The sequence below is a fragment of the Dietzia cercidiphylli genome, assembly GCF_039531545.1.
GTDB classification, from domain to species: Bacteria; Actinomycetota; Actinomycetes; order Mycobacteriales; family Mycobacteriaceae; genus Dietzia; species Dietzia natronolimnaea.
Genome location: NZ_BAAAQG010000007.1, coordinates 284372 through 331495, shown reverse-complemented (window position 1 = coordinate 331495; position 47124 = coordinate 284372). Strand labels below are relative to the sequence as shown.

Annotated in this window: 50 protein-coding genes, 3 tRNA genes, 1 pseudogene and 1 riboswitch (1 of these 55 running past the window's edge); of the genes and pseudogenes, 22 read left to right on the top strand and 32 right to left on the bottom strand. The window is 69.1% G+C overall.

Annotated features, from left to right (window positions below; genetic code table 11):
• Positions 1-101: 101 nt before the first annotated feature.
• The 4 genes from ABD250_RS07880 to ABD250_RS07865 are packed head-to-tail and all read right to left on the bottom strand — an operon-like array spanning position 102 to position 3652.
• Positions 102-935 (bottom strand): Fpg/Nei family DNA glycosylase, encoded by an 834-nt coding sequence (locus ABD250_RS07880; RefSeq protein ID WP_182658590.1) that lies wholly within the window; start codon positions 933-935, stop codon positions 102-104.
• A gap of 56 nt (positions 936-991) precedes the next feature.
• Positions 992-1465, bottom strand: a complete 474-nt coding sequence (locus tag ABD250_RS07875) for a ribose-5-phosphate isomerase (protein WP_182640949.1) — start codon at positions 1463-1465, stop codon at positions 992-994.
• Between the two features lie 47 nt (positions 1466-1512).
• Entirely contained in the window at positions 1513-3021 is a 1509-nt protein-coding gene (locus ABD250_RS07870) for a GNAT family N-acetyltransferase (protein WP_241730635.1), read from the bottom strand.
• 4 nt (positions 3022-3025) lie between these two features.
• Positions 3026-3652, bottom strand: a complete 627-nt coding sequence (locus tag ABD250_RS07865) for a mycothiol-dependent nitroreductase Rv2466c family protein (RefSeq protein WP_179524910.1) — start codon at positions 3650-3652, stop codon at positions 3026-3028.
• Between the two features lie 94 nt (positions 3653-3746).
• On the opposite strand from ABD250_RS07865, the gene pepN reads away from it, so the two are divergent.
• A complete protein-coding gene (gene pepN / locus ABD250_RS07860; RefSeq protein WP_344391604.1) occupies positions 3747-6341 on the top strand; it encodes an aminopeptidase N in 2595 nt (864 codons plus the stop codon).
• 146 nt (positions 6342-6487) lie between these two features.
• Positions 6488-6637 (top strand): annotated as a pseudogene (locus ABD250_RS18095) (DUF6653 family protein); the annotation flags it as partial.
• A gap of 366 nt (positions 6638-7003) precedes the next feature.
• On the opposite strand, the gene ABD250_RS07855 reads toward ABD250_RS18095, so the two are convergent.
• Both ABD250_RS07855 and ABD250_RS07850 read right to left on the bottom strand, forming a co-directional pair.
• The gene (locus ABD250_RS07855) at positions 7004-8287 is read right to left on the bottom strand and encodes an MFS transporter (RefSeq protein WP_182659075.1); all 1284 of its coding nucleotides are present in this window, start codon (positions 8285-8287) and stop codon (positions 7004-7006) included.
• Between the two features lie 367 nt (positions 8288-8654).
• On the bottom strand, positions 8655-10049 hold the full coding sequence (locus ABD250_RS07850; protein ID WP_182659076.1) for an MBL fold metallo-hydrolase: 1395 nt from the start codon (positions 10047-10049) through the stop codon (positions 8655-8657).
• Positions 10050-10424: 375 nt separating this feature from the next.
• Between ABD250_RS07850 and ABD250_RS07845 the strand changes: the two genes are divergently transcribed.
• Together ABD250_RS07845 and ABD250_RS07840 are read left to right on the top strand one after the other, a co-directional pair.
• Positions 10425-10682 carry a metal-sensitive transcriptional regulator gene (locus ABD250_RS07845; RefSeq protein ID WP_017835707.1) on the top strand — a complete coding sequence of 86 codons (258 nt, stop codon included), beginning with the start codon at positions 10425-10427 and terminating at the stop codon, positions 10680-10682.
• A 71-nt stretch (positions 10683-10753) separates the two neighbouring features.
• A complete protein-coding gene (locus ABD250_RS07840) occupies positions 10754-11179 on the top strand; it encodes a DUF302 domain-containing protein (protein WP_017835708.1) in 426 nt (141 codons plus the stop codon).
• 188 nt (positions 11180-11367) lie between these two features.
• Here ABD250_RS07840 and ABD250_RS07835 read toward each other — a convergent pair whose 3' ends face one another.
• The gene (locus ABD250_RS07835; protein ID WP_182659077.1) at positions 11368-11979 is read right to left on the bottom strand and encodes an HNH endonuclease; all 612 of its coding nucleotides are present in this window, start codon (positions 11977-11979) and stop codon (positions 11368-11370) included.
• 204 nt (positions 11980-12183) lie between these two features.
• Here ABD250_RS07835 and ABD250_RS07830 point away from each other — a divergent pair, with 204 nt between their 5' ends.
• Genes ABD250_RS07830 through ABD250_RS07820 form a run of 3 tightly spaced genes read left to right on the top strand, consistent with a single transcriptional unit; the run spans position 12184 to position 14954 of the window.
• On the top strand, positions 12184-12579 hold the full coding sequence (locus ABD250_RS07830; RefSeq protein WP_182659078.1) for a globin: 396 nt from the start codon (positions 12184-12186) through the stop codon (positions 12577-12579).
• Positions 12580-12614: 35 nt separating this feature from the next.
• Positions 12615-14195, top strand: coding sequence for a glycoside hydrolase family 13 protein (locus ABD250_RS07825; RefSeq protein WP_182659088.1), 1581 nt, complete (start codon positions 12615-12617; stop codon positions 14193-14195).
• A gap of 15 nt (positions 14196-14210) precedes the next feature.
• A complete protein-coding gene (locus ABD250_RS07820; RefSeq protein WP_182659079.1) occupies positions 14211-14954 on the top strand; it encodes an SDR family NAD(P)-dependent oxidoreductase in 744 nt (247 codons plus the stop codon).
• Here the strand turns inward: ABD250_RS07820 and ABD250_RS07815 are convergent.
• From ABD250_RS07815 to ABD250_RS07780, 8 genes are all read right to left on the bottom strand, one after another.
• Positions 14941-16131, bottom strand: coding sequence for a site-specific DNA-methyltransferase (locus tag ABD250_RS07815; RefSeq protein WP_182659080.1), 1191 nt, complete (start codon positions 16129-16131; stop codon positions 14941-14943). The two genes, ABD250_RS07820 and ABD250_RS07815, sit on opposite strands and share 14 nt — an antisense overlap.
• The gene (locus ABD250_RS07810) at positions 16128-16835 is read right to left on the bottom strand and encodes a DUF8185 domain-containing protein (RefSeq protein ID WP_259846860.1); all 708 of its coding nucleotides are present in this window, start codon (positions 16833-16835) and stop codon (positions 16128-16130) included. The genes ABD250_RS07815 and ABD250_RS07810 overlap by 4 nt, the downstream gene beginning before the upstream one ends.
• On the bottom strand, positions 16832-17317 hold the full coding sequence (locus ABD250_RS07805) for an acyl-CoA thioesterase (RefSeq protein ID WP_179524889.1): 486 nt from the start codon (positions 17315-17317) through the stop codon (positions 16832-16834). Before ABD250_RS07805 ends, ABD250_RS07810 begins: the two co-directional genes overlap by 4 nt.
• On the bottom strand, positions 17314-17775 hold the full coding sequence (locus tag ABD250_RS07800) for an acyl-CoA thioesterase (protein ID WP_179524888.1): 462 nt from the start codon (positions 17773-17775) through the stop codon (positions 17314-17316). Before ABD250_RS07800 ends, ABD250_RS07805 begins: the two co-directional genes overlap by 4 nt.
• Entirely contained in the window at positions 17772-18221 is a 450-nt protein-coding gene (locus ABD250_RS07795) for an acyl-CoA thioesterase (protein ID WP_179524887.1), read from the bottom strand. The genes ABD250_RS07800 and ABD250_RS07795 overlap by 4 nt, the downstream gene beginning before the upstream one ends.
• Positions 18222-18226: 5 nt before the next feature.
• Positions 18227-19900: an energy-dependent translational throttle protein EttA gene (gene ettA / locus ABD250_RS07790; protein WP_179524886.1), complete on the bottom strand. Its 1674-nt coding sequence runs from the start codon at positions 19898-19900 to the stop codon at positions 18227-18229.
• A gap of 126 nt (positions 19901-20026) precedes the next feature.
• Entirely contained in the window at positions 20027-20539 is a 513-nt protein-coding gene (locus ABD250_RS07785) for a single-stranded DNA-binding protein (protein WP_182618278.1), read from the bottom strand.
• Between the two features lie 168 nt (positions 20540-20707).
• Entirely contained in the window at positions 20708-22738 is a 2031-nt protein-coding gene (locus ABD250_RS07780) for a bifunctional copper resistance protein CopD/cytochrome c oxidase assembly protein (RefSeq protein ID WP_182659081.1), read from the bottom strand.
• A gap of 107 nt (positions 22739-22845) precedes the next feature.
• Between ABD250_RS07780 and ABD250_RS07775 the strand changes: the two genes are divergently transcribed.
• The 3 genes from ABD250_RS07775 (at position 22846) to ABD250_RS07765 (ending at position 23677) form a co-directional block, all read left to right on the top strand.
• A tRNA-Arg gene (locus tag ABD250_RS07775) sits at positions 22846-22918 on the top strand.
• 145 nt (positions 22919-23063) lie between these two features.
• Positions 23064-23342, top strand: coding sequence for a hypothetical protein (locus ABD250_RS07770; protein WP_182659082.1), 279 nt, complete (start codon positions 23064-23066; stop codon positions 23340-23342).
• Positions 23339-23677, top strand: a complete 339-nt coding sequence (locus ABD250_RS07765) for a hypothetical protein (protein WP_182659083.1) — start codon at positions 23339-23341, stop codon at positions 23675-23677. The genes ABD250_RS07770 and ABD250_RS07765 overlap by 4 nt, the downstream gene beginning before the upstream one ends.
• Before the next feature lie 397 nt (positions 23678-24074).
• Here the strand turns inward: ABD250_RS07765 and ABD250_RS07760 are convergent, their stop codons facing one another.
• From ABD250_RS07760 to ABD250_RS18090, 4 genes are all read right to left on the bottom strand, one after another.
• The gene (locus ABD250_RS07760; RefSeq protein ID WP_182659084.1) at positions 24075-24665 is read right to left on the bottom strand and encodes a hypothetical protein; all 591 of its coding nucleotides are present in this window, start codon (positions 24663-24665) and stop codon (positions 24075-24077) included.
• Between the two features lie 319 nt (positions 24666-24984).
• Positions 24985-25908, bottom strand: a complete 924-nt coding sequence (locus ABD250_RS07755) for a hypothetical protein (RefSeq protein WP_182659085.1) — start codon at positions 25906-25908, stop codon at positions 24985-24987.
• A complete protein-coding gene (locus ABD250_RS07750; protein ID WP_182659086.1) occupies positions 25905-26087 on the bottom strand; it encodes a hypothetical protein in 183 nt (60 codons plus the stop codon). Before ABD250_RS07750 ends, ABD250_RS07755 begins: the two co-directional genes overlap by 4 nt.
• Positions 26077-26301, bottom strand: coding sequence for a helix-turn-helix domain-containing protein (locus ABD250_RS18090; RefSeq protein ID WP_422110538.1), 225 nt, complete (start codon positions 26299-26301; stop codon positions 26077-26079). Before ABD250_RS18090 ends, ABD250_RS07750 begins: the two co-directional genes overlap by 11 nt.
• 261 nt (positions 26302-26562) lie before the next feature.
• Between ABD250_RS18090 and ABD250_RS07745 the strand changes: the two genes are divergently transcribed.
• Positions 26563-27963: an IS1380 family transposase gene (locus ABD250_RS07745; RefSeq protein WP_344391591.1), complete on the top strand. Its 1401-nt coding sequence runs from the start codon at positions 26563-26565 to the stop codon at positions 27961-27963.
• A 155-nt stretch (positions 27964-28118) separates the two neighbouring features.
• On the opposite strand, the gene ABD250_RS07740 is transcribed toward ABD250_RS07745, so the two are convergent.
• From ABD250_RS07740 to ABD250_RS07705, 8 genes are all read right to left on the bottom strand, one after another.
• Complete coding sequence (locus ABD250_RS07740) at positions 28119-28295, bottom strand: hypothetical protein (RefSeq protein ID WP_182659090.1); 177 nt, start codon at positions 28293-28295, stop codon at positions 28119-28121.
• Entirely contained in the window at positions 28292-28450 is a 159-nt protein-coding gene (locus tag ABD250_RS07735) for a hypothetical protein (protein ID WP_182659091.1), read from the bottom strand. The genes ABD250_RS07740 and ABD250_RS07735 overlap by 4 nt, the downstream gene beginning before the upstream one ends.
• Positions 28447-28719, bottom strand: a complete 273-nt coding sequence (locus ABD250_RS07730; protein ID WP_182659092.1) for a WhiB family transcriptional regulator — start codon at positions 28717-28719, stop codon at positions 28447-28449. The genes ABD250_RS07735 and ABD250_RS07730 overlap by 4 nt, the downstream gene beginning before the upstream one ends.
• Positions 28720-28733: 14 nt before the next feature.
• Positions 28734-28982: a hypothetical protein gene (locus tag ABD250_RS07725; RefSeq protein ID WP_344391588.1), complete on the bottom strand. Its 249-nt coding sequence runs from the start codon at positions 28980-28982 to the stop codon at positions 28734-28736.
• The gene (locus tag ABD250_RS07720; protein ID WP_344391586.1) at positions 28975-31041 is read right to left on the bottom strand and encodes a bifunctional DNA primase/polymerase; all 2067 of its coding nucleotides are present in this window, start codon (positions 31039-31041) and stop codon (positions 28975-28977) included. The genes ABD250_RS07725 and ABD250_RS07720 overlap by 8 nt, the downstream gene beginning before the upstream one ends.
• 262 nt (positions 31042-31303) lie before the next feature.
• Positions 31304-31765, bottom strand: a complete 462-nt coding sequence (locus ABD250_RS07715) for an HNH endonuclease (protein WP_182659479.1) — start codon at positions 31763-31765, stop codon at positions 31304-31306.
• Entirely contained in the window at positions 31762-31965 is a 204-nt protein-coding gene (locus tag ABD250_RS07710; RefSeq protein ID WP_182659480.1) for a helix-turn-helix domain-containing protein, read from the bottom strand. The genes ABD250_RS07715 and ABD250_RS07710 overlap by 4 nt, the downstream gene beginning before the upstream one ends.
• A gap of 280 nt (positions 31966-32245) precedes the next feature.
• Complete coding sequence (locus ABD250_RS07705; RefSeq protein WP_182659481.1) at positions 32246-33403, bottom strand: tyrosine-type recombinase/integrase; 1158 nt, start codon at positions 33401-33403, stop codon at positions 32246-32248.
• A gap of 390 nt (positions 33404-33793) precedes the next feature.
• Positions 33794-33891: riboswitch (TPP riboswitch) on the top strand.
• Here ABD250_RS07705 and ABD250_RS07700 point away from each other — a divergent pair.
• From ABD250_RS07700 to ABD250_RS07690, 3 genes are all read left to right on the top strand, one after another.
• Positions 33874-34713, top strand: a complete 840-nt coding sequence (locus ABD250_RS07700) for an ATP-binding cassette domain-containing protein (protein ID WP_179524879.1) — start codon at positions 33874-33876, stop codon at positions 34711-34713. It overlaps the preceding riboswitch by 18 nt.
• Positions 34710-35489: an ABC transporter permease gene (locus ABD250_RS07695; RefSeq protein ID WP_179524878.1), complete on the top strand. Its 780-nt coding sequence runs from the start codon at positions 34710-34712 to the stop codon at positions 35487-35489. Before ABD250_RS07700 ends, ABD250_RS07695 begins: the two co-directional genes overlap by 4 nt.
• Positions 35486-36541: an ABC transporter substrate-binding protein gene (locus tag ABD250_RS07690; protein ID WP_182658462.1), complete on the top strand. Its 1056-nt coding sequence runs from the start codon at positions 35486-35488 to the stop codon at positions 36539-36541. Before ABD250_RS07695 ends, ABD250_RS07690 begins: the two co-directional genes overlap by 4 nt.
• 178 nt (positions 36542-36719) lie before the next feature.
• Here the strand turns inward: ABD250_RS07690 and ABD250_RS07685 are convergent, their stop codons facing one another.
• The gene (locus tag ABD250_RS07685; protein WP_182658463.1) at positions 36720-37712 is read right to left on the bottom strand and encodes a TIGR03557 family F420-dependent LLM class oxidoreductase; all 993 of its coding nucleotides are present in this window, start codon (positions 37710-37712) and stop codon (positions 36720-36722) included.
• Between the two features lie 76 nt (positions 37713-37788).
• Between ABD250_RS07685 and ABD250_RS07680 the strand changes: the two genes are divergently transcribed.
• Positions 37789-38469: an HAD family hydrolase gene (locus tag ABD250_RS07680; RefSeq protein ID WP_182658464.1), complete on the top strand. Its 681-nt coding sequence runs from the start codon at positions 37789-37791 to the stop codon at positions 38467-38469.
• A gap of 78 nt (positions 38470-38547) precedes the next feature.
• Here ABD250_RS07680 and ABD250_RS07675 read toward each other — a convergent pair whose 3' ends face one another.
• Positions 38548-39891, bottom strand: coding sequence for an MFS transporter (locus ABD250_RS07675; RefSeq protein ID WP_422110525.1), 1344 nt, complete (start codon positions 39889-39891; stop codon positions 38548-38550).
• Between the two features lie 290 nt (positions 39892-40181).
• Here ABD250_RS07675 and ABD250_RS07670 point away from each other — a divergent pair, with 290 nt between their 5' ends.
• The 4 genes from ABD250_RS07670 to ABD250_RS07655 all read left to right on the top strand — a co-directional run bounded on the left by ABD250_RS07670 (position 40182) and on the right by ABD250_RS07655 (position 42247).
• Positions 40182-40391 carry a hypothetical protein gene (locus ABD250_RS07670; RefSeq protein ID WP_344391580.1) on the top strand — a complete coding sequence of 70 codons (210 nt, stop codon included), beginning with the start codon at positions 40182-40184 and terminating at the stop codon, positions 40389-40391.
• Between the two features lie 142 nt (positions 40392-40533).
• The gene (gene cmrA / locus ABD250_RS07665) at positions 40534-41352 is read left to right on the top strand and encodes a mycolate reductase (RefSeq protein ID WP_182658466.1); all 819 of its coding nucleotides are present in this window, start codon (positions 40534-40536) and stop codon (positions 41350-41352) included.
• A 45-nt stretch (positions 41353-41397) separates the two neighbouring features.
• Positions 41398-42066: an oligoribonuclease gene (orn, locus tag ABD250_RS07660; protein ID WP_182615299.1), complete on the top strand. Its 669-nt coding sequence runs from the start codon at positions 41398-41400 to the stop codon at positions 42064-42066.
• Between the two features lie 108 nt (positions 42067-42174).
• A tRNA-His gene (locus ABD250_RS07655) sits at positions 42175-42247 on the top strand.
• A gap of 74 nt (positions 42248-42321) precedes the next feature.
• Here the strand turns inward: ABD250_RS07655 and ABD250_RS07650 are convergent.
• Positions 42322-43311 carry a DUF2804 domain-containing protein gene (locus ABD250_RS07650; protein WP_182658467.1) on the bottom strand — a complete coding sequence of 330 codons (990 nt, stop codon included), beginning with the start codon at positions 43309-43311 and terminating at the stop codon, positions 42322-42324.
• A gap of 124 nt (positions 43312-43435) precedes the next feature.
• Between ABD250_RS07650 and ABD250_RS07645 the strand changes: the two genes are divergently transcribed.
• Positions 43436-44671 (top strand): cation:proton antiporter domain-containing protein, encoded by a 1236-nt coding sequence (locus ABD250_RS07645; RefSeq protein ID WP_182658468.1) that lies wholly within the window; start codon positions 43436-43438, stop codon positions 44669-44671.
• Between the two features lie 54 nt (positions 44672-44725).
• On the opposite strand, the gene ABD250_RS07640 is transcribed toward ABD250_RS07645, so the two are convergent.
• Entirely contained in the window at positions 44726-45958 is a 1233-nt protein-coding gene (locus ABD250_RS07640) for a L,D-transpeptidase (protein WP_338404168.1), read from the bottom strand.
• 201 nt (positions 45959-46159) lie between these two features.
• Between ABD250_RS07640 and ABD250_RS07635 the strand changes: the two genes are divergently transcribed.
• Positions 46160-46232 (top strand) — tRNA-Lys (locus ABD250_RS07635).
• Positions 46233-46389: 157 nt separating this feature from the next.
• On the opposite strand, the gene ABD250_RS07630 is transcribed toward ABD250_RS07635, so the two are convergent.
• Complete coding sequence (locus tag ABD250_RS07630; RefSeq protein ID WP_182636898.1) at positions 46390-46665, bottom strand: DUF3618 domain-containing protein; 276 nt, start codon at positions 46663-46665, stop codon at positions 46390-46392.
• A 149-nt stretch (positions 46666-46814) separates the two neighbouring features.
• Here ABD250_RS07630 and ABD250_RS07625 point away from each other — a divergent pair, with 149 nt between their 5' ends.
• Positions 46815-47124, top strand: the 5' portion of a protein-coding gene (locus ABD250_RS07625) for a redoxin domain-containing protein (RefSeq protein WP_182658470.1). Its footprint extends 191 nt past the window's final position; the window shows 310 of its 501 coding nt (coding positions 1-310); the start codon lies at positions 46815-46817; the stop codon falls past the right edge of the window.

The window sequence follows — 47124 nt, the reverse complement described above, 5'->3', positions numbered from 1 at the left end:
CACTTCTGTGCCCGCGAGACGCCGTCGCGACGTGCGGCTGCGAGATGCTCGCCCGCTAACCGGCTAACCCGCCCGCCCGCGGCTGCGACCCGGCGACGGGTTCAGCGCGGCCGTTCCGGCTGGCAGGTCGGACACCAGAAGAGGGTCCGCGCCTCCAACGTCTGCAGGACGATCTCGTCGCGGCACACCCGGCACTGCCAGCCGTCCCGTTGGTAGACGTAGTTGCGCGGCCGGTCGGCACCACGTCGGGGCACGTCCCCGTGGTCGTGCTCCGGGCGGATCGTGTGGATGGCGCCGGTCTCCACCCCCACCTCCATCAACTGCACCAGGTCGTCCCAGATCGCGCGGAACTCGCCCTCCGTCACCCGAGAGCCGGCGCGGAACGGGTCGATACCGTGCCGGAACAGCACCTCGGCGCGGTAGACGTTCCCGACTCCGGCCAGGACCTTCTGGTCCATAAGCAGCGCACCTATCGGCCGCGCACTGCGTGTGATCCGCGCCCACGCCCGCCCGGGATCGGCGTCGGGATCCAGGGGATCGGGGCCCAGGCGGTCGCGCACGTCCACGACCTCTGCTTCGGCGATCACCTCGCAGCGGGTGGGGCCGCGCAGATCCACATAGTAGACGGGCCCGTCCCCCGCCGCGGCGCCCACGCGCATCCGCACCTGCCCCACCGGCGCGGGCGGCTCCTCCCCCGGTGGCACGAGGTGTGTGTCGAAGAAGCCGTACAGCCCCAGGTGGACGTGGACGGCGAGGCCGCCCTCGTAGTGGTGGAAGAGGTGCTTGCCGACGGCCGTGGCGTGGTCGAAGTGCCGACCGTCGACGACGACGTGGTCCGCGAACCGCCCCTGTGGGCTGGAGACGCGGACGGGCCCACCTGCGAAGTACTCGGAGTGCAGGCGGGCCAGTCGGTGGAGGGTGTGCCCCTCAGGCACGGTGTCGCTCAGGCACGGTGTCGCTCAGGCACGGTGTCGCTCAGGCACTCGACTGATCAGGCCCCGGGGACCGTCGGCGCCTCGTGGGTGCGCTCGTACTCGGCGAGGATGTCGATGCGGCGCTGGTGGCGCTCGGCCTCCGACCAGCTCTGGTCGAGGAACGCGTCGACGATCGCCAGCGCCTCCTCCTGTGAGTGCATGCGCCCCCCGATGCCGATCAACTGGGCGTTGTTGTGCTCACGCGCGAGGCGGGCGGTCTCGACGCTCCACGCCAGGGCGCAGCGGGCGCCGGGGACCTTGTTGGCCGCGATCTGCTCGCCGTTGCCGGAGCCGCCCAGCACGATCCCGAGGCTGCCCGGGTCCGCGACGACCCTGAGAGCCGCGTCGATACAGAAGGCCGGGTAATCGTCCTCCGCGTCGTAGGTGTGGGCTCCGCAATCGACCACCTCGTGGCCCGTGGCCTTCAGGTGCTCGGCGATGACGTTCTTCGTCTCGAAGCCGGCGTGGTCCGCTCCCAGGTAGATGCGCATGGCGGCGATTCTGCCACGTCGGACCCGGGCCGCTGAAGGCGGTGGAGTCACGTCCGCAGCCGGATCACCATCGTCTCCGACGTCGCACCCTCCTCGTCGACGAAGCCCATGTCGGCGTACAGCCTCCGGGCCGGATTGCCTGCCTCGACGCTGAGGCTGACCCGTTCCAGACCCCGGTCCCCCGCTGCCGCGAGCACCGCTTCGAGCAACAGGGCTCCGAGGCCTCTCCCGCGGTACCCGGGCCACACGCACACGCTGAGCTCGGGGACTCCGTCGGCCACGTACCCGTAACCGGGATCCGCGGCGTCGAGGAACAGCAGCCACACCACACCGACCGGGCGTCCGGACACCTCCGCCACCAGCCCGAAGTCGCCACGGTCGGGTCGGAGTGCCGAATAGTGCGCCAGCGCGGGGTCGGCCGCCACGTCGGCGGCGGTGACCCGCTCCTGCCCCGTCCAGTTGACGTTGAGCACGGTGGCCTCTTCCACCAGTGAGTCGTCATCCGCGGAGAGCGGCCGCACGTGTACCGAGCCATCCGCGCTGTCCGCGGGCACCCTGAGCCACGAGATGTTCTCGGGGATCGCGAACGAGCGGGGGCGATGCCACTGCTCGACGACGCCGGCGTACCGCAGCCGGTCCGGGCGCAGCCAGCAGGTGTGATCGGGCCCCCATCCAGCGAGGACGGACGCCCCCTGCGCGGTGTCGATTGCGCGCCCGGCGGTGGAGAGGTAGCCGGTGACGGTCACGTGGACCGCGTCGTAGTGCTCGGCGACCTCGGCCCAGTCGGGGATCCACCAGCTTCCATCGCGCCCGGTGGTTCGCCACCAGTCGCCCCGCTTCTCCTGGGTCACCTCCAGCGGGAACTCGTTGACAAGACTCGCCCACTCCTGCGGGCTGTCGATCTCCCGGATTCGGGCCGAGGGTTCGACCTCGACCGGGTGGACGCGGGCCCGGCTCCACCCCATGTGATCCTCGGTGGTGTGTGGTGCCAGGGGGCCGACCGTCTCCCGGATTCGGGAGGTCCAGGCGATCCCGGCGAACACCGGCGCGGTCCACCACCGACCGGTGGTGGACCGCCAGTGGGGGTTGTCCGTGCCCGCGGACATCTTCTCCCTGATCTGATCCCGCCATTTCCTGAGCTGCGGGCGGGCGTCCCCGAGCGAGTCCACCGGCATCCAGTTGTCGAACAGGAGCTGGACGATGTTCTGGCCGGTCCTGTCGACGGGGTCGGACCACCAGTTCGTCGCGGGATTCTCCGAGAGGGCTCGGGCGATCGGGCGGAGTGTGGCCACCATGTCGGGGCGCGCGAGGCCCTCTCGGTCGTCGTCCGGTTCCTGCCAGTAGACGGCCTTCCACACGCCGGCGCTGAGTTCACCGAGGATCCTCGGCTCACTTAGTGAACGGACCTGTTCAGCCCGGACCGTGCCGAACTCGTCGATGCGCTGCTGAGCGGTCAGCCGCCACCAGTCGGTGCCGGGAGCGGCCGCCTCGGCCACGGCCGCGCACAACGCGCGGCCGTACGGCCCGTCCAGCAGGGACCCACCCGCGACGCTCATCAGCTCAGTCGAACTGCGGGGCCTCGGTGCGGCTGCGCTTGAGCTCGAAGAAGTAGGGGTACTCCGCGAGCAGGGCGGCGCCGTCGAAGACCTTGCCCGCGTCCTCGCCGCGCGGGATGCGCGTGAGGACGGGACCGAAGAAGGCCACGCCGTCCACGTGCACGACCGGGGTGCCGACCTCGTCGCCCACCGGGTCCATGCCACGGTGGTGCGAGGCGCGCAGCTCGTCGTCGTACTCATCCGACGCCGCCGCGGCGGCGAGACCCGCGTCCAGTCCGGCGGCCTCGAGCGCCTCGGTGATCACCGTGGGGTCCTCGATCCCCCGTCCCTGGTCGTGGATGCGGGTGCCGAGCTCGGTGTACAGCCGGCCCAGGACCTCCTGGCCGTGACGCTGTGCGGCGGCGATCGCGACCCGGACCGGGCCCCAACCGCGTGTCATCAGCGCGAGGTAGTCCTCGGGCAGGTCCCGGCCGTCGTTGAGGACGGACAGGCTCATGACGTTCCAGGTCAGCTCGATGTCCCGGACCTTCTCCACCTCGAGAATCCAGCGGCTGGTGACCCATGCGAAGGGGCACAGGGGGTCGAACCAGAAGTCGACGGAACGGGTGGCGTCGGAACCAGAAGATGTCATGACCCCATCCTCCTCGTCCGGGTCCCCGACTGCCACCCCGCCCCGGGTGGTAGGACTGGGGCCACCACCCCCGCCCAGGAACCGAGGACCTCCGATGCGCTCGCTCAATCTCACCCGTTCCGACGCCGCCGCCAGGGCGGAACTGCTCGACGTGGACACCTACGAGGTGGACCTGGACCTCACCGACGGCTCCGGCGGGCCGGGATCCGGGACGTTCCGGTCCCGCACGGTGGTCCGGTTCGCATGCTCCCGACCCGGGGCGGAGACGTTCATCGATCTGAGGTCGGCGCGGATCCGGTCGGTGACGTTGAACGGACGGGACCTGGAGACCGGGGACTATGACGACGAGGTGGGGCTGACGCTGCCCGACCTGCAGGAGACCAACGAGCTCGTCGTGGACGCCGATCTGGCCTACACCTCCACCGGCGAGGGCCTACACCGCATGGTCGATCCCGTGGACGGGGAGGTCTACTTCTACTCACAGTTCCAGACCGCCGACGCCAAGCGGGTGTTCGCCTGCTTCGACCAGCCCGACCTCAAGGCCCGCTACACGCTGACCGTCACCGCCCCCGCCTCCTGGGTCGTGGTGGCCAACACCCCGGCCGGCGAGTCCCCGGGCGAGTCGGGAGCGGTCGTGCACCGGTTCGAGCAGACGGAGATCCTGTCGACGTACCTCGTGGCCCTGATCGCCGGCCCCTATCACGTGGTCGAGGACTCCTACGTCGACGAGCACGGGACCATTCCACTACGACTGTTGTGTCGTGCGTCGCTCGCCGGGTACCTCGACTCCGATCGGCTGTTCACCGAGACCAAGGAGGGCTTCGGGTTCTATCACCGCGAATTCGGCATGCCGTACGCGTTCGGCAAGTACGACCAGATCTTCGTGCCCGAGTTCAACGCGGGGGCCATGGAGAACGCCGGGGCCGTGACGTTCCTCGAGGACTACGTCTTCCGCTCCCGCGTCACGGCCTACCGCTACGAGCGGCGCAACGAGACGGTGCTGCACGAGATGGCCCACATGTGGTTCGGCGACCTGGTGACCATGCGCTGGTGGGATGACCTGTGGCTCAACGAGTCGTTCGCGACCTTCGCCTCCGTCCTGGCCCAGGTGGACGCCACGCAGTACACCGACGCGTGGACCACGTTCGCCAACGTGGAGAAGGCGTGGGCGTACCGGCAGGACCAGTTGCCCTCCACCCATCCCGTGGCGGCCGACATGACGGACCTGGAGACGGTCGAGGCCAACTTCGACGGGATCACCTACGCCAAGGGCGCGTCCGTGCTCAAGCAACTGGTGGCGTACGTCGGACGCGAGCCGTTCCTGGCCGGCCTGCGCGCCTACTTCGCCGAGCACGCCTTCGGCAACGCCGAGTTCGACGACCTCCTGCGGGCCCTCGAGGCCTCCTCCGGCCGCGACCTGTCCGACTGGGCCGAGCAGTGGCTGCGGACCACAGGCATCAACCCGATCTCGGTGGAGGTGGACACCGCAGACGACGCCCAGGCGACGATCTCCGAACTGACCATCGTGCAGGGACCCGCCGCCCCGGGTGCCGGGGAGCTGCGCACCCACCGTCTGGGGGTCGGCCTCTACAGCCGTAACGACTCGGGCGCGCTGGTGCGCACCGCGTTCGCGGAGCTGGACGTGGACGCCGAGCGCACGACCGTCCCGGACATGTCCGGCCTTCCCGTTCCCGACCTGATCCTGCCCAACGACGCCGACCTGACGTACTGCTCGGTGCGCCTCGACGAGCGCTCCCTGACCACTGTCCTGGGCTCCATCGAGGACGTGACGGACTCGCTCGCCCGGACCCTGTGCTGGTCCGCACTGTGGGAGATGACCCGGGAGGCCCGGCTCCCGGCTCGCCGGTTCGTCGAGGTGGTCACCCGCGCGGCCCCGCGCGAGGCCCACATCGGCGTGGTCCAGCGCGTGCTGGCCCAGGCGCAGTCCGCGCTGTCCAGGTACGCCGACCCGGACTGGGCGGCCGCCACCGGCTGGCCGGAGTTCTCGGACGCGATGCTGGCGGCGGCCCGGGCCTCCGAGGCCGGGTCTGATCACCAGTTGGCGTTCCTCGCCGCCCTGTGCAACTGCCCCGTGGGGGCCGACCAGGCGCATGTTCTGGCATCACTCCTCGACGCCGGCCCGGACGAGGCGGGACTGCCCGGCCTGACCCTCGACACCGACCTGCGGTGGACCGTCCTGACCGCGCTCGTGGCCGCGGGCGCCGAGAACTCCGACCGGATCGATGAGGAACTGGCGGCGGATGACACCGCCGGAGGCGCCCGTCGCGCGGCGACCGCCCGGGCCGCCCGGCCCACCGTCGGCGCGAAAGAGGAGGCCGAGGCGCTGCTCACCGCGACCGGAGACGACGCCCCGAGCAACGCCCTGGTGCGCGCCACCCTGCTGGGCATCGACCTGCCGGGCCAGGAGCACCTGCTCGCCGGCCTGTGCGAGCGGTACCTCGACGACGTGACCGCACTGTGGAAGGCGCGGTCCGGTGACCTCGCCAAGACCGTCGCCGCCGGGTTGTTCCCGGCGTGGTCGGTGGACGCCGACACCGTGGCCCGCTTCGATGCCGTGATCGCGGACACCTCCCGCCCGGCTGCCCTGCGCCGGATCCTCGCCGAGCAGAACGCGGACCTCACCCGCGCTCTCGAGGCCCGCGCCGTGGATGCCGCAGCCGCGGGCTGAGCCCGGGTGCGGCGCTCGTCCGGGGGCCACGTCGAGACGCCTGCCCGGACGGGCGGCAGTGGCGGGATTACACGACACTGTGGCCGTCCCGGTGGCCGAACTGTCAGGCTGGACTCGTGGTGTCCGAGAATGGCTTCTACGCACGCATGTTCCGACGGCACGCTCATCCGGTCAGTGCCTGGTCGCGACTCCTGAGGGCACCGCTGCTACTGGTGCCGTTGTGGACTCGCCGCTGGTGGTTGTACGTGCCCATCGGCGCGTGGTTCGCGGTCAATCCGGTGATGACCCCGCCGGCTCACGACACGTCGTCGTTCGCGACCCGCGCGATCCTGGGCGAGGAGTCCTGGACTCGGGATCCCCGGTCCGAGCCGATGATCCTGGCACTGACGGTCATGGCGAGTACGTCGCTCATGGGCGCAATGGTGGCCGGCTATCGGCACAGGATGACTGGCGCGGTCGCCTGCACCGGGATGTTCGAGGCGGTGACGTTGATGCAGTGGAGGCTGTGGGCGGACCGATTCACGCGCGAGACCAGTCAGACGACCGGACCGCCCCTGTAGCTGCTCGGATACATCTCCTGTCGGTGCCGCTACAGCGGTGCGGGTAGTTCTCCGCCACCACACACGCCGAGTAGTGCGATCTGCGAAGCCACCGAGAGCGGATCAGTCGTCACTCGCGTCTCTGACGACGAGCGGCGTGAGTGTCTCGTACATGCGGATCGCTACGGCCGCCGCCGACGCCGAACTGACGGCGGCGGCGGCCCACACGGCGGCGTGCATACCCATGGCGTCGGCGACGATCCCCCCGAACACCGCGCCGACCGCGTAACCCAGGTCGCGCCACACGCGGTAGACACCGACGGCTCGTCCCCGCCACACGGGGTGGGCAACGTCGCCGATCGCGGCCAACAGCGTCGGATAGACCATCGCGGTCCCGGCTCCCAGGATCATGGTGCCCACCGCCCACATTCCGAATCCGTTGCCGAGCGCGATGACGACCAGGGCGGCCGCCTGGGTGGCCATCCCCACCGAGATCAGGTGCTTGCGACCGACCCGGTCCGAGATTGCGCCGGTGAACAGCTGCCCCACTCCCCAGACGGCCGGGTAGAGCGCGAACAGCAGTCCGATCTGCCCCACGGTCAGACCCGCGGTGGCGAACAACAGGGGGAACAGCCCCCAGGACAGGCCGAAGTTGAGGTTGTTGACGAGCCCCGCCTGGCTCGCCGAGGACAGGGCCGGCTCTCGGAAGCTGGTCTGGATCGCGATCTCCCGGTCTGTCATGTCGGCATGGAGATGGTCGTGCAGTCCGTCCGGGCGGGCGGTGTGCCGCCCCGCGTCCAGGAGTGCGTGGTCGCGCGTCTCGCGGACGAAGATCCCGGACAGCACCAGAGCCAGGGCCGTGTAGGCCACACCGACAAGGAACGGCGCCGGTCGCAGGCCGTACTGCCCCGCGAGGTAGCCGGCGAGCAGTGAGGTCACCGCGACCGCGCCGTAGCCTGCCGCCTCGTTGAGTCCCATCGCCAGACCGCGCTGCCGGGGTCCGACGAGGTCGATCTTCATCACCACGGTGGTGGACCAGGTCAGTCCCTGGTTGATGCCCAGCAGGATGTTGGCGGCCACCACCCAGGTCCAGTCGGGTGCCCAGATGAGCATGAGTGGCACCGGGATGGCGAAGAGCCACCCGACCAGCAGGACGGGTTTGCGGCCGTATCGGTCGGAGAACGTCCCGGCGAAGTAGTTCGCGATCGCCTTGGTGACACCGAAGGCCGCGACGTAGGTGAAGATGAAGGTGTAACCGGTCAGGCCGAAGAGTTCCGTGGCCAGCAGGGGAAGCACGGTCTGCTGCTGACCCACCATGCCGCCGACCAGCGCATTGATGGCGACGAGCAGAGTGAACTGGGCGGCGTTGGCTTTGAGACCGAGCTCGGGGGTTCGTTCGCTGCGCATGCTCTCCTCCTCGCGATCGACCGCGTTCGGGCCGTGTCGCCTCTATCGCGTTCCGCTCCCCTGGTGAGTGAGAACCGACGGCTCGGCTCGACCTCCGTCGACCGCAGCGGGCAGCGGTCGACGGCTACGACGCAGACGGCGGCGACAAACGCCAGCAGAGCGACCGTGCCGAGGATGATCGATGCGGCGGGGAAGGGTAGTTCCTGGGACAGGACGAAGGCGCCCATGAGCAGGACGAAGTAGCCGAAGCCCTTTCTCGGGGCCTTCTCCGGGACGATGCTCGGGGTGTCAGGGGGGCGGGGTGCCCGAGGCCAGGGCGTCGCGCAGGTCGGCCGGCCCCCCGGGGTGCTGAGGTGGGTGCGTCGGGTCAGACGGTCGCGAGGTTGCGCTCGGACCAGGCGGCGTAGCTGCCCTCGAGTTCGACCACGCGGTAGCCGGCGCGGCGCAGGGCGCTGGCCGCCACGGAGTTGCGGACGCCGCTCTGGCAGTAGGTGACGATCGGACCGTCGGTGGGGAGCTGGTCGAGGTTCCACAGGACGCGGCCGCCGCTGAGCTGCTCGGAGCCCGGGATGTGGCCGTCGGAGTGCTCGGTCTTGTTGCGCACGTCCAGGACCATGGCCGAGTCGAACGAGGCGAGCTCGTCCGGCCCGATCATCTCGGGGGTCGTCGTGGGCAGGCCCTCGAAGCTGGTCGTGTATCCGGTGACCGTGTCGATACCGACCCGCATCAGGTGGTCGCGGTACTGGCCGGCGACCTCCTCGTCGGGGGCGAGGACGACCAGGGGGGTGTCCTCCTTCTCGGGGTCGTAGACCCAGGCGCCGAACGAGGCCGCCTTGTCGACGCCGGGGATGTTGAGCGCCCCGGGGACGGTGCCGGCGTGGACCTCGTCCTGGCCACGGGTGTCGACGACGACGACCTCGTTCGCCTCGAGGGCGTCGGCCAGCTCGGTGGAGCCGAACTCGCGCAGCGGGGCCAGCGGCCCGAGCACCGCCGGGCCCTGCTTGTTCTGCCGCTTCATCCGGCCGAAGTAGGCGTGCGCGTCCGGCTGACCGTCGAGCAGCTCATCGACGAAACCCTGCTCGTCGTCACGCTCGACGTACCCCGCCCACCAGGCGTAGCGCCGCTCGTAACCGACGCTGGTCGACGGCAGCGCGCCCAACGCCTTGCCGCAGGCGCTGCCCGAACCATGGCCCGGGAAGACCTGGACATGATCCGGCAGCGTGACGAACGACTCCTTGAGGCTGCGGAAGATCTGCGTGGCGCCGGCGAAACGGGTGTCCACCCCGCCCGCCGCCTCATCCAGCAGATCCGGCCGGCCCAGGTCACCGGAGAACACGAAGTCACCGGTCAACATGTACCCGGGAGCATCGGCGAACGCGCCGTCGGTGATGAGGAACGACAGATGCTCCGGCGTATGACCCGGCGTGTGCACGGCCTCGACCGTGATGTTGCCCAGCGTGAGCTGGTCACCGTGGTGCAGGCGCTCCGCGGCGAAACCGTACTGCCAGTCCTCGCCACCCTCACCGGAGACATAAACGGTCGCCCCGGTGGCCTCCGCCAGCTCACGGGTCCCGGACAGGTAGTCGGCGTGGATGTGGGTCTCGGTCACCGCGGTGATCGTCATCCCGTGCCGCGCGGCCAGATCCAGGTACTCGCGGACATCGCGACGGGCGTCGACCACCATCGCCTCGTTCTTGGCCTGGCAGCCGATGAAGTAACCGGTCTGCGCGAGGTCCTCGTCGTAGATGCGTTCGAGAAGCATCGAGATCTCCTTGTCGATCGGGTTCCCTGCGAGGGGCGTGCCACGACTCTACATACCCCAGGGGGTATAGACAACATGCCCCCAGGGGCATCGTCCAGCGGGCTCGGAGGGGCCCGGGGCACGTGCAGGCAAGGCAGTGTCCGAGCATTCGACCGTCCGGCATCACTCGACCCCGCTGTCGGCGCCGGAGATCAGGCCTGTCCGGACGGTCGACGATCCGCCCGCCCACCCCCCGCCCCTGCCGACGAGGAGATTCGCCACGGCAGCCAACGGGACAGGGCGGGAGAGCCCGCAGCCAGAACACAGGGAAAACTAGTCAAAACACCCCCCGGGGTATATGGTGAGGGAACTTCGCACCTCTGGCAGGAGACCCCCATGCAACTCGACAGCGTCGAACTGACACCCACACTCAACCGGCTCAAGCGCGCTCAAGGGCAGCTGGGAGCCGTGGTACGCATGATCGAGGAGGGCCGCGACTGCACGGACATCGTCACCCAGCTCTCGGCGGTGTCCAAGGCTCTGGACCGGGCCGGTTTCGCGATCATCGCCAGCGGCCTCGAACAATGCCTGACCAACCCCGGGGAGGACCTGGACAGACGGGACCTGGAGAAGCTGTTCCTCTCCCTGGCCTGACCCCCGCCGAACCTGACTCCCTGGAATCCGGAAGTGGCAATACCGTCGACGAACCATCGAAGGGACCATTCATGACCTACACCCGCACCATCACTGTCCCGATGCCCTACGAGCAGGCCCTGGAGCGTACCCGCGCCGCCCTGGCCGACCAGGGTTTCGGCATCCTGACCGAGATCGACGTCAATGCGACCTTCAACACCAAACTGGGCGAAGAGGCAGCCGAGGCCGTGGGCGACTACGTGATCCTGGGAGCCTGCAACCCCGGCCTGGCCAGCAAGGCTCTCGCCGCCGAGCCGCAGCTCGGCGTCCTGCTGCCGTGCAACGTGGTGGTACGCCGCGGCAGAGACGAGGGGCAGACCACTGTGGAGGCCATCGACCCGCAGACCATGGTCCAGCTCAGCGGCAGCCCGCAGGTGCGTGAAGTCGCCGATGACGCCGACGCACGGTTGCGTGCCGCCCTGTCGGCGATCAGCGAAGCCGGCCCCGCACAGAGCTGAGGCCAGCCCCGCCCACCACAACCCCGACATGGACGTCTCATCAATGATGAGGCGTCCATGCCCCGCTCCCGGGGAGCTCGGTAAAGCTGTCCCGATTCACCGCTGCCTGCGCTGCAACAGAGGCGTCACCCGACTGCTCACCGAAGTAGGCGACGTCAGCGAACCGCCAACGCCCACCTCGATCCGGATCAGGCCGCGTCGAGGTACAGGTAGTCCTCCCAGTACGGGCCGATCTCCCTGAGCTGGGAGACGAGCCGCCACGTCCGCCCCCTCGGGGCCACCAACGGCACCCGCAGTTCCCACCCCAGTTCGGACAGGAGCTTGTCGGCCTTCCGGTGATTGCACGGCGCGCAGGAGGCCACACAGTTCTCCCACACGTGTTCGCCCCCGCGGCTGCGCGGGATCACGTGGTCGACGGTGGTCGCGCGGGCGTTGCAGTACCCGCACCGGTGGGAATCACGGTGCATCAGGGCGGCCCGCGTCATGGGCACCTGCGCCCGGTACGGGATCCGCACGTACTCGCGGAGCATGATCACCGAGGGCACGCGAACGGCCGTGTCGACCGACCGGACCAGGATCTCGTCCGGGTGATCGTGGACCACCACCGCTTTCCCCCCGAGCAGCATCACCACGGCGCGGCGGGCGGGGAGGGCGGTGAGGGCCTCGTAGCCGGCGTTGAGCAGGAGAACGCGGGGCGCAGCGGCCAGCGGGACGTGCGGGTCCGGGACAGGCTCAAGCCGAACTGGGGGTCGTGACCCCGGTTGTCGGTACTCCGAATTCTCGCGCACGGCTGTGCCCATGGTCGGTCTCCGCTCGTCTGCTCCGAGCCCAGTGCAGCACTGTCAACCGGGCCCGTAGTGAACCTCGCCTGCAACGATGATGCACCTTCGATGAACACTTCGCGCGCGATCACCGCCTACCGGTTGTCACCGGTGTCCTCCCGCCCGCCACCGACGGGTGGTGGATCGGACCCCCGGGCGGATCCCACGGGCATGATGGGGAGCATGAGCAGCACTACCTTCTATGACGAGATCGGCGGCGCGGAGACGTTCCGGAAGCTGGTCCACGAGTTCTACCTGCGGGTCGACGACGACCCCGTGCTGCGCCCCCTGTACCCGGAGGAGGACCTGGGTCCGGCCGAGGACCGAATGCGGATGTTCCTCGAGCAGTACTGGGGTGGCCCCACCACCTACTCGGAGCAGCGGGGTCACCCCCGGCTGCGGATGCGCCACAACCCCTTCCGCGTGGACCGCGCCGCTCACGACGCCTGGCTCACGCACATGCTCGCCGCCGTGGACACGATCGACCGCGAGACCATGGACGACGAGCACAGGGCGGCGATGGTCGAATACCTCACCCGTGCCGCCGCGATGATGGTCAACACCCCGGAGGACATGTGACCTCCCCGGCCCACGCGACCCGTCCGTGGGAGGACATGGTCCTCTACCAGATCTACCCGCGCTCCTTCGCCGACTCCGACGGCGACGGCACCGGTGATCTGCAGGGCGTGATCGACCGCGTCGGCTACCTGGAACTGCTCGGCGTGGACGGGGTGTGGCTGTCCCCCATCATGCGCTCCCCCGGCGCGGACCACGGCTACGACGTCTCGGATCCCCGCGACGTGGATCCGTTGTTCGGCGACGTCGAGACGCTGCGCCGGCTGGTGGAGGCGCTGCACGCCGCGCGGATGGTCCTGATCATGGACCTGGTGCCCAACCACACGAGCGTCGAGCACCCCTGGTTCGCCGCCGCCGTCGAGGCCGGACCCGGCAGCCCCGAGCGCGAGCGCTACTTCTTCCGCGACGGGCTCGGTGAGGACGGCTCCCGGCCACCCAACAACTGGCCCTCGGTGTTCGGCGGACCGGCCTGGACCCGCGTCACCGAGCCGGACGGGACGCCCGGGCAGTGGTACCTGCACCTCTTCGCCCCGGAGCAGCCGGACCTGGACTGGTCGCACCCCGACGTGGGCGACGACCTGGAGGAGACCCTGCGCTTCTGGCTCGACCTCGGGGTCGACGGGTTCCGGATCGACGTGGCGCACGGTCTGGCCAAGCCGGCCGACCTGGCCGACCTGCCGGACGACGTGGAGATCGCACAACTCGTCGTCGACGAGCGCGACGCCCGGTGGGACCGGCCCGGCGTCCACGACGTCCACCGGCGGATCCGCGCCGTCGTCGACGAGTACGCGGGCGCGGCGACCTTCGGCGAGGTGTGGGTGGGCCCGGCCGACCGGTTCGCCCGATACCTCCGCCCCGACGAGCTGCACTTCGCGTTCCACTTCCCACTGACCGGTGCCCCCTTCGAGGCCGGCGCGGTGCGCGAGGCGATCGACGCCACGTTCGAGGCCTCCCGCATCGCCGACTCGGCCCCCACCTGGGCGTTGTCCAACCACGACGTGGTCAGAGAGGTGACCCGGTACGGAAACGGCGCTCTGGGCACCGCCCGGGCCAGGGCGATGCTGCTGGTGGAGCTTGCCCTGCCCGGGATCACGTTCCTCTACGCGGGGTCCGAGCTGGGTCTGCCGAGCGACTTCTCGATCCCCCACGACCGGCTGACCGACCCCACCTGGGAACGCAGCGGGCACGCCGAGATGGGTCGCGACCACTGCCGCGTCCCCATCCCGTGGGAGGGCTCCACGCCGCCCTACGGCTTCTCGACCACCGATCACACCTGGCTGCCGATGCCGGGCGACTGGGGCCGCCTGACTGTCGAGGCCCAGATCGAGGACCCGGATTCCACGCTGTCGTTGTACCGGGCGGCCATCGAGACCCGGCGGTCGCTTCCGGGCCCGCGATCGGCGTCGGTCGAGTGGTACGGGGCGCCCTCCGGATGCCTGGCGTTCCGCCGCGACGATGGCGTGGTGTGCGCGCTCAACGCCTCCGCCCGATCTGTGCCACTGCCCCTCGGCGAGGTCCTGCTCTCCTCCGGGCCCCTCTCCTCAGGCCTACTCGACTCGGAATCCCCCACCGGCGAGATCCTCCCGCCGGACACCGCAGTATGGTTACGACCACACTAAGAACGGGGATTAACCATGAGGTTGGCGGAGAAGACAGCGGTCGTCACCGGCGGCGCCGGCGGGATCGGCAGGGGCATCGTCCGGGCGTTCGTCAAGGAGGGAGCCCGCGTACTCGTCGTCGACATCAACGACGCGGCCGGCCGCGCCCTGGTCGACGAACTGGGTGAGAGCGTCCGGTACCTGGCGGCGGACATCTCGGTCGAGGACAACGCCCGCATGATCGTCGAGACGGCCGTCGAGCACTTCGGACGGCTCGACATACTGGTCAACAACGCCCACGCGTCACGCCAGGCGCCGCTGGTGGAGACCACCCGGGAGATGCTGGACCTGTCGTTCGACACGGGGTTCTACCCCACCTTCTGGCTGATGAAGGCCGCGCATCCGCACCTGGCCACCGCGGGTGGCTCGGTGATCAACTTCGCCTCCGGCGCCGGCATCGAGGGCAGCCCCACCCAGGCCTCGTACGCGGCGGCCAAGGAGGCCATCCGCGCCGTCTCCCGGGTGGCGGCCAACGAATGGGCCCGGGACGGGATCAACGTCAACGTGATCTCGCCGCTGGCCCTGACCGAGGGGGTCGAGGCGTACATCGAGGCCAACCCCGGTATCGAGAAACACCTGCTGGCCGGGACCCCGATGCGCAGGTTCGGCGACCCCGAGGCGGACATCGGCCGCGTCGCGGTGTTCCTCGCCAGCGAGGACGCCCGCTACGTGACGGGGCAGACGCTCATGGCGGACGGCGGCACCGTCAAGCTCCGCTGACGCGCAACCGCGGCAGGATCACGTCGCGGACCGTCTCCGGGTTGCGTTCCACCACCACCCAGCGGCGGCCCAGGTCGCGGGCCGCCACGGCAGTGGTTCCGGAGCCGGCGAACAGGTCCACCACCAGGTCGTCCGCCTCGGTCGCCAGTTCCACGATCCGCCGCATCAGCGCCTCCGGCTTGGGCGTGCGGAAGCCGTCGACCCCCGCGCTGCGCAGCTCCGCGCGGGCGGTGTCGGTGGACCCGATCTCCTGGGCCAGCCAGATGGACTTGAGCTTCTTGATCCGGCCCACCTCGTGCCGGTCGCGTTGGTAGACGTCGACCCGCGGCCCGGCCCGACCCCGCACCGTCCGACAGACCAGTTCGTCGCTCCGCTCCTGCGCGCGATCGCGCGACCAGCGCCACACTGCCGGACTGAGGTCGCCGAACACCGGGAGGATCTCGGTGAGCCCGGGCGCGGGGTCCACGGAGACCTCACCGGTGTCCGGGTCGCCGTAGAGCGGGTAGGTCATGGTGGGCGTGGTGCGCGGGTTGAACCGCTTGTTGGTGTTGCGCAGCGGCAGCAGACGGTAGTTGACCCCGTCCTCGGCGGTGTGCGGGAAGTCGGAGGGGTCGACGGCGGAGGCGACCCCGCCGGCCAGCCGGACTCGCTCGGGATCCCGCGCGTACACCATCAGTCGGTCGTGGGATCCGGCGAAGAACCGGTCGAGCTGACGCCCCTTGGGGTTGCTCTCCACGGTGAGGTCGGCGATGAAGGCATCCGAGCCGAACACCTCGTCGAGCACGCAGCGGACGCGGTGGGCCTCCGCGTCGTCCAGGTGCACCCAGACGGTGCCGGTCTCGGCGAGGAGCCCGCGCGCCACCACCAGTCGGTGCTCGATGTATCCCAGCCACCGGTGTCGCGGCATGTTGTCGTGGTATCCGTCGAAGCGGCCACCACGGTTGTACGGCGGGTCGAGGTACACCAGCTGGGCCGCGCCCGTGGTCCCGAGGCCGAGCTCGCCCAGAACGTCACCGACCTCGGCGATCCGCGCCCCGTCGCCGCCCAGGACGGCGCCGGTCACCCGCCCGCCGGCATCCCGGACCAGAGTCGCGACCTCCGGTGCCGGCCCGTGCTCTCCCGGGACCTCGGGCTCGCCCCTCCCGGGCCAGGAGACCGAGAATCCCGGTGGCGTCATCGCGGCTCGAGAGTGAGCGAATCGGTCCGGCGGAACGCCGTGCCGTAGCGGGCGTCCACCCGGAGCCACGCCCCGCGCTCACTCACCCGGACCGGTTCACCCTCCGGTGCGCGCCCTGCCCGCTCGGGCACGAACCCACACATCACTATGGAGAACACGGTCCGCATGTCCACTCCCACGGGACTGTCGGTGTCCGCGCGCACGGTGAGCACCTCCTGGTCCAGCAGCGAGGGCGGCAGGCCGGCCGGCCCGGCGTTCTCGCGGGCTGCGCCGCGACCGGACTCGGTCAGATCCAGCAGGACCTGGGCCGGGATCGCCTCGAGCATCTGGAAACCGTCGGTCGGCGGGAGCAACCCCTGCCAGGAGGAGGTGAGGGGCATCCCGGGGTCGACGAGACCGGCGGTGTCGCCGCGTGGCAGCAGGTCGAGTTCGGTGAGCAGGTGGTCGGCTCCGCACACCACGTCGCCACCCGGGCAGTGTCCACCCACTGCGCGGACCACCAGGGCGCCGAAGGGCGTCCGGGACCACACTCGCATCCGTCCGTCGTCACCGCTGGTCAGACGGACCACCGCCGCCTCGTCGAGCCTGAGGAGCCGGCGCAGGAGGGTCCGCAGGTCATCCCGGTCGGCGGGGTCGGGCACGGCGATCATGTCGTCCCCCGTCCCGCCGACTCCCTCCGCCCCGCCGGCGCCCGGCAGGGTCACGCCGGAGCCCCGTGGCGGAACTCCATCAGGTGCTCCCGCTCGGCCGGCGTGAACCGACGCGGCCGCTGGGTGGCGAGGTCGAACGCGGCGATGGTGGCCGTGCAGTCGACCGCCGCGGGCGCCGAGTCTCCGGTGGCGCGCCCACGGACCTCGTGACGGGCCACGAACATGGCGGCGCCGACCTTCTCGCACCACATGCGCACCCGGATCGGGCCGTCGGCGCGCGTGATCTGGCCGCGGTACTTCACGGCGAGCTCGGTCATCACCGCGCCGGCGGTGAGGGTGGCGGTGGGGATGCCCTCCTCGAAGAGCCACGGGATGCGGGCCTCCTCGAGGAGCGTGATCATCCGCGCGTGGTTGACGTGGTGGTAGAGGTCCTGATCCGACCATCGGACGGGCAGCGCCGCGGTGAACACGCGCCGTCCCGGCTCACCGGAGGCACCGAGCGGTCCCCCGGCCTCGTAGACGAGCTGCTCGGTCACTCCGCGGGCCCCTCGTCGGTGATCGCGGCGCGCTGGTGCGCGGCCTCCAGGACATGACGCACCCCGGTGGGGATCTCCACGGCCGTAGAGGTGGAGGCGTCGTAGGCGACCATCACCACGCGCAACGCGCAACAGACCTCGCCCGCGGCGTCGAAGATCGTCTGCCTGATCTGGTACGAGGTGGTCCCGACGTGTTCCACCTCGATCTCCACGTCCACGGACGTCGAGTCCCGCAGCACCGGACGGAGGTGGTCGATCTCGACCCGGCGCACGACCTGCGGCAGGTTGCCGAGCCCGAACGGGCCGAAGCGGCTGCGGACGAACAGGATCCGCGCCTCCTGCGCGTACTCGATGTACTTGACGTTGTTGACGTGCCCGAACTGGTCGAAGTCCGCCCACCGCACCTGCAGGGTGCAGCGGAACGTCCCCCGGTCCGGGGTCTGCTCACCGGGACTCATCTCGCCTCCTCGCGCTCACCGAGCAGCGCCGCGCGCTCCTCGGGACTGATCTCGAGTGTCGTGGTCTCGTCCGGTGCCGTCACCACCAACACGGTGTCGACGACCGCGCACGGTTCCGGGCCCGTGGAATCCGACCCGATCGAGGTCCTCATCGTGAACGAGGTCCGGCCGACCCGGAGGACCTCGACGTCCACCCACACGCTCGTGGCGCCGTACCCGATGACCCGGCGGAAGTCGATCTCCATCCACCGCGCCAGCGAGATCGGCACCCGTGACCCGGGGACGCCGAACTTGTCCCGGAACCACATCAGTCTGGCGTCCTGGGAGAACTCCTGGAACCGCACGTTGTTGACGTGCTTGCCCACGAAGTCCGCGATGCGCAGGGGGATGTGGACCCGGTGGACGGCTCCGGGGGTCTGCGTGTCGGGCGCGGCGTGCGATCCCATGCGCGTCAGTCCCGCGTCAGCTTGCGGTGGGTGACCCGGTGCGGGCGGGCGGCGTCGGGGCCCAGTCGCTCGACCTTGTTCTGCTCGTAGCCCTCGAAGTTGCCCTCGAACCAGTACCACTGCCCCTCGGCGACGTTGCCCTCCCACGCGAGGATGTGGGTACAGGTGCGGTCGAGGAACCACCGGTCGTGCGAGATCACGACGGCGCAGCCCGGGAAGTCCTCGAGGGCGTTCTCGAGGCTGCCGAGGGTCTCGGTGTCCAGGTCGTTCGTCGGCTCGTCCAGCAGGATCAGGTTGCCGCCGACCTTGAGGGTCAGCGCGAGGTTCAGGCGGTTGCGCTCACCGCCGGACAGCACGCCGGCCTTCTTCTGCTGATCCGGGCCCTTGAAGCCGAAGGCGCTCACGTACGCGCGCGACGGCATCTCGTTCTGGCCGACCTCGATGAAGTCGTTGCCCTCGGAGACGACCTCCCACACCGACTTCTCGGGGTCGATGTTCGCGCGGGACTGGTCCACGTAGCTCAGCTTGACCGTGTCGCCGACCCGCACCGAACCCGCGTCCGGCTCCTCGAGCCCGACGATCGTCTTGAACAGGGTGGTCTTACCCACACCGTTGGGACCGATCACGCCGACGATGCCGTTGCGCGGCAGGGTGAACGACAGATCCTTGATCAGGACGCGGTCGTCGAAGCCCTTCTGCAGCTTGTCCGCCTCGACCACCACGTTGCCCAGGCGCGGCGGGGTGGGGATCTGGATCTCCTCGAAGTCCAGCTTGCGGTGCTTCTCGGCCTCCGCCGCCATCTCCTCGTACTTGGCCAGTCGCGCCTTGGACTTGGACTGGCGGGCCTTGGCGCCGGAGCGGACCCACTCGAGCTCGGCCTTGAGGCGCTTCTGCAGCTTCTGGTCCTTCTTGCCCTGGACCTCGAGACGCTCGGCCTTCTTCTCCAGATAGGTGGAGTAGTTGCCCTCGTAGGGGTGCAGCTTGCCGCGGTCGACCTCACAGATCCACTGCGCCACGTGATCGAGGAAGTAACGGTCGTGTGTGACGGCCAGGACGGCGCCCGGGTAGGCGGCCAGGTGCTGCTCCAGCCACAGCACCGACTCGGCGTCGAGGTGGTTGGTGGGCTCGTCGAGCAGGAGCAGGTCGGGCTTGCTCAGCAGCAGCTTGCACAGCGCGACGCGGCGCATCTCGCCACCGGACAGGTGGGTGACGGGCGAGTCGCCCGGCGGGCAACGCAGTGCGTCCATGGCCTGCTCGATCTGGGAGTCCACGTCCCAGGCGTCCACCGCGTCGAGCTGCTCCTGGAGCCGACCCATCTCCTCCATGAGCTCGTCGGTGTAGTCGGTGGCCATCGCCTCGGCCACCGCGTTGTACCGGCGGATCTGCACCATGGTCTCGCCGAGTCCGTCCTCGACGTTCTCCTTGACCGTCTTGGTCTCGTCGAGCACGGGCTCCTGCATGAGGATGCCGACGCTGGCCTCGGGGTCGAGGAACGCCTCGCCGTTCGAGGGCTGATCGAGGCCGGCCATGATCTTGAGGATCGAGGACTTGCCCGCGCCGTTGGGCCCCACGACGCCGATCTTCGCACCGGGATAGAAGGACATCGTCACGTCGTCGAGGATCACCTTGTCCCCGTGCGCCTTGCGAACCTTCTTCATCGTGTAAATAAACTCGGCCACTTCTGCCCTCTCACCTGCGCAAATAGTTCACATCGCCGCGGCTGGACCGCGGGCACGACCCCCATGTTACGTGCCCACCCGCGGCCTCGGTGAGCACGGCGGAGGGCTACCCGCGGCCCTGCCGGTTCAGACCCGGACCGCCTCCGCGAACGCGCTGTCGGTGGCCCGCCCCTCCGGCGCGTCGTCGGCGTCCCGGGAGCCGATCTCCATGACGTCCTCCACGCCGTCCGCGCCCTGCGACTGCCCCGCCCCCTCCCCGTCGGGAGAGATGCCGGGCCCCTCCGGTTGGGCCCTGCGCATGGTCACGTCCATCCGCGACAGGTCCGGGCCCAGGGCGGTCACCCGCATCTCCAGGTCGCGCTGGATCCTGCCGTCCTTCTCGTACTCGTTGGTGAGAAGTCGACCCTGGACGATCACGCCGTCGCCCTTGACCAGTTTCCCCGACGCCCGCTGCGCCAGCCTGCCCCAGCAGTTGGCCGAGAAGTACAGGGTGCCGCCGGTCTTCCACTCCCCGGTGTCGCGGTCCTGGTAGCGGGTGTTGCTGGCCACCCGGAAGGAGAACACCGAGTCCTCTCCGACGCGGCGGGTGGTGGGGTCGGTGATCACGGTTCCGCGGACGGTGGTGTGGGTCTCGTTCATGGTCTCGCTCCTGTCACACTCGGACCGACCGTGCGTCGGCCTCGTGCTCCAGAGCGTGCCCCACCTCGTCGTCGTCGTATCCCGGTCGCACCGCTCGCGGTGCCCGCCCTGTGGAGGGGCGGGAGGGGTGTGGAACGGGGGTCCCGACGACGACGAGGTGGGCGCCTCTCAGGCCCGGCGGTCGGCGCGGGACATCTCACCGAGCATCTCGTTATAGGCCTTGAGCTCGGCGTCGTCGTCACGATCGGCCTGCCGCTCGCCGCGCCGCGCGTCCCGCATGTCGCTCTGGTACCACTGCCAGGCCAGAGCCAACATGACGATGAACAGCGGGATCTCCCCCGCCGCCCACGCGACGCCGCCTCCGACCTGCTGGCTCTGCAGGAGGTCCGGGATCCAGGGGAGCCCGATCCCGCCGTACCAGTTCTCGGCGAGCACGGTCTTGTAGTTCATCAGCATGATGCCGAAGAAGGCGTGGAACGGCAGCGAACTGAGCAGCACCATGAGCTTGTAGAGCGGCGAGAAGTGCCGCGGCGCCGCGTCGACCCCGATGATCACCCAGTAGAACAGGTAACCGCTGATGAGGAAGTGGACGTTCATGAACATGTGGCCCAGGTGCTCGGAGGCCAGAGCCTCGTAGAACCCGCCGAAGTAGATGATGTAGAAACCCGCCACGAATTGCACCGACGCGACGATCGGGTGGGTGAGGAACCGCGAGAGCGGGTTGTTGATGAACTCGACGATCCACTCGCGCGGCCCGGGTGGGTTCCCGCGCCCCGCCGCCGGGAGCGCCCGCAGCGCCAGGGTCAGCGGCCCGCCGAGCGCGAGGAGCACCGGCACGAGCATCGAGATGAGCATGTGCCCCACCATGTGGCTGGCGAAGTCGGCCATCATGTACATCCCCATACCGGAGCTGGTGGTGAGGAACAGCAGGACACAGCCGAGCACCCAGGCCACGGTCCGGCCCACCGGCCAGGAGTCGCCGCGGCGGCGCAGGGTGATCAGGCCCCACACGTAGAGGCTCAGCAGGACGACGGCGGCCAGGCCCAGCACCAGGTCGAAGCGCCACAACCCCAGCACGGTGCCGAAGGAGAACGGGCCGGGGAGCTCGAAACCCAGCAGCGCCTCCTGGCGGGTGGGGACGTAGAGCGGCGCCGGCGGCGGGGTGCGGCCGAGCGAGACCGAGAGCCCCATCGTGCCCGCCATCACCACGGCCTCGACCAGCCCGATCCGCAACAGGGTTCCGCGGTCGACGGGGGCGTTGGCCGATCTGGATTCGATCTTGGCGATGATCCGGCGGCGCATCGCCAGCCCGAACATCGCGAGCAGGACCAGCACCAGCGCCTTGGCCAGCACCAGCAGCCCGTAGGTCGAGGAGAACAGGTCGGCGGGGTGCAGCCGCACGAGCGCGTTGATGATTCCGGAGAACCCGAGCGCGACGATCGCGATGGTGGCCACCACCGAGTAGCGGCGCAGCGCCAGTGCCACGCGGGAGCCGCCCCGCATGGTGTGGGCGAGCACCGCGACCAGCCCACCCACGTAGAACGCCGCGGCGAACAGGTGGATGATCAACGAGTTGGTGGCGATGTCGTGCGCCGTGCTCCCGGAGGCGTGTCCCGTGGCCGCCACCGGCAGCAGCGAGAGCACCGAGACGCCCAGCCAGATCACCGACCAGCGCCAACTCAGGGTGAGCCGTTGACCGATCCCGGCCACCAGTGCGATCACCGCCGCCCACCGCCAGGACGAGGCCACGTCGATCTGGCTGATCGCCACGATCCACTGGTCCGGCGGCAGCGACTCCCAGAGGGTTCGGCCGGAGACGTCCGACAGGGTCAGCGGGATGAGCAGTGCCGCGGCCACCGCCCAGGCGATGTTGGCCCACGAGGAGATCCGCTGCGAGCGGTAGCCGTCCACGTCGAGGGTCTTGTCCTTCTGGGGCGGTGTGAAGAACGCCGCGAACAGGGCCGTCCCCACCGCCACCGCCGCGAGCAACTCGCCCATCGCGCGGACCGCCGGGAGCCCGGCCGTGGTGAGAACGCCCGGGTCCGGGACGCCCACCAGCGCGAGCGCCACCTCGGTGGACATGCCCGAGAGCGGGATCACCACCGCCGCGGCCACCACCGCGAGCAGGATCACCACGGGCACCACGCTGCGGGTCCTGAGCGGTCCGGCGGTGGTGGGTGTCGACTTGGACGACGTCATGGCCACCATCGTATTAACCCGATCGCCCCCGGGCCGATTCGCGGCTGCTGCGCACACCCCCGGATCGGCTACCATTCTTCCGGCGACGCCGGACGCGAGCGTCGCAGGCCTCCGTAGCTCAGTGGATAGAGCATCCGGTTTCTACCCGGCTGGTCAGGGGTTCGAATCCTCTCGGGGGCGCAAGGTTCACGCAGGTCAAGCGGCATTTATGCTGCGCGATTCGCAGGTCGTGCAACTGGCGTACAAGTTGCCTTGTGTTGGTCAATAGAAATGGCCCCGTAGCGCGGGAACGCTCGGGGCCAGCGACCAAGACGAGGTAACCGTCATGGCCAACAGCCAGCATCCCACACCGCCACCGCTCACGGGCGACGACATCACGCATTACCGCCACATCATCGCCGGCGGACCGACCAACACCCGGCAGAAGATCACAGTCGAGGTCGTGTCCCTCGTCGACAACGGCGTGGCAACGCCGCCGATCCTGTCCGTCCTCGGTGAGCTCGACATGAGCCCCGATCAGGCCGTCGAGCTCGCAGACGCGCTCACGAAGGCACGCACAGCCTGGGACACCGCGCACCAGTCGTGGATCGCGGGCCTCCGATGAGCGGCGACCAGTGGTGGACCAACGAGTCCGAGCACACCAACGACCACGGCGAAACCAGCCGGACCAGGTCACGCAGCACCGGCGTCGTCTGGGACGAATACGTCACCCACGACCAGGGCGGCAAGCGCCGCTACCGGGCACAGGTGTGGGTCATGCAGCACGACGACGAGGACGTGCCCACCATCTCCATGTGGACCCACAACGGCACCACGCCGCCGCCGGTCCTGTCCGTCGAGGAGTGCCGAACCCTCGGGTACGCGTTGCTCCAGGCGGCCGAGATGGTCGACCGCGAGCGCGACGCCATGATCCGGCAGATCCTCGACAACACCCCCTGAATCGCTCCCTGAGCCGTTTCCGTCCAACCGTGGCCCTCATTGACCACGGTTGGCGCGGTGATCGCTCAGCGTGCGATCTAGAGGGCGTTTTCAGGACGGTTCCGCCCCAAACCAACCGTCTCCCGTATGCACACCCCAGAACGGGCTGGGGCGCTCCCTGCATGGTCCGGCCGGACGTGCCAGGGGGTCACGACGAAGCTCGCACCTTTCCAGGGCGGGTTACTTGTCGTGCCGTGACGCGATAACGGGAAATGGCTCGTGGGAAATCGTGGGGAGGGGATCAAGACCCCGCCACCCGTAGGGTGTCCATGCCCTAACGGTGACCACCCAGCTCCTGTTACTAACAGCACCTGGACCACGGCGATAAGCACGTCGGTTGCAGCGGTGTCCGCGGACCTCAGGACAGCTCGGAAACTCTGGCCGGAGGACCCTCCCCCGTCCGCACCCAACTGACACCGTCAATCGAGTAGGTCACTGTGACGGGATAGCGCTCACCGAAGTGCCGTACCTCGTCGTCGTCTGCGCACTGATACGGATTCGGCACCCACTTGAGAACCGCAATTCCAGGTACGACCTCCTGGGGCAGTCTGGATGACTTCTGCGTGAGGACCGGGACCTCGACGTCAGTGACCACCACGTTCCCGTTCGTCTCGTTCACACCCGTCACCGCGAAACTCATCGCGTACAGGCCACTACGGCCATGAACGCGCACGTTCACGCTGAAGCGTGACGCCTGATCCTCCTGCGCCCTCAAGCGTCCGGCCCGCTCGAGATCAATTTGTCGGCGCTCATCCCGGAACACGTGCGCGGCCCACAACACCGCCGCAATCGTGCCGATCCCACCAACCCACTGGCCGATCGCACCCACCCAATCGGCAGATGCGCTCCCGGTCACCAGCCAGGAAACAATCCCACCCACGAGGAACCCGCCAACAGCGACAAGACCAAGAATCGCCGCGCCCGGACCCCGCTCACTCGCTCTGCTCATCCGAATAACGTACAACCGCCTCCGAGTCGCGCTAGGAGAAGCCCACGAACCCAACTAAATAAGGAACTCGCTTATAAAGGCGGGTGGGGACAAAGGTCTGCCAACGGCGAGGCCGGGCACCAGAACCGATCCCCAACACTCCGACCAGCACAACACCGAACAACCCTGTGGATATTCGGTGCGGGGAGGGAGGAGCCGTAAGCCGAGGGGTCTGTCCGTGTGCCCTTCGGGGGAGTCACCCCCCAGGGGCCGGTCCGCGTTATGCCACGTCGCGGACCGGCCGGGGTTCCCGCGGTGGCACTTCGCGGGAGTCTGTTGGTTACCGGCTTGGGAACACTGATTGGTAGCCGGCGTTTGCCATGCGGTCGCGCATGCGCATTGATTCCTCGGCTATTTGGTCGAGGTCGTCGGGTAGTTCGCCGGCGTTGCGGTCGAGCTGGCTTGCGGTGGCCAGTGTGAGGCGGTGCTGGTGGCGGTGGGCGCGGTAGAACTCGCGGGTGCGGCCGGGTCGGGTGTCGCCGTTGAAGGCGCCCTGCGGGATGGTTTCCCAGACTTGCGCCCACACCGTTTCGCGGGTGTCGGTGACTGCGGGGCGGATGATCTGGTTGGCTCGCATCTCGTGGACGATTGCGGCGATTGTGTAGACGTCGTCGAGGGCGGTGGCGAGGTCTTCCCATGCTCGGGCGAGTCTGCGGTCTCGCTTGAGCTGGTTGGCTCGTGGTGCCCAGTGGTGGTCCAGTGAGCGGACGCCGGGTGCGTCTCGCCTGGGTTCGGTTCCGAGGATGGAGTCGACTACGTCGGCGTGGGCGGATGCGTTGGCGACGGCCTGCCCGAACGGTGCCGATAGCCATTCGAGGATGGTGGTCTCGTCCTGGTCGCGGACGTGGGGCACGGCGGCGCCGCGGATGTTGATTGCCAGCCGGGAGGCGGGGGTGTGGGCGCCTTCGTTCATCTTGGCCTGGTGTTCGGCCTGGGTGATCTTGGTGACCGCTTCGGTGGGGTCGAGTGCTCCGTCGATGAGGGCGGTGGAGATTGCCTTGTAGGGCTTGTTCTGTTTGGCGTCCCATGCGGCCTTGTCGACTTGGTCGGCGAGGTCGAGGATGCGGCGGGCTTCGGTGAGTCCGTCGCTGGTGAACGGCTCGAGCCCGTAGGTGTCTGCGGCTCGCTCGAACAGGGCGAGCAGGGTCTTGGCGTCGGTGTGGCTCGAGGCGTCCCGGTAGGTGAGGTTCAGGCTGGGGGTCACTTGCCGCCCCCGAACATGCGGCCGCTGATCTTGTCGAGATCGGTCTCGGCGGCGGCGGGGTCGGGCTTGCTCTCTTCGGGGTCCCGGGTCATGGCGACGAATCCCTCGAACTCGGGCTTGCTCATGCTGGCGACGTACTCTTCGACGGCGCGGTGGAGGATTCCGATATCAGCGGACATGTTGTGTCTCCTTGCTGGTGGCGTATTCGTGAACGGTGTCGGGGTCGAACATGAGGGTCTGTCCCACCCGGCGGGCCTCGAGGGTGCCGGCGAGGCGTTGTGCCTGCCTTCTCGAGATTCCCAGCCGGTCGGCTACCTGTCCGGTGGTGAGCCACTGCTCTGAGTGTGGGCGTGGGGCGGGTTCGGGTATGTCCGCTAGGCGTGCGGCGGTCATTGCTTGTGCGGCGGCGTGGTCGAGTGCTGCGAGGACGGGGCCTGGGCGGGTGCCGTTGCGCCGCTTCTCTCGCACGGCTACGGCGACGCACCACCTGAGTGTTGCGAGGCTGTCGCCGTCGACGAGGACCGCGGGGCCTAGCCCCGGTAGTTCACGGGGATCTGAGGATTGCCGGGCGAAAATTGACCGAAGTGCTTCCTGAACAGGGGAAACTGGGACTTGTCGAAGGTTCCATGTCCCCACACAGAAAGCACTCGGTAGGTGAAGCGTACGTCGTGGTCGTCTGGCCTGTCCGTTACTGCTGATGGTGTCGGGGTGATCTCCCACGCCGGAGCCATCGCGCCACGCCTTCTGGCGGATCGAGTGGGGCTGACCGCCGAACTGTCGAAGGCCATGACTCGCAGACGGTTCATCCCGATCCATGACCGTGGCCGGGTGCTGATCGACCTCGCGGTGATGCTCACAGATGGCGGCGAGTCCATCTCCGACATCGGCGTCCTGCGCCACCAATCCGAGGCTCTGGGCCCGGTGGCGTCGGCACCGACGGTGTGGCGCACTCTGGACGAGGTCACCGCCGGCAAGCGCAAGAAGATCCAGGTGGCGCGAGCCCGCACGCGGCGGCATGTGTGGTCCCACCTGCCCGGCGGAGTGCCCGCATCCAAGTGTGCGGGCCGGGACCTGGGAGCCACAATCGTGCTTGATGTGGACGCCACCATCGTGGTCACCCACAGCGAGAAGGAACATGCAGCTCCGACGTACAAGCGCACCTTCGGCTACCACCCGATCGGCGTGTGGTGCGACAACACGACCGAGTTCCTCGCGGCGAGCCTGCGGCCGGGCAACGCCGGGTCGAACACCGCCGCCGACCACATCGACGTCCTGGGCCAGGCGATCGCCCAGGTCCCCGCCAACCATCGACGTGATCTGCTGATCCGCTCCGACGGCGCCGGCGCCTCCCATGACCTGCTGAACTGGGTCACCGAGCAGAACCGCGTCCGTGGTCGACGGGTGGAGTACTCGGTCGGATTCTCCATCACCGCCCCGCTACGCCGGGCCATCGCGACCTGCCCCGAGGAAGCGTGGGGGCCGGCATTGAACCCGTCGGGCGACATCCGCGACGGGGCCGAGGTTGCCGAACTGACCGGATTCCTCGCCCCCGGGCTGCTCGCCAAGTGGCCGGCGGGGATGCGAGTCATCGTCCGCCGCGAACGGCCCCACCCGGGCGCCCAGCTATCGATGTTCGAGGAGATCGACGGGTGGCGCTACCAGGCGTTCGTCACCAACACCGCCACCGGCCAGCTCCAATTCCTCGAGGCCAGGCACCGGGCTCACGCCCGAGTGGAGGACCGGATCCGACACGCCAAAGACACCGGGCTCGGCCGGCTTCCCTCCCGGGAGTTCGCCCTCAACCAGGCGTGGCTGGTGGCGGTGATGCTCGCCGCTGACCTCGTGGCCTGGACTCGGATGCTGGCCTGCACCGGCGACGCCGCAGTCCTGGCCTTGTGCGAGCCCAAGGCGCTGCGCTACCGCTTCCTCCACGCCGCGGCCCGACTGGCCCGCAGCGGCCGACGACGAAAAGTGAAAATCCCCGAAACGTGGCCCTGGGCGATCGCTATCGTCGCCGTGTTCAACACGATCGCCGCGATCCCCAAACCCGCCTGACCTCACCTGCCCGCCCACGACAGCACCACCCGGAGACCCGCCACCGGCAGCGCCAGCCGGCGCTCCCGCACGCCCATAGACGCAATCGCACCCACCGTCACCCGGCAGAAGCCGTCCTCACACTCCATGAATCAGCGGGGCTAGTGGGCGGGCGGTCATGGCGTCACGTCGATTGCGTCGTGGATTGCGTCGGCGAGTTGCCGGGCGATCCGTTCGTTGAGGTACAGGTAGCGGTCTCCGAACTGCAGGCGTACTCCATCGGTGGCGGGTGCGAGTTTCAGTTCGATGGGCTGGTGAGGGACGCGCAGGCGGGCGTAGAAGGTGCCCGTCATGGTGTCTCCTTTACTTCGGCGGCGTCGACCAGGGCGTCTGCGAGCAGTACGGCCTCTCGGTCGGTCATCCGGAATGTCTCGCGGTTCAGCTTCATGACCACTTGGGTGTCGCTGCGGTAGACGTGCGCGGATACGTCGATCTGGGGGCGGATCACTTGGACTCCTTCGAGGGGGTGCGGACTGGTCGGCCGCGGTGGTCGTAGGCGATGCCGGCCCACACGCCGACGCGGTGGTTGGGTCGCATGTTCTGGGCTACGCCGTGGCAGGCGTTGAGAACCGGGCAGGTGCCGCACACCATGCGGGCGAGGTCGACCCGGTCGGCGTAGTCGGGTTGGGTCTCGTCGTCGGCGCGGGGGTCGAACAGGTGGTGCTCTCCGGTGCAGGCGGCGCCCTCGAGGCGGTGGTCGACAATGTCGGCGAGCATATTTGCCAGTGGGTTCACGGCTTGCCCCCGTTCGCGTGGGACTCAACTTCGGCGATGCCGGCGTCGGTGAGCTTGCTGGCGTACACCTTCACCGCGGCCTCGTGGAACAGGTCGAGTGAGTGCTGTGCTTGGGTGAGGTCGTTCATCGTGGCGGAGTGCAGCGACACTCCGGCCCACTCGGTCAGGGTGGCGTCGAGGCGGTCGAGGTCGTCGGAACTCATCTCGTCAGCGACCAGGGGCCACAGTGGTCGGTTGTCACGCATCGGGACAGCCCCCGTCCGGTTCGACCGGTTCGACCGGTTCGTCCGGTTCGCCCAGGGGGGGTAAACCCAAACCGGACGTTGCCGCGTCGAGGGATCGGGCGGTGTATCCGCGGGTGCGGTCGTCGGTCGGCTGGCGCGTGGTGTGCACCTTGTACGCGCTCGAGAGCATCCGCCCCATGCGTTGCACGGTCAGCGCCCGCCCGTATGAGCTTTCAGCGCCCCACACTTCGGGGTGAGCGATGATGAGTCGTCGGACGAGGTCCTCCGATCCCACGAACGATTCCCACGGTTTCCACACCTCGGCGATGTGGTCGATGAGTGCCAGCGCCGGCCGCTTCTGCACGTGACCTTCCTCCCGTTCGGTCTTGAGTTCCTCGGCCTCGGTTGTGGCGAGCTCGTCGACGGTGGCAGGCCAACGGCCCCCGGCGACGGTGGCGATGCGCTTGAGCGGTGACCAGCGTTCGCGGGCGCGGCCCTTGATCCCCTCGGGTAGTGGTGGCCTGTTGACGGCGACCTCGTCGGCGACGACCTCGGCCCACGCTGCGATGCGTGCGGCGAGCTGGTCGGCGTCGTCCTCGATTGCTTCCCAGTCGGATTCCTCGACGGTGTCGTCGTGGTCGCGCATGAGGACCACGCGGATGCACCGGGATCGGGTGTCGTCGGGCAGGTTCGGCGATATGCCGGCCATGAGGACCGGCGAGTATGTCGACATTTCCTGCACTTCCCAGCCGTCCTTGACCGGGACGAGGACCGGGCGGGTTCCGCCCCGCTTGTATCCGGTGTTGATGACGCTGAGTAGGTCACCGACGCCGTCCCGTTTCGGGTCGAGGTTGCGGTCGGCCTCGTCGATCAGCAGGGTGCGGGGTTCGCTGCGGACCATGCGGGCCAGTAGTGCCGCCGACGACAGGGCGGAAGCCTGCGAGGGGGAGAAACACAACCGGGCGAAGTGTTCGACGACGGTGGTCTTGCCGGCCTCGGGCATTGGCGAGTCGAGCAACAGCCGCGGGGTTGTGTAGAGCTGCCCCATGAAGTGCGTGTGCACGGCCCACAAGGCGAGGATGTCGAGGTCACCGGGTGAGGTCGTGCGAACGTATCGGGCGAGCCAGTCGCGGACCTCGTCGAGAATCGGTTCCGTCCGGTCTACAGTGACCCCCTCTATCGAACCGGACGAACCGGTCGAACCGGTCGAACCGGACATATCGGGGGCGGTACCCCTACCGGACGAACCGGACAGACCGGTCGAACCGGACGAACCGGACGTGTCCGGTATGTCGCGGGGCGATTCCATGCCGGCGGTCAGACCGGATCGGATTGTCGCTTGCGCCTCGTGGTCGTCCAGGCCGATTCCCCGCGCCGCGGTGGCGAGCTGATCGGCAACGTCGTTGGGGTCGGCACCGACGGCGACGACGAGGGTTCCCAGGTTGTAGGCGGCCCGGTTGAGTGTGTCGTTGCGGCTGCCTTCTGGGGCGCCCGCTACGGCGTCCAGTTCGGCGGTCAGGGCGGCGGCCCAGTATCGGCCCCCGCGCTCGTCACCGTTGATCCTGGGGGCAACTGCGGGCCTCTCGCGGACCACCGGGCGGCGCACGACGCGGTCGAGTAGGTGGGCAGGTAGGTCTGCCGGTTCAGTGTCGTCCTCGAGGACGTACCGGCCCCCGTCGGGGTGAACACTCGGCGGCATCACCAGGTACCCGCTCGAGGTCTTGACGTCGATCCCCTCGGCCCCGTCCAGCTTGCCGCGTACCCGGTCGGCCAGCCCCTCGGGTAGCCATGCCCAGACGTGCCAGCCGCCCCCGCCGGTCTTGGTCCGGTAGGTGGGCGGGAGGTCTCCCAGCGCGTCGAGGGTGCCACCGTGACGGGGGTCGACGTCGAGGACGACGACACCGGCCGGGGGGCGTGCCGCGATGTTCGCATCCGGTGTTGCGGTCCACCATGCGCGGATCTGGTCGGCGTCGGCGGTTGCGTCATCTTTGCCGTGGGCGGTTGCCGGCCGCTTCGTGCGAGGGACGAGGGGGAACACCTCGAGTCCGTCGGCCGCGTACTTGAGTGCGTGCTCGAGCATGGTCACTGGATCACCGCCGTCGGCGTGAGGGTGACCAGGACTAGGTGCGCATACTTACCCCGGTCGCGGGCACGGTTCACGGCCCGCTCAGCGGATGCCAACGTCAAGAACAACCTTCGCCGGTATCGGCCTTCTCCCGTTTCGACCAGGACGGCGTACCCGGCCGCGGCGGCCAGCGCACTGTCGTGGCGCGGGGTAGAATCGTCAGCAGTCGGATGGTTTGGGGCGCCCTCGTTCACAGCGGGGGCGCTTCTCTTTTCGCTCACTTCGACGCACCCCCGGCAGCGTGAATCATGGCGAGCATGGCGGCATGACGGTCCCGGTCCTCACCGTGGCGGTGTACCTGGTCCACGTAAGACACCAGCGAATCCAGCAACGTTTCGTCACTGACGGCCGCGTGAACGGCGTCGGCGTCGTCGACGAGTCCCGCCGTGAGATCGAGCAGGATTGCCTCGCGTGTCGGTGGCGGCCATGCGGCACCGCGACCAGCTCGAGCAGCGGCCCACTCTTCAGGCGTGAGGTCAGACTTGTCCCGGTTACAGCGGTAGCAGGCGGCGACCAGATTCTCGAGATCGTCGGAACCGCCGCGTGACCACGGGATGACGTGGTCAACCTCGGAGGGGAAAGCGGTTCCGCAGTAGTGGCAGCATCCATCGAGGATGTTGTCACGCTGGGCGGGCGTGAATCCCTCGCGGCGCATGGCGCGTGTTGCGGTGGAGATCATGCGACCTCACCCCGCTTAGCGGCAGCGAGAGGGCGCAGCATGGCGTCGATCTCGTCTAGATCGACACGCAACATGCGGGGGCCGAACCGGTAGCCGGTGATCCGGCCCTCAGAGATCCACCGGCGGATCGTCTGGTGGTGAACGTCGTAGATGGTTGCGGCCTCAGATATGGCCGAATAGCGCTTGTTTGGCGCAGACACAAGAACTCCCGAATGGCTGGGAACACGAGCGATTGCGGGCCACGTCTGTCTGTGGCAGGCAATGCTCGGTGTTCAGCCACCCGGGTGGGCTGGAACGCCGTTCGACCGGCTTACTTACCTCGGGATCCCCTCTCGGGGTGATCCGACTAGTTGGCCTCCAGGGCCACTATTCGAGGTTCCACTTCGCCTTTGGTCTAGCGATCATGTTCGATTGTGGTGCTCACTCATGCGAACACAGTTGTGAGTATGCATGACGATTGGCGCGGAGTCTAGTGGAACGCTATTTTTCTGACATCATCTTCGACATCTTGGCGGCGATCTCGGCATCACGGCCAGCCGCGGCGTGCTGGTAACGCATGGACATGGCCGGCGTGGTGTGGCCCAACCTCGACATGAGTTCCTTGGTTGTGGCACCGGCGCGGGCAGCGAGCACGGCGCCCTGGTGCCGTAGATCGTGGAACCTTAGTCCCGGCCGTTCGATGGACTCGGCAGCGGCCTTGAACGTGCGGCGTAGCGTCCACTCGTCGAGTACCCCTTCGGCCTTGCCAGTGAACAACAGCGAGTCACGGCCCCTGCCGACGTGCCGCTCGAGATGGTCCAGCACGGCGGGCACGATGTGCGGCGGCACCGTCACGTCACGCACCCCGGCGTCGGTCTTCGGGGTCGAGAACACCGGCTTGGACCGTATGAACGTGACACCGCGGCGCACGTAAACCTCGGTGCCGTCCGGTGCCACGTCCCGGCGGCGTAGTGCGAGCACTTCCCCGCGCCGTAGGCCACACCATGCGGCCAGCAGCACCACGAGGCGTATCTCGTCGGGCATGGCGGCGGCGAGGCGTTCCAGGTCGCCGGCCGGTAGCACCTCGATCTCGTGGACACGCTTGGTCTGGGACGCCCCGCGGATGCGGCACGGATTGGCCTCGATGAGCCCATCGTCGACGGCGGTTCCCAGGATGGTCCGCAGTAGCGCGTAACAGTGGGCGTTGCGGGTGGCCCCACTCCGGTCCCGGCCACCGTTCGGCGCGGACGGGGTGGCGACGAGGGCGGCGTGCCACTTGCGGACAACGGCCGGGGTGATCGCGGTCAGGTCGAGGTCTCCCAGTTCGGGAAGGATGCGCGTCTCGAGCTTGGACCGGTACGCGGTCCTGGTGGACGGTTTCAGGTTGCGTTCGTCGAGCCAGGTTCGGGCGTAGTCGGCCAGCAGTACGGCCGGGGCCTCTTCCTGCGCCTTGGCCCGCTCGGCGGGCGGGGTCCATACGTCGAGGTCGACAAGTCGCCGTTCGTGGGCGCACCATGCGGCGGCGTCGTCGTGGGCGTGGAACGTGGCCGGCGCTAAGTGTTTGGCCCCGTCTGGGCCTACGTAGTGGGCCTGGTAGCGGCCCGACGGTAGTTTGCGGATCGCTCCGAACCCTCGTCTGGTGCCTCGCTTGTTGCCCATCGTGGCCCCTCTCGTGCGACTCGCATGCAAGACCTATCCGGTCTCGTGCTAACTCATGCTATCGTATGCGCAAGAGGCGATAACGTCTCTGACCAGCACAATCGACTATCGCAGCAGGTCACGGCAGGTAAACCGGAACGGTTCACGAAGGGTTCGAATCCTCTCGGGGGCGCACAGCCCAAAGCATGTGTCCGGCACGGCGACCGGCTTCCGTCCGGTTCGCCCGCCGCGTGGTCACTCCTGATCACGTTCTCCCAGGTGGGGTGTTCCGAAATCCCTCCGATGTGACCACTCGCTGAGAGGGCACGTCGTTCGCGGCCGCCGACGGGCCTCCCATCACGGAATCGGCCGGTGATACGTTTCATGTTCGGCCCGATTGACGCAATCGGCGCCGATGACACGGGGTGCCCCTACCGAACGGGGCTGAGATCACACCCGCTGAACCTGAACTCGTTCACACGAGCGGAGGGATGTCACATGCACTGGTGCACGCTGTGGTGAGCCGTCCGGGAACCACGGCGGTGTCTCTCGAGGACCTGGGACACACCTATCCGGGCGCGCGCCGCGCGGTGCTCGCGGACCTCACCCTCTCCGTTCCGGTGGGCGAACACATCGCCGTCGTCGGGCGCAGCGGATGTGGCAAGTCGACGCTGCTGTCGCTGATCGCCGGCCTCGCCGAGCCGACGACGGGGTCCGCCCTCGTCCTCGACGAGAGTCAGCCCGAGCGACGGCTCGAGTCCTGCGCGCTGATGCCCCAGGGCGACAGCCTGTTGCCCTGGCTGACCCTGCTCGACAACGTCGCGATCAGTCTCCGTAACCAACGGGTGGGCCGGCGCGCGGCCCGCACCGAGGCCCAGTCCTTGCTGGACCGCCTGGGTCTGGGCGTCTGGTCCGGGGCCCGTCCCGCGGCACTCAGCGCGGGGATGCGCCAGCGCGGCGCACTCGCGCGCGCCCTGCTGGCGCGCAAACCCGTGCTGCTGGCCGACGAGCCGCTCGGCGCGCTCGACGCGATCACCCGCGCCGACGTCCAACAGTGGCTGCGCGAGACCCTCACCGGGACCTCGGCCACGCTCGTCATGGTCACCCACGACGTCGATGAGGCGCTGCTCCTCGCCGAACGTGTGGTCCTGCTGGCACGGTACGAGGCCGACGCCCCGGCGCGTGTGGTCTCCACCTGGCCGGGATGGTTCGGCGACGACCGCCCCCGCGAGGTCCTCCTCGGCGACGAGGCGTTCGCCGCAGCCCGCCGGGAAGTACTCCAGGCACTGGCCCGGGAATCGCATCTGGCCGAAGGCGGAACCGCCCGATGACCGTGCGATTCCTCCGGTCCGCTGCTCCCGCCTGCGTCACGGTCCTGCTGGTGCTCGCCGCCTGGATCACGGTCACCGCGCTCGAGCTGGTGCCGGACTACGTGATCCCCGCGCCCCTCGCCGTGCTCGACTCGCTCGTGAGCACCTGGCCCGACCGGCTCGGTTCCGCCACGCTGCTCACCGCCACCGAGACTCTCATCGGGGTGGTCCTCGGGGTGGTCGTCGCGCTGGTCGTGGTGATCATCAGCGCCTTCGTACCCACCGTCGGGCAGGCCATGACCCCCCTGCTGGTCGCCTCCCAGGCCATCCCGGTCATCGTGATCGGCCCGCTGCTGACGATCTCCCTGGGCTACGGGATGGCACCGAAGGTCATCGTTGTCGCCCTGCTGTGTTTCTTCCCCGTCGCGCTCAACCTTCTCTCCGGTGTCCGCACGGTCGACACCAGGTTGATCGACACGCTGCGGAGCCTGCACGCCACCAGGTGGTCGCTCTTCTGGCGGGTGCGTCTGCCCTACGCCGCCCCACGCGGTTTCGCGGGACTGCGCGTCTCGGTCACCTTCGCCCCGGTCGCCGCGGTCTTCGCCGAGTACACGGGCTCGACCAACGGCCTGGGCTACCTCATGCTCCAGGCCATCCCCCGGCTCCAGACCGATTTCGTCTTTGCCCAGGTGGTCGTGCTGACGATCATGTCCAGCGTCCTGCTGGCCAGCGTGACCATCCTCGAACGCCTCATCTGCCCTTGGAACACTCCCACCGGGGAAAGGAACCCATCATGACTCACCCACGACCCACGAAGACCCCACGCCAGGCCCGCACGAGGCCCGGGGTGCGCATGCTCGCGATCGCGGCCGCTGCCGCGGTGGCTCTGACCGGTTGTCAGGCGGCCCCGGACGACGCCGAGCCGGACGCGACCGCCGCCGCACCGGTCAGCGTCCTGCTCGACTGGAGCCCCAATCCCGACCATGTGGCCCTGTACACCGCGCAGCAGACCGGCGCCTACGACGACGCCGGCGTCGACGTGACGTTCATGACGCCCGCCAACACGGCCGACGCCGCGCGGGAGGTGTCCCTGGGACGTGCGGACCTGGCCATCTCGTATGAGCCCGACACCCTCATCGCCGCGGAGCAGGGCCTCGACGTGGTCTCGGTCGCCGCCCTGATACCCACGTCGCTGACCTCGCTGATCGCCAGGACGGAGTCCGGGATCACCACCGCAGCCGACCTGGAGGGCAAGACCGTGGGGCTGTCGGGTCTGGCCTCCCAGCAGCCGACCCTCGACTTCATCGCCCGGGAGGCAGGGATCGACCCGGGCTCGATTTCCGCCCCCAACGTGCAGCAGAGCCTCAACCAGGCGCTCCTGACCGACCAGGTGGACGCGATCTTCGGGGCCTTCCGCAACATCGAGGGGGTCGAACTCACCGCTCAGGGCGATTTCGTGGTGATGCCGGCCACGGAGCTCGGAGTTCCGGACTACGCGGAGCTGGTGATCATCGCCAACCCGAGCCGCCTCGTCGAGGACGCCGACTACGCCGAGCGCGTGCGGGCCTTCCTCGCCGGCACCGCGGCCGGCCAGGCCACGGCTCTGGACGACCGCCGGGTCGCCATCGACTCCCTCACCCCCGAGACCGAGGGTTCCTACGACCCGGACGTGCTGGAGCTGATGATCGACGCCACCCTCGCGCTGCTGCCCGAGGACGGTTTCGGCCGGCAGTCGGCCGAGGACTGGGCGGCGTACGCGACGTGGATGTACCAGAACGGACTGCTGGAGACCGAGATCGACGGCGCCACCGCCACGACCGACGACTACCTGCCCGGAGCCGACGGCTAGAACCCCGCCCGGCACGAGGTTGGGCGGAAGACCCCGCAGGAGAGGGCGCGGGTGAGGGCGCGCCGGCTCATGCGGCCCCGCCAGAGGTCCCGCCATCGATAAGAGCGTTTCGCACACATCGGTCGAGTACAAGTGTGCGAAACGCTCTTATCGATGGCCCCGGCGGAACCGGGCCGCCTCAGCTCGGGGAGGCCTCCCGCAGCCGCGCGAGCAGCGGCTCGGCCGCCTCCTCTAAGAACCGGTCCAGGGTCTCATCGCCGATCTGGATCAGCGCGACGTCGGTGTACCCGGCCTCCCAGTAGGGCCGCACCTTCTCGACGATCGCGTCCAGGTCAGGGCCGCACGCCAGCTGCTCGGCCACGTCCTCGGGCCGGACGAACTTGGTGGCGGCGGCGAACCCGGCGGTGGTCGGCAGGTCGGCGTTGGCGGCCCAGCCTCCGGCGAACCAGCGGAACTGGTCGTGTGCGCGCTCGACGGCCGCCTTCTCCGAGTCGGGGTCCCAGCTGATGGGGATCTGGGCGATCGCGCGGGCGCCGTCACCGATCCGCTTCTGCCCCTCGAGCGCGTTCCAGCCCTCGATGTGGGCGGGTTCCGGCTCGGTGGCGATGAGATGGTCGGCGAGCGGCCCGAGCCGGGCCACGGCCTTCTCCCCGCCGGCGGCCACGCCGATCGGCACCCGCGTCTCGGGCAGGTCCCACAGGCGGGCCGAGTCCACGCGGAAGTGCTCGCCGGAGTAGGTCACCAGGCCGCCGTCGAACAGCTCGCCAATGATCTCCAGCGCTTCCACCGTCATCTCGTGGCGCTCGTCGATCGAGGGCCACCGCTGCCCCACCACGTGCTCGTTGAGGTTCTCCCCCGCACCGATGCCCAGCATGAACCGGCCATCGGACATGATCTGCACGGTCGCGGCCTTCTGTGCCACCACCGCGGGGTGGTAGCGCAGGATCGGGCAGGTCACGTACGTGCACAGGTCCACCCGCTCGGTCACGTGCGCCACGGCGCCCAGGACGCTCCACACATACGGCGCGTGCCCCTGCGAGGACAGCCACGGGAAGTAGTGGTCCGAGGCCACCTCGAAGTCGAATCCCGCCTGCTCGGCCTTGGCCGCGTAGCGCACGAGTTCCTTGGGGCCGGACTGTTCGGTCATGAGGGTGTATCCGAAACGTGTCATGGATCCGAGGGTGCGCCGGGCACAGCCCTGTCGCCACCGGTTGCCTCCCGCACGGGGGCCGGGCACGGTCGGACGCATGACCACCTCACCGCGCGCCCTGCTTCTCGACGTCGACGGCACCCTGGTCGACTCCACCTACGTCCACGTGTGGACCTGGCACCGGGCCCTGGCCGCGGCGGGCGCGCCGGTGCCCTTCGTTGAGGTGCACCACCGGATCGGCAAGGACGGATCCACGTTGGTGGGCGAGCTGTTGGACATCGCGGGGGTCGACGACGACGAGGACCGCGATCGCGTGGCGGGGCGGGCCAAAGATCTGCATTCGGAGTACTACGCCGAGGCCGGGGACTCGCTCCGCCTCCTGCCGGGTGCCCGCGAGCTCGTGCGCGGCGCCAAGGAGCAGGGGTGGGTCACCGTGCTCGCCACCTCGGCCCCGCCGTCGGAGTTCGCCGAGGCGCGCGCGTTGCTGGATGTCGACGAGTACGTGGACGCCGTGACCACCGGCGAGGACGTCGACACCGCCAAGCCCGACCCCACCATCGTGGCGATCGCCCTCGAGCGCTCCGGCGTCGACGCAGCGGACGCGGTCATGGTGGGCGACGCGACCTGGGACGCCGTCGCCGCCACCACGCTCGGCATCCGCTCGGTGGCCGTGCGCACGGGCGGCATCGGTGACGCCGAGCTCCGAGAGGCGGGCTTCTCAGACATCGTCGACGACGCCGCCGGAGTGCTGGACCTGCTGACGTCCGGCAGGCTCTGACTTGCCGGGGCGGGAAGGGCGGGAAGGGCGCGAACGCGGGACGACGAGGAGCGGGTCACCGCGCGGAGCGACCCGGGGTCAAGCGGAGCCCGCCCACGTGATCGACGCCTCGGAGCGGGTCGGGGTCTTGACGGGCAGCAGCAGGAGCAGGCCCACGAGCAGGACCAGGGCGATCCCGGCGATTCCCGCGCGGTCGGTGCCGAACCCCCACGTGAACAGGCCGAACAGCGCCGGGGCGAGGAACGAGATCGCACGCCCGGTGGTGGCGTAGAGCCCGAACATCTGGCCGTCGCTGCCGGGCGGGGCCAGCCGGGCCAGGAACGAGCGCGACGCCGACTGGGCCGGGCCCACGAACAGGCACATGAGCAGGCCGAAGAGCCAGAACATGGCGGTGCCGTCGACGAACAGCAGGACGGTCATCGTGCCGAGCATCGCCGCGAGAGAGCCGATGATCACCGCCTTGGGCCCCACGAGGTCGTCCACGACTCCCGCGACCGCCGCCCCCAGGGCCGCCACCACGTTGGCCGCCACCCCGAAGATCAGCACATCCCCCGGCGCGAGCCCGTACACGGTGACCGCCAGGATCGCCCCGAAGGTGAACACCCCCGCCAGCCCGTCGCGGAAGATCGCGCTGGCCACGAGGAACTTCACGGTCCGCGGGTCCCGGCGCGACAGGGCCTTGAGATCCCGCCAGAGGATGCGGTACGACTCGACGAAGCCCACCTCGTCGTCGTCGTCGCCCTTCTTCCCTCGGGGCCGGTTCTCCGGCACCGACCGCAGCACCGGCAGCGCGAACACCGCGAACCACACCGCCGCGACCAGGCACACCAGCCGCACGTTGAGGCCGCCGTCGGTGGAGATGCCCAGCAGTCCCCGCTCGTCGCCGTCCCCGGAGATGAAGCCCAGGAACGCGGCGAGCAGCAGGAAGATCCCGCCGAAGTAGCCCATCGCCCACCCGAACCCGGAGACCCGCCCCACGGTGGCCGGGGTGGAGACCTGCCGGAGCATCGCGAAGTAGGACACCTCGGCGAACTCGAACGTGATGGACCCCAGCGCGAGCAGCAGAAGTCCGACGAAGAACCACGGGTAGGGCGCGTCGGAGTCGACGAGGAACATCAGCGCGGTCAGCGCGACCGTGAGGTAGGTCCAGATGGCCAGCGACCGCCGGCGACGGCCGCCCCGGTCCGCGCGCTGGCCCATCACCGGCGCGGTCAGCGCGATCACCAGCCCGGCCAGCGCGATCGAGATCGACAGCCAGGTGGCGGCCGAGAACGGTCCGTCGAGGTCCGCCCCCACCGAGTCGGTGAGGTAGACGGAGAAGACGAAGGTGACGATCACCGCGTTGAACGCCGCCGACCCCCAGTCCCACATCGCCCACGAGAAGACCTGGCCGCGGGTGGCGGGGCGGAGATCGGGTGACAACGACGACGACGAGGCGGCGGTCTCTGGAGGGGGCGGTGTCCCGGTGCTGCTCACGCCCTAGAACCTAGTGCCCAGCGGTTCGTCTGAGGCCTCGAAAGGGCCGGTGGCGGGTCCATTTCCGCTGGTATGGTCGGTGCACATTCGGTGAATGCGAGGTAGCTGTGGCGTGGTCGGCGTGGTTGGCCCTGACCGGCGCGTTGCCCGCTGTCGCGGTTCTCATCGCATTGCGTAGCCTCCGCAGATCAACCGATCCAGTGGCGCGCAGGGGTCTTGTCCTCATCATCGGCCTGGTGGTGCTCCTCTCACTGTCGACCGGTGCCCACCTCGCGTCACCGGACGACTTCTTCAGTTGGCTCGGCGGAAGCCTGGTGCTGGGCCCGCTCTTCTACGTTCTCTGCAGGCTTCTGGGCACGGCCGCGCGCGACCCCGCCGCGGGCGATCACGACTCGGCGAGCGACAAGACAGACCACGAGGGAGCGCTCCCGTTCCGCCAGGGGTGATCACCGGCGACAATTGATCCGCCCGGGTGGTGGGTGCCCACCATCGCCGGGGCCGCGCACGTCGTCGTCACCCACTCCCCCGTTCAGCGCCCTCGCCGGTACGCTCACCCTCGGCCCTGACCACCTGACCCGAGGACGCATGATGCCGCTTCCCCTGCCCACAACGACGAATCGTGCTGTCGTCACCGGCGCCTCCTCCGGGATCGGCATGGCGCTGGCCGCCGAGTTGGCCCGCCGCGGCCACTCCCTGATCGTGGTGGCGCGGCGCGGCGAGGTGCTGCAGGAACTCAAGGAGCGGTTGGAGAGCCAGTTCCGGGTGACGGTCGAGGTGCGGGCCTGCGACCTGTCCGATCCGGCCGAGCGGGCACCGCTGCTGGAGGAGCTCGCGGTCCGCGAGATCTCGATCCTGTGCAACAACGCCGGCATCGCCTCATTCGGGCCGGTCGCCGCGCTCGACCCCCACTACGAGAAGAGCCAGGTGCAGGTCAACGCCGTGGCCTGCCACGACCTCGTACTGGCCGTCCTGCCCGGGATGGTCTCCCGTGGCTCGGGCGCGATCCTCAACGTGGGCTCGGCGGCCGGCAACATGCCGATCCCCAACAACGCCACCTACGCCGCCACCAAGGCGTTCCTCAACACCTTCTCCGAGTCGCTGCGCGGGGAGCTCAAGGGTTCCGGGGTCAACGTGACGCTTCTGGCGCCCGGACCGGTGCGCACCGAGGAGATCGTCGAGGAGGACAAGACCTTCGTCGACCGCCTGGTCCCCGATCGTTTCTGGGTGGACACCACGTACACCGCACGGATCTCCCTGGACGCGCTCGCGCGGAACAAGATGCGCGTGGTCCCGGGCCCCCTGGGCCAGGCCATGTCCGTGGCGGGCAACTACACCCCGCGCGGGGTCATGGCCCCGATCGTGGGGCGGTTCTACGCCAAGCTCGGCGAGGGGCAGGCGGAGGGCTGATCCTCCGGGTCCGGTCGGGCGGTCGCTCGGCGATATAGTCGAGCGATGCCAGAGTCGAACCCCGGTCCCACCCCTGTCGCGTCGTCGAGCCCGACGCCCCACAAGGAGTCCAAGAACGACCGGATCGTGTGGATCGACTGCGAGATGACCGGCCTCGACACCGCGAACGACGCACTGGTGGAGATCGCGGCCCTGGTCACCGACTCCGAACTCAACGTCCTGGGCGACGGCGTGGACATCGTCATCCACGCCTCGGACGCCAAGCTGGCCGCGATGCTCCCGGTGGTGCGGGACATGCACTCCTCGTCGGGCCTGACCGAGGAGATCCGCGCCTCCGCCGTGACGGTGGCGGAGGCCGAGAAAGAGGTCCTCGACTACATCCGCGCCTGGGTCCCGGTCAGCGGGACCGCTCCCCTGGCCGGCAACTCGATCGGCACCGACCGCGGGTTCCTCGCCCGGGACATGCCCGAGCTCAACTCCTACCTGCACTACCGGATGATCGACGTGAGCTCGATCAAGGAGCTGTGCCGCCGCTGGTATCCGCGCATCTACTTCGGCCAGCCCGAGAAGGGCATGTCCCACCGCGCCCTGGCGGACATCAAGGAGTCGATCCGCGAGCTGAAGTACTACCGCGCCACGGCGTTCGTCCCCCAGCCCGGCCCGACCACCGACGAGGTGCGCGCCGCGGCCGGCGCCCTGCCCCCCGTAGATTGAGCGTCCGACCTCCCGTGCGCGGGCCCGGTAGGCGTCGACACCTGCCGATTTCCTGACCGGGACCCAGACCGGGTAGCATCGTCAACGCTGTTCGCGAGAACGGCGATGGTGGCTGTAGTTCAGTTGGTAGAGCACCAGGTTGTGATCCTGGCTGTCGCGGGTTCGAGTCCCGTCAGCCACCCCGAGCACAGGGCCCGGACCTCACGGTCCGGGCCCTGTCCCGTTGGGTCGTCCACCGCACACCACCCCCGCGCCCTACCAACGGTTACGCGACTCCTCCGCCCACCCGGTCAGGCCGTCCAGGCGCACGGTGGTGCCGTCGTCGAGAATCCCGGTCCCGTGCCAGGTGCCGAAGGCCTGGTGGGTGCGCACGGCCAGGATCCCGAACTCGGTGATGTCCCGGCGGAGGTGGAACGGGGTGAGCGTGACGTCCAGTCGCTCGCCGTGGACCCGCCAGGCGGCCGCCGGATCCGCCAGGTCATAGACCCACCGCAGATCCTCGCCGATCTTGTGCAGTCTGCCGTCCACGAGGATCCCGTTCTCCGTGGACCCGGTCCCGTCCGTCCACCGGCCCCCCACCTGGAGCGCACACGGCACACCGTCGACCACGCCGCTGCCCGCTCCCCAGTTCCATCGGGTGGCGTACCGCCACCGCCCGCGCCCGCGGTCCAGGACCGCCCACCCGGTCCCGAGATCGCGGGCGACCCCGTCGAGGGTCACCGAGCCGGTGACGGGGTTGGCGAGATCCTTGAGGGTGTACTGGAAGCGCCGCTCACTCCACGGCACCACCACTCCGAGACTGTCGTGGCCCGGTCGGGTGATTTCCAGGTCCACAAGGAGGCCGGTCGCGCGTACACGGATCGCGGTGGCGGCCTCGTCGTCGTCGATCTCTATTCCCACCCGACCCGAACCCAGGCCGGCCGACGCGTGCACGGTCCCCACCCCCGCTTCATCGCTGAAGGCGGGCCGGACGAGCGGGCTGACCCCGCTGCGGGTGGTCTCCACCCCGGTACGGCGGTCCAGGACGTAGACCGCGCAGGTGGACAGGTAGTCGAGTCCGGCCACGGTGAGTCCCACCACGAACCGGTCGGTCACGATGCCCCAGTACTCCCAGCGCTTGGTGCGCCCCCACCCGGCGATGGCGGTGCGGTGTAGCGGGGTGCGGGTCCAGCCGACCGCAGCCGAATCGAGTCGGCGACCGCGGGCCAGATCGGTGGGCCGGGTGATCTCACGCTCGACGGTCATGCACCCACCTTTCCATTCGCGCCCCCTCGGCATTCGCGCGGTCCACCGCGGGACGAGAGGGACCGATGGCGCGACCGCCGGGGGTTGCCTATGGTGCGGTGGACGCGACTGACCTGGAGGGCCCGTGTCCACACTCGATCTGTTGCTCGCGACCGTCGGGGCGCTCGGCGTCGTGATCGTCGCCGTGTCCGCGCGACTTCACCGGTGGCCCGTGTCGGAGCCGCTCATCGCACTCGGGGTCGGCATAGTCCTGGGACCCGTGGTCCTCGGGGTTCTCGACGTCCCCGACATCGTCACCGACCCCTCGACGCTCCATCGCGGCGCGGAGATCCTTCTGGGCATCTCCGTGATGGGTGTGGCTCTCCGTTACCCCTTCTCTGCGATCCGCCGTCACTGGCGACGCTTGACGCTCCTCCTGGTGGTGGTGATGCCCGCGATGGCGCTGATCTCCACCGGTCTCGCGATCTGGGCGTTGGGCATCCCCTTCGCGGTGGCGCTGCTCTTCGGCACCGCGATCTGTCCCACGGATCCCGTCCTCTCCTCCGCCGCGGTGACCGGCGACGCCGCCGAGAGGGACCTGCCCGAAGACGACCGGCAACTGCTGTCACTGGAGTCGGGGGCGAACGACGGATTGGCCCTTCCCCTGGTCGTGGTCGCGCTCGCCGTTGCGACCCCCCTCACCGCCGGGCAGGCCGCCGCGGAGATCGGCTGGCAGATCCTCGGCGCCCTGGGGTTGGGCGTCCTCGCCGGAGTGTCGGCGGCCAGAGCTCTGCATTTCTCAGAACGTCACCACGCTGCGGAGAACGGCCCGATCCTGCTGTTCACCCTGCTCCTGGCGCTGCTGGTCCTCGGTGGCTCCGGCCTGCTGGGGGTCAACGGGGTCTTCGCGGCCTTCGTCTCGGGGTTGGCCTTCAACCTGACCAGCGTCGGAGACGAGAGGCAGGTGGAGGTGGAGATCGATGAGGCGGTCAACCAGTTCGCGGTGCTGCCGTTCTTCCTCGTCCTCGGAGCGATGCTGCCGTGGCAGCAGTGGGAGCAGTTGGGGTGGGGGGCGGTGTTTCTCACGGCCGCCGTGCTCGTCCTCCGGCGCCCGCCGGTGCTTCTCGCCCTCATGCGGCCGCTCGGATTGCGTGTCCGCGACGCGGCGTTCCTCGGTTGGTTCGGACCGGTCGGGGTCGCGGCGGTGTTCTATCTGACCGAGGAGGCGTCCAGAGCAGGTCCGGATCCGCTGTTGCTGGGTGTGGGCACCCTGGTCGTGGTGGCCAGCACCCTCGCACACGGCGTCTCCGCGGCTCCCGGCCGCGCACTGTTCAGGGCCGCCGAACGCCGCGACGACCGGGATCCCGATCGATCACGCTGAGCACTGCGCGTCCGCCCCCGCTGAGGGGGGCTCGGGCCTCAGGCCGTGCCCATGTCAGGCCGTGCCCGCGTCTGCGTTACCGGCCTTCCAGGTCTCCCACGGGACGTTCCAGTCGCCCAGACCGTCCCACCCCGGAAGCGTCGGGCCGACCGTGCCGGTGACCTCGAAGATGTCGCCGCGCTTGGCGTTGTCGTAGAACCACTTGGCGTCCGCCGTCGTGACGTTGAGGCACCCGTGGCTCACGTTCTGGCTACCCTGCGCCCAGACGGACCACGGCGCGGCGTGGACGAAGATGCCGCTGTATGACATCCGCGTGGCGTACTGGACCGGGGTCCGGTAGCCCTCCGGCGAGTCGACAGGAACGCCGTAGGTCGAGGAGTCCATGACCATCGAGGCGAGCTTCTCGCCGATCACATACGTGCCGTTGGGGGTCGGGGTGTCGGGCTTGCCCATCGAGGTGGGCATGGTCTTGACCACCTCGCCGTTGCGCTCGATCACGATCTGCTTGGTCGAGTCGTCCACCCGGGAGATGACCGCGTCGCCGATCCGGAAGTCGCTGCGCGCGTCCTCCTGGCCGTACATGCCGCCGCCCAGATCCTCGCCGTAGATGTCCACGTGGACGTCGATGGTGGTACCCGGCGCCCAGTACTCGGCCGGACGCCACCGGACCTCCTGGTTGGAGACCCAGTAGAAGGCGCCCTCGACCTCGGGTTCGGTACGGATGTGGATGTTGTCCTGGGCGGCACGGCGATCCGAGATCGGCTCGTCGAACATCACCGCGACCGGCTGACCGATGCCCACCGTCGAGCCCTGACCTGTGGTGAGGTAGGCCGCCGTCATGATGCGCGGGGTGAGGGTGCTGAACGTGACGTTCTTCCGCGTGACCAGGCCGTCCTCGTCGGTCGCGGTGGACTCGAGCGTGTACTGACGGGAGTAACCCAGGTCCTCGGTGGTCCGCCACTCCGTCAGGTCGGGGTTGAACTCGCCCTGGACCTGGACGCCCTCCGGATTCCGCATGACCACGGTGTCGAGGCGACCGTCGCTGGCGGTGAGGACCACGGGCTCGGCGGGGTTGGCGTCGGATGATCCGTCCTCGACCGACAGGTCGATGACCGCGGCCGGCTCCGCCGGTGCCTCGGCGACCTGGGCCTCACCCGCGCCACCGGCGCCGATCGTGCACCCCGTCAACACGAGCGAACCGGCGACCACGGCGGCCAGAGCGAGACGGGATCTCGACCGGGAACCCGGGTCCCGTCGTCTGGTCCGATCCGTGTGGCGCAAGTTCACTAATGGCCCCTTCCGAGCGTCATCTCCCCCCGGACGTCGACAGGACCGGCGAGCAGTTATCCCCAGTATGCCTGGGAAAATCATTGCATTCCATATCGAATTGGTTAAGGATGCGCCGCCGCACACCGGCCACCCCCGCCCTGAACAGGCGATTTCGTGTTGCCCCCGGTGTCCTGTTACTGTTTCTCTCGCACCACGCAGGCGCCATTAGCTCAATTGGCAGAGCAGCTGACTCTTAATCAGCGGGTTCGGGGTTCGAGTCCCTGATGGCGCACAGCAGGGAAAGCCCCGGGTCCACGACCCGGGGCTTTGTCGTGTCGGCTGCGCGGGCGGGACCCCCGTGATGCAACGAGAAGATCGTTCCGCACACGTTTCCCGAGTGGGAATGTGCGAAACGCTCTTCTCGATGGGCTGTGGTGCGCGGCGGCCGCTCAGAGAGCCCGACGCGCCTCGAGGTAGGCCTCGATGCGCCGACGTTCCTTGCGCTTGTTGGCCATGGACACCGTGATGCCCCCGATGACCAGCGCCGCGAATCCGCCGAGCACCGCGAGGACCCGGGGATCGGTGAGGGCGGCGACGGCCCTCTCCTTGCCCTCTTCGGCGAGGTTCTTGGGATTGACCCGGTCGACGATCTCGTCCAACGTCGTCGCGAGATCGTCACGCGCCTTGGCGATGTCGCCTTCGATGCTGTCGTAACTCCTGGACACGAGACCTCCGTCGATCGCTCGTCACGCGGTTAGCCGCGGATTCTGGACCCCGCCCACGCTACTGCACCCGTCGGCGATCCGCGCCCGCGCGCCGACGCATCGGATAGGTTGGAGTGATCACACACCCCGACCCGACTTCAGGAGCACCGGTGACCACACCACGGCTCGAGGTGGGCCAGACCGCCCCCGCCTTCACCCTCCCCGACGCCGACGGAACCCCCACGTCGCTGGCGGACCTGCTCGCCGCGCACGGACGCGTGGTGCTGTACGTCTACCCGGCCGCCATGACGCCCGGATGTACCACGGAGACCGTGGACTTCGAAGGGGCCCTCCAGGAGCTACGGGAGGCCGGGATCGGGGTGGTGGGGGTGTCGCCCGACCCGCCGGCCAAGCTCGTGCGTTTTCGGGACAAGCACGGCATCACGTTCCCCCTGCTGTCCGACCCGGACAAGACCATGC

Coding starts and splice junctions, on each gene's coding strand:
- ABD250_RS07875 (WP_182640949.1), bottom strand. CDS start 1,465: ATGCGCATCTACCTGGGAGCGGACCACGCCGGCTTCGAGACGAAGAAC.
- ABD250_RS07870 (WP_241730635.1), bottom strand. CDS start 3,021: ATGAGCGTCGCGGGTGGGTCCCTGCTGGACGGGCCGTACGGCCGCGCG.
- ABD250_RS07865 (WP_179524910.1), bottom strand. CDS start 3,652: ATGACATCTTCTGGTTCCGACGCCACCCGTTCCGTCGACTTCTGGTTC.
- pepN (WP_344391604.1), top strand. CDS start 3,747: ATGCGCTCGCTCAATCTCACCCGTTCCGACGCCGCCGCCAGGGCGGAA.
- ABD250_RS07855 (WP_182659075.1), bottom strand. CDS start 8,287: ATGCGCAGCGAACGAACCCCCGAGCTCGGTCTCAAAGCCAACGCCGCC.
- ABD250_RS07850 (WP_182659076.1), bottom strand. CDS start 10,049: ATGCTTCTCGAACGCATCTACGACGAGGACCTCGCGCAGACCGGTTAC.
- ABD250_RS07845 (WP_017835707.1), top strand. CDS start 10,425: ATGCAACTCGACAGCGTCGAACTGACACCCACACTCAACCGGCTCAAG.
- ABD250_RS07840 (WP_017835708.1), top strand. CDS start 10,754: ATGACCTACACCCGCACCATCACTGTCCCGATGCCCTACGAGCAGGCC.
- ABD250_RS07835 (WP_182659077.1), bottom strand. CDS start 11,979: ATGGGCACAGCCGTGCGCGAGAATTCGGAGTACCGACAACCGGGGTCA.
- ABD250_RS07830 (WP_182659078.1), top strand. CDS start 12,184: ATGAGCAGCACTACCTTCTATGACGAGATCGGCGGCGCGGAGACGTTC.
- ABD250_RS07825 (WP_182659088.1), top strand. CDS start 12,615: ATGGTCCTCTACCAGATCTACCCGCGCTCCTTCGCCGACTCCGACGGC.
- ABD250_RS07820 (WP_182659079.1), top strand. CDS start 14,211: ATGAGGTTGGCGGAGAAGACAGCGGTCGTCACCGGCGGCGCCGGCGGG.
- ABD250_RS07815 (WP_182659080.1), bottom strand. CDS start 16,131: ATGACGCCACCGGGATTCTCGGTCTCCTGGCCCGGGAGGGGCGAGCCC.
- ABD250_RS07800 (WP_179524888.1), bottom strand. CDS start 17,775: ATGAGTCCCGGTGAGCAGACCCCGGACCGGGGGACGTTCCGCTGCACC.
- ABD250_RS07795 (WP_179524887.1), bottom strand. CDS start 18,221: ATGGGATCGCACGCCGCGCCCGACACGCAGACCCCCGGAGCCGTCCAC.
- ABD250_RS07785 (WP_182618278.1), bottom strand. CDS start 20,539: ATGAACGAGACCCACACCACCGTCCGCGGAACCGTGATCACCGACCCC.
- ABD250_RS07780 (WP_182659081.1), bottom strand. CDS start 22,738: ATGACGTCGTCCAAGTCGACACCCACCACCGCCGGACCGCTCAGGACC.
- ABD250_RS07770 (WP_182659082.1), top strand. CDS start 23,064: ATGGCCAACAGCCAGCATCCCACACCGCCACCGCTCACGGGCGACGAC.
- ABD250_RS07765 (WP_182659083.1), top strand. CDS start 23,339: ATGAGCGGCGACCAGTGGTGGACCAACGAGTCCGAGCACACCAACGAC.
- ABD250_RS07760 (WP_182659084.1), bottom strand. CDS start 24,665: ATGAGCAGAGCGAGTGAGCGGGGTCCGGGCGCGGCGATTCTTGGTCTT.
- ABD250_RS07750 (WP_182659086.1), bottom strand. CDS start 26,087: ATGTCCGCTGATATCGGAATCCTCCACCGCGCCGTCGAAGAGTACGTC.
- ABD250_RS18090 (WP_422110538.1), bottom strand. CDS start 26,301: ATGACCGCCGCACGCCTAGCGGACATACCCGAACCCGCCCCACGCCCA.
- ABD250_RS07740 (WP_182659090.1), bottom strand. CDS start 28,295: ATGACGGGCACCTTCTACGCCCGCCTGCGCGTCCCTCACCAGCCCATC.
- ABD250_RS07730 (WP_182659092.1), bottom strand. CDS start 28,719: ATGCTCGCCGACATTGTCGACCACCGCCTCGAGGGCGCCGCCTGCACC.
- ABD250_RS07725 (WP_344391588.1), bottom strand. CDS start 28,982: ATGCGTGACAACCGACCACTGTGGCCCCTGGTCGCTGACGAGATGAGT.
- ABD250_RS07720 (WP_344391586.1), bottom strand. CDS start 31,041: ATGCTCGAGCACGCACTCAAGTACGCGGCCGACGGACTCGAGGTGTTC.
- ABD250_RS07715 (WP_182659479.1), bottom strand. CDS start 31,765: ATGATCTCCACCGCAACACGCGCCATGCGCCGCGAGGGATTCACGCCC.
- ABD250_RS07705 (WP_182659481.1), bottom strand. CDS start 33,403: ATGGGCAACAAGCGAGGCACCAGACGAGGGTTCGGAGCGATCCGCAAA.
- ABD250_RS07700 (WP_179524879.1), top strand. CDS start 33,874: ATGTCACATGCACTGGTGCACGCTGTGGTGAGCCGTCCGGGAACCACG.
- ABD250_RS07695 (WP_179524878.1), top strand. CDS start 34,710: ATGACCGTGCGATTCCTCCGGTCCGCTGCTCCCGCCTGCGTCACGGTC.
- ABD250_RS07690 (WP_182658462.1), top strand. CDS start 35,486: ATGACTCACCCACGACCCACGAAGACCCCACGCCAGGCCCGCACGAGG.
- ABD250_RS07685 (WP_182658463.1), bottom strand. CDS start 37,712: ATGACACGTTTCGGATACACCCTCATGACCGAACAGTCCGGCCCCAAG.
- ABD250_RS07680 (WP_182658464.1), top strand. CDS start 37,789: ATGACCACCTCACCGCGCGCCCTGCTTCTCGACGTCGACGGCACCCTG.
- cmrA (WP_182658466.1), top strand. CDS start 40,534: ATGCCGCTTCCCCTGCCCACAACGACGAATCGTGCTGTCGTCACCGGC.
- orn (WP_182615299.1), top strand. CDS start 41,398: ATGCCAGAGTCGAACCCCGGTCCCACCCCTGTCGCGTCGTCGAGCCCG.
- ABD250_RS07650 (WP_182658467.1), bottom strand. CDS start 43,311: ATGACCGTCGAGCGTGAGATCACCCGGCCCACCGATCTGGCCCGCGGT.